This window comes from Acanthopleuribacter pedis (genome assembly GCF_017377855.1).
In the GTDB taxonomy this organism is placed as follows: Bacteria; Acidobacteriota; Holophagae; order Acanthopleuribacterales; family Acanthopleuribacteraceae; genus Acanthopleuribacter; species Acanthopleuribacter pedis.
The window spans coordinates 403699-461369 of sequence record NZ_JAFREP010000002.1 but is presented as its reverse complement, the minus strand read 5'-3'; the positions used below and the strand labels follow the sequence as shown (position 1 = coordinate 461369).

The window sequence follows — 57671 nt, the reverse complement described above, 5'->3', positions numbered from 1 at the left end:
CATGAAAAAGGTGGCCCAACAGCTCTCGATCAACCGCACCTATTTGCATACCAAGGTGGCGGCGCTGGGCATTCACCGCAAGAAAAGTTAATCAGGATGGTTTGCAGGTTCCCAAAAGAGAAAACCCCACGACGCCGAACGGCCGAGGGGTTTTTCGTTTTTTTATAAATCATTGGTTTTTATAAGATAAGACACAGAACAGACCAAAGGATTTCGTCGCCTAATACAATAGATGTTTGGTTAAGACAGCAGCGGAAGTTTTAGGCTTCTTCGAATTCTTCTTCCGCGGCGCCGCCCATCACGAAACAGGCGATGCCGGCAATCACCATGGCAAACCGAATGCCCCAGCCAATGCCCTCGCCCCACATGTCTACCCAGGTAAGAATAATGAACTCCATGTTCAGAAAAAATAGAACCATAGAACCTACACCGAAAAACAACAATGTTTTACCAATTTCTCTCATTTCAAAACCACCTAAAAAATGTCAGGCACAAAGCCTTATTATGTTTGTTTATCTGTTTTGGCGCCGTTGAGTTCCAATAATTACCAGCCATAGTTTTTTCGGAACTCAAGAAGCGTTTTAACCAGGCGCAACAATGGCCGTGGGCATTGTTTCAATGCTTGAAGGCACGCCGCTTTATGGTTAAGTTTCGGCTTGCGATTCAAATTAAAAATTCGAATCTTTGGTTGTTTATCTCGGTTCGCTTACGAATCGGTTAGCGAAGTTTTGGGTAATGTTATTCGGAAAAGGCTTTGGGTAAAAAAAGTCGATGACAAGCGCAACCGGACGGCCAACTAGCGTTGCGTTTCGTTGGTATAATTTTTTTCGCATGACCCACAACGAAAGAGATGAAGCACACCCGTTTTCGCAGGATTTTCATTGGATTTTGATTGCCAAGCGTCGTGTTGACACCATGCGCGACGTTCTTCCTCATCGCGAGCGGTTCCCAGCCATTCGCAAAAGTCATCACAGCAGAACGGCCAGACAAAGTCGGCACCGGTTGGTAAAACGTCAGGTAACTGATGGAAGGCTTTGGCGGCGGACACGACCGGCACCTGATAAGCGGCGAGATTACGGCCGGCATGCTCCACCTGATGTTCGTGTTTGGCGGTATTGTCACTATTCATGCAGGTTGTACATAGTTGCGATACAAATGGATCTAAATGCGCCTGACGTGGGCGGGCGGCCTTATCAGGATCGACAATATAACCATAATAAGGTAATACGGGTTTGCCAAACTTTCGGCAGTGACCACAAGCGACATCGACACGGGGTTGCAATACCTGATCGGAAACATATTTAGAGACACGGCCCATCGATTCCTCCTGGGAACACCCGCCGGTGTTGATGGAAACATAAGTTGAAACGTTAAAAATGGTCCGAGGACTTGTCCGCCGCTTAGCGGTGGTTCAAGGCGCCTCACTAAGTAACGTGCAGTTCCGAGGAAAAAGCGACAATCTTTTTTTCATTTTTTTGAAAAAAATCGCGCCACATCGCTAGTCAACTGCATTTATGAGACTTAACTTCTTGTAAAACCGCATGGATCATCGACCGGGAAAGAGTTTGCCCCAGATTTGTTTGTATTTCCGGCTCATGGTTAAGGTCGCGCCGTCCCGCATCACCGCCACGTATTCCCCGTTGAATTGGGGTTCGAAGACCTGAACGGCGTCTACATTAATGATGTGGGTCCGACTTATGCGCAGGAATCCCGGTCCCAAGCGACGCGCGGTTTCGGTCAAAGTCCCGCGAACCAGATGTTCCTTGCCGTCTTGATGGAGGGCGACATAGTTTCCGGCTGAGCACAGCCAGGCCACGTCCTCGACGCGAACGAAGAAGTAACGCTCGTCTTGTTTGACCATAAATCGGGTCAACGGCTCGGGTTTCGCTTGCGGTGCCTCGCGCGCGGTTTCGGTTTTGGCCTCCAAGCGGGTGAGCAATTGCCGCATTAGCGCGGTTTCGTCGCCACCGCGATCACCGTGAATCCGTTCCCTGGCCCGCGCGAGGGCTTGCTGAAAGCGCTGGTCGTCAAACGGCTTGAGCAGGTAGTCGAGGGCGTTCACCTCAAAGGCTTTTACCGCGAAGGCATCGTAGGCTGTCACAAAAATGATGGTGGGCATGTGGGCGTCTTCGATGCGACGCAACACATCAAACCCGGTAATTTGCGGCATCTGGATGTCGAGGAACATCAGATCGGGCCGGTGCTCTTCAACGGCGGCCAGGGCCTCGAGCCCGTTGGCACATTCGGCCACGAGGTCGATGTCGGTTTCAGCACCCAGGAGATGGGTCAGGTTGCGCCGCGCGGGTTTTTCATCGTCAACAATCACCGCGCGAATGCGGTCAGCCATCCGCGCCCTCCTCCCCTTTGGTCATGGGCAGGGTGATGGTGGCGACCACACCGCGTGCTTCCCAGTTTTCGATTTGAAAAAACGCTTTGTTTCCGTATTCATGTTCCAGTCGTTCCACCGTGTTGCGCAGCCCAATCCCTTCACGTCCATCGTCCATGCGGCTTTCCTCCAGCAACGGCCCATCGTTGTACACGGCAAATACCAATTGTTGGGCTTGAACCACGCCGTGAAGCCGCAACAAAGCCGGTCCAAGGGATTGTGAAACACCGTGGCGGATGGCGTTTTCGACGATGGGTTGTAGGATCATGACGGGCACGGGCACCGGCAAGGCCTCGGCTTGGAAGTCACGTTCAATGCGCAGACGGTCTTCGAAACGCACGGCTTCAATGTCGAGGTACAGGTCAATAAAAGTCAATTCGGCGCGCAAGGGGTGCATGCGGCGCTCGCCTTGGTTGAGGGCGTGTCGCAACAGATCGGAGAGTTTGACGAGCAAGGAAAGACCCAGCTCGTTTTCGCCGGTGCGGAAGCAGGAGGAAATGGAGTTTAGGGTATTAAATAAGAAATGGGGTTGGAGCCGGGCTTTGAGTGTTTCTAATTGGCTTTTGACCAGCAACCCTTCGAGTTGGGCGGTTCGCAAGGCAAGGTCGCCGGCCTGGCGCGCGCGGATTTGCGCTTCTCGATACAGGACCCCGGCGTAAACGGCGGTGGCGATGTACCAATAAATACTGTAGTCGAACAGCGAATTAATCCCGTGGAGCTGGGTGAAATACTGACGAAATTGGCTCATGTCGGCACCACGGTGCCAAAGGATCCACCAAATGGCGTACACGGAATAAAAGGCCATCCAGCCCAAACTGGCCGCGACATTAACCAAGATCATGTTCTTGAGGGAAACACCGCGCCGTTGTTGCGCCAAGGCGAGAAAAAATACAAACAGGGTCACCACCAAAAAAGGCATGTAAAACCCCATTTGGTCGATGAAAAGCCAGGCATAGGTGCGCGTGCTTTGCGGTGGGCGACGCAAATAACCATTGCCGGCGACCACCCCACAAAGCAGGGGCCAAAAACACACAATCGCGGCAATCACCATGGCCTGGTGGCGGCGGGACGGTGGCGTAACGGTCAGTCGCGGGGCAGCTTCCACATGACACTCCTTTAGCCGGCATTTTAACCAATCCGCGCGGGATTCACGGCAAAAAGGGCGGCCGGGGTGTAGAATCCCCAACCGCCCCGATGGGAACTTGTTGATGGAACGATTAATCGGGAACGGTTAACGAGCGGATCATGCGACCTGCGAAGGAAGTAATGAACAGGGTGTTGCCGTCGGCGGAGGCAGTAATGCCGTTGGGCTGGGCAAAAAGTGCTTCCTCGCCCGCGCCGTCAACCACGTTGAATTCACCCGTGCCGGCAAAGGCGCGGATCTCGCCGTCGCGGGAGATTTGGTAGATTTTGTTTTCACCAATGGCGGTCACGTACAAGTTCCCTTTAGCGAAGGTCATGTAACCGATGGTAAAGAAGTCGGGGCCCCGCAATTGGGTGATCAGCCGCATTTCGCCTTCATCTTCGATGGCGAAGATTTTACCGTCGTTGTAATTGGCAACATAAAGCTCACCGCGATCATCAAACACAATCCCAACGGGACCGTTTAATTCGTCGGACTGAACAAAGATGCCCACGGTACCGTCGGGGGCGACGCGGTGAATGGTGCGACCGTCGAGGTAGTTGGCCACGTAGAGGTTGCCGTTGCTGTCGAAGGCCAGACCGGAGGGGCCGTTAAAACCTTCGGCAAAAACGGTAACCTGGCCGTCGGGGGTGGCACGGCGTACTTCGCCGGTGTTCCAATTGGCGACATACAGGTTGCCCGCGGCGTCCCAGGCCTGGCCGAGCGGGCCGTCAAAACCTGTCGCGTGCACACTGACGGTGCCGTCAGGGGCCATTTTAAGAATGTTGGTACCGCGAATGTCGTTAAAATTTCCACCACCAAAAAAGTCGGATACGTAAACATTGCCCTCGGCATCGGTGGTCACGGCGTCGACAAAACCAACATCTTGGGCCAGGGTTGCGACTGTTGTGCCGCTGTTGATTCGAGGCAGGCCGTCGATGGCGCGGGCGGCGGACATGGAGGGCTCGCGTTGGCTGTTAAAGAAAAACGAGGTACCCAACAGCGGTTGATCGGCGGAGGCGATCACGTAATAAACACCGGGTTGCTCGGGGAACAGATCGACCATGGTTTCGGCAAGGGAGCTTTTAGGGCCCAGGGTGCGCGTAACGGGCGCGCCGGTACGACCCCAGCGGTAAGGATAAAAGGTCACCTCGGTTTCGCTGTCACCCATGTTCATGACGACGGGCGAGGAAAAATCGCTTTCGTTTTGAACCAGGTTACTAAAAACAATCATGTTGGTGGCTGCTTCGGCGGGCAAGGCATGAACTTGCGCGGGCGACATGCGGCTTTCGGTGGTGGTGGCGTGAAGCACCAGGCCGGCGCGGATGTCCTCGGCTTCGCTGGTAATGCGCAGGTTAAAACCGGTGCCGGCGGGCAGCGCGGGAAACATCTGTTCCACGGTTAAGTGCCGCTGTTCAAAGGGATTCAGAAGAACCGTGGTTTGGGGATTCTCGATGTCGCGGCCGGACAAGGTCACGGTGACCCGGACCCCCAGGTTTTGCGGGTTCTCAAACCCTACTTGTGACGTAAATTGTTCATTGTGGGTCACCCACGGCAGGACCACATCGGTTTGGAAGGCAAAAACACCCGTCATCTGTAAAACGAACAGCAAACCAACCCATTTCATGCACACACCTCATACGATTCAAAAATTCCAGAACCCTTGGTTCGGAACCTCAGCTTGCGGGATGTGGCCGGGGGCGGCGACGGTTTTGGGACGAAACCCAAGCGAGCGGGGACAAAGTATGACGGGTCGGGGATAAAACCTAAGAAGCGCGATAACTCGCGGTGATTTTAGCTAAACCTCTGGGCTGCAACGACCTGTAAAAATACTCACCGCACCCAGTGGGTGCGCCTCCGCTTTTTCCAAGCCATTTCGCTCCAGATCTTTAGCCAAAATCCCCCACGCATATCGCGCCTCTGAGGAAAAACGAAAGAAGGGGGTAAGTCAGGTGACGGGCGAAACAACCGTCACCTGAGCACCCGCAAATTAAAGCACTTCGATCAGTTCTACTTCAAAGATGAGGGCGGCACCACCGGGGATGGCACCGGGATAACCGCGGTCGCCGTAACCCAAATCAGATTTAATGTACACTTCCCACTTGGCGCCCTCTTTCATGAGTTGCAGTGCCTCGGTCCAACCGGCGATCACGCCGTTGACGGGGAATTCGGCGGGGGTACCGCGCTTGTAACTGGAGTCAAACTCCTTGCCGTCGATCAAACGGCCGGCATAGTGGACACGGACAACATCGGTTGCCTTGGGCGAATTGCCGCGGCCATCCACGATGACACGGTATTGCAAACCGGATTCAGTGGTCACCACGCCGTCTTTTTTTCCGTTTTCGGCGAGAAAATCGAGACCCTCTTGTTTGTGATCGCTCATAACACTTCCTTGCTGTGAAATGGTCCGGCCGCAAGGAACACGACCGGCCCGGCAACCATACCATAGGTGGTGATGGGACAAGGTGAAGGGATGCAGGGAAGCGGAAGAAGAAAGAGAGGGGCGTTTTTTCCGAACTATTCCATTCTCGAATAAAAATCGTCTTTTAAAAAAATCTCATTTAGGGCTTGAAAATAAGCGAATAACCTATTAGATTGCGTTCCAAGCTAAACCACACGGTTCTCCCTGCAACCTACAAACCTAGGTTGAGGAGAACAAATGGCATTGTTTGATGAGCCTTGGAAAAACCTTGCGGAGTTGTTTTTCCAAGAGTTTACCCAGTTCTTTTGGCCGGAAGCCGATTACCTAAGAAGCACGATAACTCGCGGTGGTTTTGACTAAACCCCTGGGCTGCAACGGCTAGTGAAAATGCTCACTGCACCCAAGGGTGCACTTCCGCTTTTCCCAAGCCGTTTCGCTCCAGATCTTTAGCCAAACCCCCTCGCTCTTATCGCGCCTCTTAGGTATCAAGCCATCGATTGGACCCATCCGGTCATGCCCTTGAGTACCGAATTGCCACCGGGCACCCCGGGCGGCAAGATCGGAACACGCATTGCCGATAAGTTGTTTCGCGTTCATCTGAAGGACGGCGACCCATGCGTGATTTTGTTACACCTGGAGTTCCAAAATCAGGTCCACGCGATCTTTGCCAAGCGGATGGTCGTGTACAACGTTCGGATATGGCTTCACTACGATTGTGAGGTTGCAAGCATGGCAATTTTGGGTGATCCCAGGACCTCCTGGCACCCAAGTGCTTATGAAAGGAAAACCTTAGGGTTTTGCCATCGGGTCGCGTTCCCAACGGCGAAACTCACCGACTTTTTGACAATCCACGCGGCCAGGCTTGAACCTAAGAAGCGCGATAAGAGCGAGAGGTTTTGGCTAAAGATCTGGAGCGAAATGGCTTGAAAAAAACGGAGGCGCACCCACTGGGTGCGGTGAGTATTTTTTCGGGCCATTGCAGCCCAGAGGTTTAGTCAAAATCACCGCGAGTTATCGCGCTTCTTAGGTTGAAGAGAACAATCTTTTCGCCATGGCGGTAAAAGCCCATTTAGAAGCCCTCAACCTCGGCAAGCCGTCCGATCTTCAGGTCGAGACCAAACTTGCCCTCATCCGTCAGTTGGCAGGTCGCTCCTTCGATCACAGGCGCCTCATCGCGCTGTTTCGTTTCATTGATACCATGTTTGACTTACCCGACGACTTAAACCTAAATTTCAGAGAACAACTTCGCAACGAGATAGGAGGCGGCGACATGAACGCGGAGGAATGGCTCTATTCGGAATCATCGATCCAAAAAACCCTGAAGAAAATGGCACGCCAAGAAGGCTACGTTCAAGGCCGCGAAGAGGGCCGCGAAGAGGGTATTCGGAGAGGTTTCCAGCAGGCTTTAATCCAAATGCTCACCCGCAAATACGGCATCTTGCCCCAAGCGGTAGTTCAACGGATCGAAACCGCCGATCATCCACGCATTTCGATTTGGATCAACCGCGCCGGCGACACCAACTCGCTCGCCGATCTCTTTGGCGCTTAAACTGGACGAGTGACGTTCACGGCGGTGGTTCGCCCCTTAAGCGGGTGTTTTCATCGCTTTGAAGGAAGAGGCCGGATCCCCCGGCCTTCCTTTTTTAGAGAACACCTTGGATCTGCTGAACGCATCAGCGTACGTTAGCGCTTGAATGCCTTAACCACTGCAATCTCCAGCCCATAGACTTCCAATTTTGGGCAACACAATGGGCCGCCGGGTGTTCATCGCAATGAACCGGGCTTGGCCCCCCTGTGCAAGTCGTTTTTGGGAGAACAGGTGTTCAACCTGCCAGGCACAACCCACACTTATGAAAACCTGACCCTTCTATTGCCAACCGGTTCCGCACCAAAACCTGCCCGATTTCATCAACACAAATCCAAGGCTCAATGTTTCACAAAATGAATGATGATGATCTTGCTTTATCAGTCTCACAACTTTAAATATTCAAAAACCATGCGATACTAATAATTCACTATTAACAAATGTATGAAAATCACAATTTACAATCTTTTTTATTGAACTTTCCCAATTATTTCTCGAAGATTCTATCGTGGATCAGACACCGACACTTTGATCCCGCAATCCTTAACCCCTCGTAGAGGTAAATGTGACGCGTGTTTTAGGGCTTCGGCCGGTAACCGCCATCCAACTGTTCCTGATCCTTGCCGCGCCGGTTCCCACCGGCATGGTTTGGTGTGTCGGCGCGGACGGTCACGCCTCTTTTGAGTTGGCGCACAACAACACCTGTTTCGATTGTTTTTCACCGCAAAGCCATGACCACGACACCCTAACGAACGGAGAATCCGACACCCATTGCGGCGATTGCCGCGATGTACGCATCGAAAACATCGAAAGTCAGCGAGGAAACAACGTCCTCCAACCGACAGCATTAATCGTTATCGCCGCGCCTTTTCCCGTCGGGTTCCACCCCGACCAAACCCCGGCTATTGTGATGCCGGCGGCGCCTCGGCCCCCACCGCTACCTTGGCCCACCTCGCTGCGCGCCACCATCGTCTTGCTTATTTGATCCCACCGAACGCTCCTTCCTAATCGGTCCGAAGCGCCACACATCACCGCGCTTCCCTGCCGCGCCTTTGCTCTGCCCCGATTAGGTTCGCACGGCCTCGGTCGCCCCCACCCAAAACAACCGGCATTCCCGGATACCTCCCCCAACCCGTCACAACGGTGACGCGGGTGTGCGGGCTTCCGGCGTGCGGGTTTCCAGCGTGCGGGCTACCAACGCGGTACACCGGAACCAAAGAAGCGACGTACCATGCGATCCGCTTCGCCGTTCTGCATCCATGAAATCACCTCCTCACACGAACAGGGAGTGTTCTTATGTTTTTTCCTCTTTTGAAGGGCATGGTCCTGATATGCCTTCTCCTCGGTTGGATCGGATCGATGTCCGCCCAGCCACCCGCTGAATTATCGCTTGAAGAAAGTCTGCAACACGCCACCCGGTTCGCTCCCGAGCATGCGGCGCTGAACGCCCGTCGCCTCGCAACCACGACCGCGCTCAACCAGGTTAGCCGCTTGCAAAACCCAACGCTTGAGACGGAAATCGAGGAGCTGCGCTTCAGCGGCCGCGAATCCGGGTTGGGGCAAGCCGAATACACGGCAACGATCGCTCAACCCCTGCCCCTACCCGGCGCGGTCCGACTCCAAAAAGAAAACCTGAAACAAGAAGCCATGGCAAACCAAGCCCTTGCCGCGCAGCTGTCGCGAAATCTGCGAACCCAAACCCTCAACCGTTACTTTGATTTGTTGGCCGATCAAGAACGGGTTGCGGTCCGTCAAGCAGAGTTCGAGCTGGCCGAACAGGTCGCCGCCATCGCCGGCCGCAAGGTAAAGGCGGGAAAAGTCGCACCGCTCGAAGCAAAAAAGGCGGAACTGCAGGTGGTTCGCGCCCGACTGGCACTGGATGAAGCCCAGCGTTCACGCCACATTAATGGCGCGGCCCTTCTCGCGATCTGGGGTGCAACAGCCACCCATCCACCGCGGCTCACATCCCCCTGGCCCGGCGAGAATTTGAGCCCGCCTACCGGCAAGGGCTCGTGGCGCACCCATCCCGACCTGTCCTTAATGGATGCACGCATTGGACAAGCCGAAACCGCGCGAGACCTTGCGAAAAAACAGCGTTTCGGTGAGCCGGCGGTCACCCTCGGCCGGCGTTGGCAAAGCGAAAGCACCGAAAACAGTTTCTTGTTGGGTTTTAGCGTCACCCTGCCCTTGTGGCGACGAAACCGGGTCGCGCGCGCCTATGCCCAAAGCGAGATCGCCGAACAAACAGCCACCCGGCAACGGAAAAGCCGCGACCTCCAACAAGCTTGGCAGAACACCCTTACCCGGCTCGACCAGGTAACCACCCGCTTGTCCGCCACAAACGAAGAACTCTTGCCGGCGGCGCGACACCTGTTTGAAGCCACCGTAAAGGGGTACCGCCAGGGAAAATTCACCTACCTCGATGTACTGGAAGCGCAACGCGCATTGTTCCACCTCGAAAGCGCCCTTATTGACGACCAGCGGGAACGTGTAAACCTGCTCATTGCGTCGGAATACCTGAGCGGCAAACACTTCCTCACCGAACCCGCTGAGACCCCCAGCCAAGGAGACGCCCCATGAATCCATCCCAAAAATTCCAATTGAGAACCTTATTGTCGGCCTTCCTCCTTATCAGTCTATTGCCGGTATTGATCGGCGGACCCGGTCACGATCATGGCGCGGATGATCATGGCGCGGATGACCATGGCGCGGAGAACAGCATCCAAGATCCACGGGTTTTGGGGTTGACCCTGGTCAAACCCAAACAAGGCAGCCTTGGCGAGGCGTTCAGCCGCCCCGCGGAAATCCAGTTTGACGCGAAACGCATCGCCCACCTCAAATCCGGGCTGGGCGGATTCGTGCGCGAAGTACACAGCGAATGGGGTCGCCAGGTTCGCAAGGGCGAGGTGTTGGTCACCCTCGAAAGTCGCGAACTGGGAGAGGCACGCGCCCAATTCCTGGCGGCGGCCGCACGTTTGCGCCTCGCGGACCGCACCTACCAGCGAGAAAAAAGCCTGTGGCAGGATCAAATCACACCCGAGCAGGATTACCTGGATGCCTTACAGGCTTGGGAAACCGCGCGTATCAACGAACGGTTGGCGCGGCAATCGCTGATCGCCGTCGGATTAACCGAGCAACAGATTGAAGCACTGATCCAAAACCCCGAGGGCTCGTTGACGCACTACGAACTCAAGGCGCCCTTTGACGGCACCATCACCAACCAACATGTCAGCCAGGGTGAACAACTGGAAGCCCATGACACCGTGGTGACCCTCGTCGATGCCGCCAGGGTGTGGGTCGTGGCACGTGTGCCGGAAACCGATATCCACCAACTTCAGGTTGGCTTGCCGATGAGCCTGAAACTGGCCGCGCTGCCGGGCCGAGAATTCCAGGGGACCTGTGCCTATTTGGGCGCCGAACTGGATTCGGAAACGCGAACCTTGGAGGTGCGTGCCGCGCTGGCCAATCCCGAGGGTGTGTTACGGGCGGGAATGTTTGGCGAAGTCACCTTTTTCCCTAAACAGAAGGACGAAACCTCGACCTGGCTGCTTCCGAGCAACGCGGTCCAACGCGCTGAGGGCGGGCACCAAGTTTACCTTGTAAAGTCGGGACATCCGGTCGAAAGCTTGCCGGTCCAGGTTACCGCGCGTCAAGGCGACTGGGTCGCGGTCCAAGGCCCGTTGCACGCGGATCAGAACATCGCGGTCGGCGATTTATTTTTGCTGAAGTCCATGGCGGAGAAAGCGGCCATGGGCGGGCACAGCCATTAGGAGGGCATATGAACACCTTGATTAACTTCGCCCTCGACAACCCGGTCATCATCGCGGCCTTGTGGCTCTGCATCGTGGTGTTTGGCCTGGTGAATGTACGCGATTTACCCATCGACGCGGTACCGGACATCACGGGTGTCCAAGTTCAAGTGATCACCACGGCCGAGGGCACGGCGGCGGAGGACATGGAACGTTTTGTAACCTTTCCGGTCGAGACGGCGATGGCGGGTTTGCCGCGCCTTCAACAACTTCGTTCGGTGACCAAATACGGTCTTTCGGTGGTGACCCTGGTCTTTGAGGACGGCACCGATATCTACGCGGCACGTCAATGGATCAACCAACGTTTGGGCGAAGCACGGGAGGCAATCCCACGGGGATACGGCGAACCCGAAATGGGACCGGTTTCAACCGGCCTCGGGGAGATCTACCAATTTGAAATTCGTTCGGAAGCCCATGACCCAACAGCACTGCGTGAAATGCTTGATTGGGTCGTCACACCCGCGTTACGCCATGTTCCCGGTGTGGTGGAAGTCAACGCCTTTGGAGGTTTCCTCAAAACCTACCAGGTCACGGTCCAGCCCGACCGCATGGCGGCGCTGCAGGTCACGATACCGGAACTGGCGGCTATCCTCGAATCGGAAAACCGAAACGCGGGTGGCGGCACCATTGCCCACGGTGGCGAACAATACCTCCTGCGGGGCGAAGCCTTGTATACCGGCGCGCGGGACATCGCCGAAACCGTAATCCGCACGGATCCCCGGACGGGTGTGACCGTTCGGGTCCGCGACGTAGCCCGTGTTGAAACCGCCCCCTACCTGCGCCAAGGGGCGGTCACCCGCGACGGCCATGGTGAAATCGTGATCGGCATTGTCATGATGCGCATGGGCGCCAATGCCCGTACGGTCGCCTCCGCGGTGGACACCAAACTCGGCGAGATCCAAAAGCGCCTGCCGGAAGGCGTGATCGTTGAACCCTTTTACGATCGCACGGATTTGGTGCAACGCACCATTAATACGGTCACACGCAATCTGGTCGAAGGCGGCTTACTGGTCATTCTCGTGTTGCTCCTGTTTTTGGGCAATGTTCGCGCGGGTTTGATCGTGGCCGCGGCCATTCCCCTCTCCATGCTGGTCGCCTTCAGCGCCATGCGGCTGTTCGGGATCAGCGGCAACCTGATGAGTTTAGGCGCTTTGGATTTCGGCTTAATCGTCGACGGCTCAGTGGTACTCATCGAAAACGTGGTTCGTTACCTCAACCACCACGCAACGGATCCCCGTCCGCACCGCGAGAAGGTCCGCGCGGCCTGCCTCGAAATCGCGCGGCCGGTGACCTTCGGGGTGACCATGATCATCATCGTGTACCTGCCGATCCTGGCGTTTAGCGGGATTGAAGGAAAGATGTTCCGACCCATGGCGCTTACGGTGGTTTTCGCACTCCTGGGTTCCCTGGCCTGCGCGCTCACGTTGATGCCGGTCCTGGCAATGTGGCTGTTATCCCGACCCAAAGAAAAGGAGCCCTGGGTCTTTGTTCTCTGCCGACGTGTGTACGGGCGCCTTCTCCACCATACACTTCCCCACCCCAAACGTTTGACGGCCCTATCCTGGTTGATCATTCTTGCGACCTTTGCACTCATTCCCGGGCTGGGCGCGGCCTTCATGCCTCGCTTGGACGAAGGCGCGATTGCCATGCAGATCTTCCGCCTGCCCAGCATCTCCCTGGAAAAATCCAATCAAATCTCAACCCAGGTTGAGCAAACCCTGCGCGCACAATTCCCGGAAATTCGCACGATCATCTCCCGGACCGGACGCGCGGAAATCGCCACCGACCCCATGGGTGTTGAAATTAGCGACAGCTACGTCTTGCTCCATCCCCGGAAAACATGGCGTTACCCAAACCGGGAAGCCTTGGTCACGGCCATGGAAGAAGTGCTCCATCGCGAGGTCCCCGCCGCGATATACAGCTTCTCCCAACCCATTGAGCTCCGGCTTTCCGAGATGATCGCGGGGGTTCGTTCCGACGTGGGCCTAAAAATCTACGGGGACGATCTTGAAACCATGGTCAGGGTCGCGGATCAGGCGGCGGAACTGCTGGCCTCGGTGGACGGTGCCGCGGACGTGGTCCCCGAAACAGTATCGGGCCTGCCGCAAATACGCGTCACCTTAGACCGCGCCGCCCTGGGCCGGCATTACCTCAGTGCCGACACGGTTTTACCAACCATCGCGGCCATGGGCGGGCTCCAAGTCGGCACGGTCTTCGAGGGACAACGTCGCTTCCCCCTACAAATCCGTCTCCCCGAGGCGTTACGCGACGATCCCGCATCCTTGGCCGACCTCCCTCTGTTTGACGGAAGGGGCCGCAACCTGCGCCTGGGTCAAGTGGCAGCCATTGATTCGGTTACCGGGCCGGCCCAAATCAGCCGTGAACAGGGCCAACGCCGCATTACGGTGGAAGTCAACGTGCGCGGCCGCGACCTCGCCGGCTTTGTGCGCGAAGCCAAACAAAAACTCAATGCCGAGCTGGACTTACCGGAGGGGTGGTTTATCGGCTGGAGTGGTCAGTACGAAAACCTGGTCCAGGCAGGCCGGCGACTGATGATCCTCGTGCCCATCGCGCTGTTGCTTATCGCCGCACTGTTGATCCACGTCTTCGCATCCACCCGGCTCTGCTTATTGATTCTCACCAACATTCCCATGGCGGTCAGCGGCGGAATCCTCGCCCTGTGGCTGCGAGATTACCCGTTTTCCATTTCTGCAGCCGTTGGCTTCACCGCGCTGTTCGGCATCGCTGTGCTGAACGGCGTAGTGCTGGTCGGACAATTTGAACGGTTGCGCGCGGAGGGCATGGACGGCCCAAGCGCCGCACGTGAGGGTGCATTGCTGCGGTTGCGCCCGGTCCTCATGACGGCCCTGGTCGCCGCCCTAGGCTTTCTTCCCATGGCGATCTCAACCGGTGCCGGCGCGGAAGTCCAGCGCCCCTTGGCCACGGTGGTCATCGGTGGTTTGATCAGCGCGACGACACTCACGCTCTTCCTGCTCCCGTCACTTTACGCCTGGCTTTTCCCCGCTCGGGAACACAAAACACAGCCGAACCCGATGCAGCGGGCGGCTTAAAATGCGCGGCGGGAGGAAGAGAATCCCCTTCCTCCCGCCGTTGTTCCCTTTTGGGGTCCCTGTAAAAAATGAAGTCTCCTTCAAAAAACTGACGCAAACGTCAAGAAAACCGTTTAGAATCCGATGCGGATGTTGTTTTTCCCCGGCCCGTATCGCTCACCAAGCGTGCCGCCGAACAATACTTGGCCAAAAAAACGGCCCGGCTCGCGGGAAAACTCCCCAAATTGCAAGAAAAAAGCCTATGATGTGGGGCGAGTATTCGAACGATTTGCCAACCTATGCAAGCTTCGAAAACACCACCTCGGATCCCCTCGACGTCCTACCCATGGACGGCCCACGAGGGGGGCTTCAGCGGCAAAAGGGGTTCCGAAGGACGGCGGGCTCGGTACCAATCCCTCGCGGTTTTCACCAAACCACGCCCGAATGAGATGCGCTCTGATTCAACCGAAGGTGAACCTCGCCGCGCTTTCTCTACCGGCCCCGCTTGAATTCATTACATTGGTTGTTGCGCGTAAGCGCCGTTCCAAGAACAGGATTTCCGTTTCTATGGCAAAGGTCAAAGGTCCGAAGTTGTGGCTGTTTCTGCGACGCACCATGGGGCAATTTTATCTCAAACTGGCTGGCTTTAAAGTGGTCGGCGAGGTTCCCGATGTCGACAAACACATCACCCTGGCGGTGCCCCACACCACCAACTGGGACATGCCCCACATGTTGTTTTACTGTTTCGCAACGGAACAAGAAATCTCTTTTATGATGAAAGCCTCGGTTTTTCGCCCACCTTTCGGCCGCTTGTTCAGAGCCCTTGGCGGCATTCCCATCGACCGCTCCAAAAAGAACAACATGGTCGACCAAGTAGCCGAACAGTTTGCCAAACACGAGACACTGAATGTGGTGATCCCGCCCTCGGGGACGCGCCGCCGCGGCGATTATTGGCGCACCGGTTTTTACTACATCGCCCTCGCGGCCAAGGTACCCATCATCTGTGGCTTCCTCGACTGGGGCCATAAAGAAGTGGGTTATGGGAGAGTGATAATCCCCAGCGGCGACATCGAGGCCGATTTCGAATTGATCCGTGAATTCTACGAATCACGTGGCGTGAAAGGAAAATTCCCAGAGAAGCAAAGCACCATAAAACCGCGCCCGGCCAACAGCAAATCGATCATGACCGACACCGATCCCAACATCAAACTGGAAGATCAACCGATTACGGAAGAACTCAAGAATTAGACGGTTTCTCCAAATCTGGGGCGAAGGCAATAATAAAACCGCGTGGGCCTCGTTTCAGAACAAACTTTTTAACCCAAACCGCCATGGCTAGCTCGCAATTCTCACAAGGATTCGTCGCGAGAAGCTGAAAGCCTTGTGAGTCCGAAGATTACGACCAAGCGCAAACGGAGCGGGGCCGACCCTTCGCGGGGCCGACCATTCGGCGTAGCAGCGCTACGTCGCGTATTGCTCGACCGAGTAATGCGGAAGGCCGCCCCCTCGTAATCGCATGGGTTGCCCCGTAGCAGAATTGCTTGTGAGAAATGCGGGCTAAGATTTAGGTTGCGCCGCGGCGGGCCCCTGCATGCCGCGCATGATCCAGGCGGGCTGAACGGTCCATTGGCGGCGCGGGTCCTCGGGTGCGAAGACCTCCACCAATCCTTGCTGATTTACCCGGTAGGGCGCATTGGTAAAGGGATCGCGCAATTCAAGACGCGCGGCGGTTTCCTCGATGAGGGCCCCATCCCAGGCCGCACCCTGGGCGGCAAGGGCCGCGTGTAGGCGAACCATGTCGGCCAAGGCGATGACGTGGCCGTGACGCACCACGATTTCCTCCGCATCCGGCTGGACCAAGGCCCCCACGGACATGAACTTTTTACCAATGGGATTAAAAGAGAAGAAGTGTGAAGGCCGTGTGTTTAGCAGCCGCCGACCGTAACGAACTTGGTCAATCCCACCCGCGACGTCGGCTTGGAACTCGAGAAAATCCTCATCAATCATGTTCATCGTGTGGGTGCGGTGGTAACCACCCATGATTTGGAATACCCAAGGATTGAAGTTGGGATTAATGGCTTTGTACATTTTATAAGGATCATCGGCGAAATTGGCGATGACCACGGCGCGCAGCCAATAGGCGTCGATTAAAGCCCCATCCAATTCAGCACGACTGGGAACGGCGGCGACCAATTCCTCGGTCAAGTGCTCTCGGGGCAATACCTCGGTCATAAAGTGCAGCGCTTCGGTGAGGACCACGTCGGCGAGATACAGACGTTCAAGCGGTGGTCGTTGCAGGAGATAGTCGCCCAATGCGAGGGAGAAACGAAACGCATCCAACCCTTCTTCCGTTTGCCCGTTTTGAAAAGCTTGGCCGGCATAAATCAACAAAAGACGATGCAAGCGGAACACTTCCAAGGCGGTCGGCGTGTTGCTGGGATCCACACCAACCAACAAAACCGGGATCCGTGCAAATCGGGTAGGCGCATCTTCTCTCAAACGTTGCGCACCATCCGCGCGATACCAGGCAAGCGCGGTTTGCGCTTGTTCGAAATGATCGGTTAAAAAACCAACGGCATTTTCGGAACGCAAGGCAGCGTCCAGGGTACCACTGAACTTTAAGTCGTGAAGGTCGCTTCCCAAGGCACGCAATTCCTCAAAGACGGTGTCGTCCGGGGACGGCGGCAGCACGGGATTGACGGTACGGACATCTTGGAGCGGGGCATGATAAACGAGGTAGGGCCAAAAACGCAACGCCGAACCAAGAACGAGCGAAACCACCAAAAAAATCAATAGATTATGTAACAGGGCTTTCATCTTACCTCCGCATGGACCAATAAAATTTTCAGCGATCATACAATCTTTTAACCTAAGAAGCGCGATAAGCGTGAGGGATTTTGGCTAAAAATCTGGAGCGAAATGGCTTGGAAAAAGTGAGCCGGGGTCGCGTACGACCGCACCCGTTGGCCCTGAGCATTTTTACAGGCCGTTGCAGCCCAGAGGTTTAGCCAAAATCGCCGCGTCAGCGCTTCTTAGGTTTAATGCCGGCGCGCAAAGATTTCACGAAAATTCTCACCCCAAATCCAATACACGCAAGCACGAAAAAAAGGCGACCCACCAGAGGTCGCCTTTTTTTCGTGCTTGCCGCAAAAATTCGCTTTGGGTTAATAAGCAATTGCTGCTTCCAGGAGCGAATCCCGGCCGGCCTCACGGTCGGCACGAGGGAAGTGAGGCATCTCAATTTCGGGCGGTACCCCGCGGAACTCATGCCATTCCCCGTTTTGGTCCAGGTAGATTTCGTTGCTAAGGTTCACCTGCCAACCGTTGGGCAAAACCATACCGAGGCTATCGGATAGCGCTCCGGCGGTAGGTTCTCCCAAGTGGGTCACCCGTGGGAGGGTTTTCATCAGCATGGTCATTATTTCCGCGGCGGAACCGGTATTGGAACTGGTCAGATACACCACCTCTCCCTGGTAGGCGGGTCGCTCGGGATGAGGCTTGGTCCAGTGACTGCGCCAGGGTAGGAAACCCTGACCGTGGCGACCCGTTTCGCTGTATGCCAAACGTTTCTGATCGGTGAACCGGCTAACAATCCGTTGGGCGAATACATCGCGACCACCGGGATTCCACCGGTTGTCAAACACCAACTTGGGGAGATCTCCCAGCTCCGCGAAAACTTCGTCCAAGCCGGCTTCCAAGGCGGCTTGGTCACCGAAAATATCCCCAAAATCGGGCACAAAACCCATGGTCATCGAGAACAGAAGGTAACCGGTATGTTCATCGATTTTGCCAAAGAGGATCCGGTTGTTGGCGGTACTTTTCAAGTCGGATACGTAGTTGGGTAGGATTTCATAGAACAAGCTGTTTTGTTCCGCCAAAAATGCGTCGAAGTCACCGCCGGGTTCAACGTCTTGCCAATGTTGCATGACATCCAGCACGTACGGACCGGGTTCGCCGGGTTCGCTGGACGCGAATTCAGATTCCAGACCGCCGTGACGGTCGTCGGTAGGACCTTGGAGGGCGGAGAGGATGTCGAACAATTCCTCTTGGGTGGTTTCGGCGTTCACCAAGGCACGCGCCTCGGCAACGGCTGCCTCCCAGTCGTAGTCAATGAATGGAAAAAAAGCGAAGTTTTCGTTAAAGGTGGTCACAAACGCCTCGAAGTTGCGTTCTGGGTCGGTGTCGATGGGACAGCTCCCCGGCATGGCTGCGACACGTTGGAAGTAATAGGTTTCCTGGGTCAGGGGTACCTCGACGCGCAGGACACCGTCTTGCGCGAGATAGAGTTCCAAGCCGACCACGTCAATCGGAGCCTGAAATTCAGCCTCGGCACAGGAACCGTCGAGGGTGCCAAACAAGGCAAAGAAGTTGTCGAATACTTCCATCATGCCGCCGTAACCCAAGCGACGCCAGCCGCCTTCCACTTCGCTGTAGTCGATGATGCGGCGCTCCGGTTGGCCGTGCAAAACCTCGGGATTTTGCACGGTGAGGTGTAAGAAGGCAAAACCAACGCCCAGGGAAACGGCAGAGACAGGCACATTGGCTTCGACGACCAACTGACCGCGCTCGGGCACGTTGGCGAAGGTGTCGGCCATCATGCTCACCACTTTTTGACCCGGTGCCAAGGAAATCGTCGCGGTATCGGCGGGACGACCATCGTTAAATTTGAGGGTCAAGCGCACATCGGCCGGTTCGAGGTTGGGATTGGTGAGGGCAAAGCCGGATTGGCGCTCGAGGTTGTTTTGGATCATTGGAAAAACAAGGCGATGCGCCCGTTGTTCTTGAAGAGGAACCGTGGCAACAGCGCCGGTAAGTTGGAACACGTAATTGAGTTGGCCTTCAAGCGTGCCGCTGGGATCATCGATTTCGAACCAACCGTTTTGGTTGGCTAAATCGGGGAACAAGGTCCGCAACGAATCGTCGAGCCCGCCCGCGGCGGGCACGGTCCAGTTAGTGACCCCGGCCGCCTCGCCGGCGCGATCATAAGCCGTAACCGTTACGGTTTGTGCCACGCGTTGGGGGTTGTACAAGGTAACGCGGGTGTCCCATGGGGACGAAACGCTGTAATGGGGGCAGGTAAAGATTTTGGCAAAGGCCGCACCCTGAAACAGAATAAACAAGGCGGTGGTTAAAAGGATTCTCATCGGAACATCTCCATTCGGGCAAGGATAGGTAGAACATCCAGAGCACGGATTGCCGCCCAGGTTCCGCTGTGGCGGAAACACACGAATCCCAATCCCCGTCGCGGGGAATCTCGGGAAAACAACAGGTGGTCGTGGGCGGTGGTCGAGGAACGGCGCCAAAAATGCGCATCGTTTTGGGCGAAAAGGGGGAAACGACCTTTATTACGGTGACCAACCGCGTTCATTGGTAAGTGATAATCGCGCAACCTTTTCCTTCGAACCGATGCGCCTTTTTTTGTGTTAATTTTTAAAGCCTTTTCTTGAAAAAAAGGCAGAAAACCCGCAAAGGGACGATCACCTATGGCGACCGTTCCTCGCGGGTTATTTTTTAACGCCGGCCTGTTAATGAACGTTAACTAGGGTTGGGTTAACTGTATGGCTTTTTCAAGAATCGAATCACGTTGATTTAACCGATCTTCACGTGGGAAGTGAGGCATGGTAATCGCGGCGGGAATGCCGCGGTATTCGTACCATTCACCCTGGTGATCTAAGTAGATTTCGTTACTAAAAGAAAGCGACCAGCCGTTTGGCAGAGCCAGGTCGAGACTGTCGGACAAAGCCCCGGCGGTTCGTTCGCCGAGATGGACGACATTGGGAAGGACCCGCATTAAAAAGGTCATCACCTCAGCGCCGGATCCGGTGTTGGAACTGGTCAGGTAAACCACCTCGCCTTGGTAGGGCGTGCGCTCGGGGTGGGGTTCGGTCCAATGACTGCGCCAGGGCAAGAACCCCTCGCCGAAGCGACCGGTTTCGCTGTAGGCCAAGCGACGTTGGTCGGCAAAGCGGCGTGCGGTTTGGATGGCAAAGGCGTCTACCCCGCCCGGGTTCCAACGATTATCGACCACCATCGCGGGCAGGTGACCCAAGTCTGCAAACACCTGATCTAACGCATCTTCCAGGGCAAACTCATCCACAATAAGGTTTTCACCGGAATACCCACTCATCTCACGGATCAACACATAGCCGGTGTGCTCATTGAGACGGCCCCACACAATCTTGCCATTGCCGGCGACCTTTAGCTCGCTCACGTACTGGACGAGCAGTTGCTCCCAAAGACCGATTTGTTGCGCATAGAATTCCTCGAATTCGGCAATTTCATTTTGATCCATAAAGTGTTGGTAGACATCCAGTTGGAAGGGGCCGGGCAAACCGCCGCCGACATCGTCAAAGCCGGCATCCAATTCACCATGACCGTCCCCGGTGGCTTCCAAAAGTTCGGACAATACTTGGAACAATGCGACAGGGCTGGTTTGGGCGTTTACCTTGGTGCGCGCGGCTTCGATCCGGGCGTTCCAATCAAAGTCCAAGGCGTCAAAGAAGGCAAAATGCTGTTGGTAGGCAAGCACAAACGCCTCAAAATTGGCTAGAGGATCCGGGTTAATGCCGCAGGGCTCGGGAAGCACATCGAGTCGCTCAAAATAGTAGGTTTCCTTGGTGAAGCCAACCTCGACGCGCAAAACATCATCCTCTTGGAAGAACATTTCAAAACGGAGCGCATCCATGGGCAACTCAAAATAGGGTGTCACACAGGATTCGTCGATGGTGTGGCGCAGCGCGACCTCGTCACCCACGATTTCCATGATGCCGGCATAACCAAGCCGGCGCCAGTTGCCCTGTACCTCGGCGAGATCGGTGACGGGCCGGTCCAAAACATGGCCGAGCACCTCGCCGTTTTGGGCTTTGAGTTGGAGGAAGGCGGGTCCAACGGCCAGGGCCAGGACGGACAAGGGTTCACGCGCGGTGACGATCAACTGCCCACGCTCAGGCGTGGTGTTAAACAAGTTATGCAACATGCCGACCTGTTTTTGCCCAGGCGCCAAGGCCAGATCCACCACATCGGCGGGACGGCCGTCTTCAAATTTTAGGGTTAGTTGGATGTGGTTTTCTGTTTGGCCGGGGTTGGTCAAGGCGAGGCCTGAATGCCACAAGCCATCGTTTTCTAGCAGCGGAATGACCTGACGCCGCCCGTGTTCCTCCTGGAAAGGCACGGTCGCGGCGGCGCCGGTTAAGGAAAAAGCATAGGTTAAATTACCTTGAACCACACCGCTGGGATCGCGAATTTCGAACCAGCCGTTGTCACTTTGAACCGCGGGGAACAAATCGGAAAAACCGCCGTCCAGACCGCCCTCGGCGGGAAGTGTCCAGACAGTGGTCCCGGCGGGACTGCCGTCCTCATGATAAGCGGTCACGGTCACGGGTTGGGCGACCCGTTGTGGATTGTAAAGGGAAACATGGGTGTCCCAAATCTCGGAGGTCCGATAGTGAGGACAGGTTAATACATTTTCTGTTACTGGTGTCTGAAATAAAAGAAGGGTTGTTAACAAAAGGATACTATTCATGGGGAAGTTTCTCCATTGGGGAAAGATAACGCCTTTACGAGGCGTGATGAACAACCGTAACGCTGACTTCGAGACATGGATCGACCCTGACACCGAGAAAGCGTTCAAGGCGGTTGGTGTTGATGACTCAGAGTTACGGAAAGGGGTCGCGGGACATGCAACACGAAACATGAGGTCGTGTGATCAAAAAACGCGTGTCGTGGACCGGCAAAAAGAGTTCGGTCCACGGTCCCGAGGCGCCGTTTCGTGGCAGCGAAAAGGTTCGGTTCAGGACTGAGACCAACCACACACAAGGGATAAGTGGCGACCCTGATCGAGAATCCTTCGCAAAAAGATGCGGCAATCACAAAAAAACTGAATTCAGGGGCGCAACAATCAACGAGGTTCCCAAAGCGAAAACCGCATGCTAAGCTGCAGCCACTCGAAATTTTCTCCTGCTTCGATTCCTTTATAGATAACCTTATTTTTCTCACGCCATAAATCGTCAGCTTACGACGGGATCCCTTCACACCGTGCCGGCACCACCACGAACCATCTCAGGCTACTAAGTACTTGACGCTCTCACGTTCGAGGAGAAAACAATGCTTCGCGTTAAGTACATGGACCGCCATGTCGGTCGTCTTTTATCTGTCCTGCTCTTCGTCCTCTGCTGCCAAACGAGTTTCGGCCAAATCGCCGCAACCCACATTTACCACAACCACATGCCCAACTTCTGGCCTTACTTTGACGTGGCGCGTTATGCCCAAATGGCGCCCGGCACACCGATTCGTTACACCTACGACGGGCAAGTGATCGACCTCAAAAACAATCCACCGGCGGGTTACAGCTTCTTCCTGCCGGACGGCGCCCCCATGCCCCATGACGACTTGGTCGCCTACTACACCCACCACGCCAAAACAGGCGCCTACCTGTACTGGCCGTGGCAAACCGCGCAGGCCAACGGCTGGGCCCATCCCCAAAGCCAAACCCATGTCACCATGTCGGCCTCGGTGATCAACAACGTGAACAGCTTCATGAGCACGCGGAATGTGCCGGGCTACGACAACACCGACTGGGGTCGACCTTGGCGCGACGTCCATTTCGGCCAAACCACCTCGGGCGGTGAACGGGCGCTCGACTTGATCCACTTTACCGGACACCACGCGATGGGACCGCTGGTGGGCAACGATTACTTCCTCAAAGACTTGATTTATCACAATGTTACCCTCGCGCAACCCTATTTCTTGGGTAGCAATTTCCGCTCGTCCAAGGGCTTTTTCCCAACCGAATTGGGTTTCTCCGAACGGCTGATCCCCACCCTCAACAAACTCGGCATTGAATGGTCGGTAATCGGCAACGTTCACTTCTCGCGAACCCTGCGCGATTACCCTTACCTCAACGATCCGGGCGTCGACACCCTGGTCTCACCACCCAACCGCGCCGACCTGCAAAACGAGAGCAACATCGGTCGTTGGGTTTCCCTGCCGATGTTCAACGAACAACAGGTCACCCAGAACAAGTTCCCATTCGCCTCGATCCCCCACTGGGTGCGTTACGTGGATCCGGCCACCGGCGCGGAATCACGCGTTGCCGGGATTCCGGTAGAACAGGCGGCCTCCTGGGAGGAGGGTTACCAGGGCAGCGTCACGGCGGGTGTGTTGCACAACTTCGTCGATGAGGCGAACCAAATCGGTCGCACCCAATACTTCGTGATCGCCCACGACGGCGACAATTCCTCGGGCCGCGCCGGTTCGGAAGAGACCTGGCTGAACTCGGGCCGGGTGACCTACAGTGAAGGCGGTGTGATCGGTATGGGTGTCGATGAATATCTGCGCGCCTACCCGATTCCCGACAACGACGTGGTTCACGTGCAAGACGGCTCTTGGATCGATACCCGCGATTCTTCCGCGGATCCCACCTGGTACCACTGGCACTTGCCGCCCGGTATTTGGCGCGGTCAGTTCTCTCTGTTCAACCAGGTCAACGGCACGAACTACGCGCCCAAAAAGAACCTGGACGGGGTTGAAGACGGCATGACGGTCTCGCTGGAATACGGTTACCACTACCTGGAACGCAACTTCGCGCTGCTGCAAGCTGCGCTGAACTACGCCCAAACAGCCGAGCAGATTTGGCTGGATCAAAACCCCGACCACTGGTCACCCACGACGGCCTTGGATCGCGAGGTCACTTATCCCGGCAACCAACTCAACCCGTGGATGATGAGTTTTCCGGTTAAAGGCGACGCGGCCAACAACTACGCGGGCGGCGCCAACCCGGCCGAACTTGCCTGGTACTTCCTGATTGCCTCCATCGATTCGGGTTTCGGCTACTACGATGAAAACATCGACGACCATGTCAAACCCACGATCAGCTTCAACCAATCGCTGCACTTCTCCGAACCCTACGTCAACGGTTTGGCCGCACACGACCGCACGGGTCCCTCGCTGTGGTGGCCGCAACGCTGGCCCTACAACCCGGGCAGTGCCAACAACGGCAAAGCGGAAGGCTGGACGCTGCATTACTTCGACCCAACCTTCGCAATTTACACGTACGGCTTTGATTTGGCGGGAATTAGCGACATTCACGTCAAGGTGCGCGTCCACCGCGACAAACGGGTGGATGCACGAGACAACACCTGCCGCGTTTACGACCCGGTCGCGATGCAAAAACAAGGGGTACCCAACATCGATCCCGACCGCGTGGGCCCCTGGCAACGTTTTTCGATGCAGAAACGCGACCTGACCCCAGACATCAACGGGGTGGCCTGGCAACCCACAACGCGGGAAACGATGAACATCGTGCCCGCGCAGAAAATCGGCGACCTTTACTACACCACCTTCGACCAGTTCCGCGACCAATTGCTCGACTACTACATCGAAGCAGTCGATAGCATGGGCAACGTGACCCGAAGCGAAATCCAGCAAGTTTACGTGGGCGCGGGCCGCTACCGCCGCGAAAACGGGAAGTTGGTTGAAGACGTTAACGGTTCGATTGAAGGGACCTATCCGTTCCTTACCGACCAAGCACCGCTGCGCCGCGCCACGTTTTATGTGGCGGACAACGGCGGTACGGTCGACCTCCAGATTCGCGACGAAAACGGTAGCTGGCAAAGCCAAACGCTGCAAACAGCGGACGGCTTCGAGGGTTACCTGACGACCGACCTCGCGGTCCGCGATCAGGGCGATCAGTTCACGGCGCGGGTTCGTCGCAACGGCGGTTCGTGGCAACCGAGCAACAGCGGATTCACAACCGGCTACGGCATTTGGACCATCACCGAAGACGATACCCGCTACGAAGGAACACCCCGTTGCAGCGATTGCAGCGTCACGGTTTACTACCGGCACGGCACCAACACGCCTTACCTGCACTACCGTTCGGTCGACGGGGCCTGGACAACCGCGCCCGGTTTGGCGATGCAACCCGCGGAGGTGGCCGGCACCAGCGTCATCACGGTGGCAGCCGACGGCAACGACGGCATCGAGGTCGCCTTTAACAACGGCGCGGGTCAATGGGACAGCAACAACGGCGCGAATTACCGCTTCCCGGTCGGGACCTGGACCTTCGACAACGGCACGATCAGCGCGGGCGCCCCGCAACCGGTCGGCGAACAAAGGATCACCATTCACTACCAACGCAACAACGGCAATACCGACGGTTGGGGCCTGCACCTCTGGGGCGAGGGCGTACCGGCCACGGATTGGAACGCGCCCCTGCCCTTCAGCGGCTCGGATACCTTCGGCGGCATCGCCACCTTCACGGTGGCCGACACGACGGAAACCATTAATATCATCGTGCATCGCGGCAACGAAAAAGACGTGGATCAGGACCGCGCCTTCCAAACCTTGGTCGCCACCGAAATTTGGCTCAAGCAAGGCGACGCCCAGGTGTATACCTCGGAGCCAACGGGAACCCAACCGGTCACCTCGGTCCGTATTCACTACTACCGACCCGACGGCAACGCCGGCGACTGGGGCCTTCACCTGTGGGGTCACGGTTTGGCGGACAGTGAAACGGAAACCGTGGTGAACGGGGCCCCGAGCACGCGCTGGGACAACGCGAAACCCTTTTCGGGGTGCGACGGTTTCGGCGTTTATGCTGACGTCCAACTCAGCAACGCGACCCAACCGCTTAACTTCATCGTGCACCGCGGCAACGAGAAGGACGTCAACGCGGACCGTTCCTTTGTGCCCCGTGACAACCCGGAAGTGTGGCTCATCCAAGGTGATGCAACCATCTACACCAGCCAACCCAACAACCTGTAAACCAAGCGGCGGTACTGTTCCCGAACAGCGCCGCCCTTTTTTAGGCGTCTTCGTTTTGGCGAACGCGGTCCTCAAAGGTTTTCTTCCAGGCGGCCCAACCAGAAGGCACCCGCGACGGTTTCGGTGCATCGCGCGCACAGGCTTTGAGTTGTTCGTCGAGTTCGCCAAAGCCGTCAAACCCTTGGCGGGCGATAAACACCAAACGGGTTGAGGGCTTGCGGTCCGCCCAAGGTTTACCCATAAACTGCTGGACACGACGGCCGGCCAAATGAACGACAATCTCCCGATCCACCATGTCTTGGCAGAAAATAAATCCCTTGGCGCGATAAATCTGAGTCGGTAGGGTCGTCAGCACCCTTAGCAATTGATCGCGATCTACCGCCGCTTCGATTTCTGTCGACCAGGTGTCGAACACCAAGGTGTGGTCGTCATGGTGATGATGCGGGTCACCGGTTCCATGGACATGGCTGTCCAACGGACTCAGGGCCCGATCTTGGATCGGCGCCTTCATCACCGGTTCAAAAATGAGTTGGCGCGGCACCTCGGCAAAACGGGTATGCACCACACGGGCATCTGGGTATTCGGTGCGAATCACGTTTTCGACGTTTTGGATTTTTTTTGCCGGGCAGACATCAACTTTATTGAGCAATACCAAATCGGCAACCACCAACTGACGATCCAACAAGTGAATGATCTTTGGGTCCGTTTCAAAAAAGTGCTCACTGTCGACCACGGTCACCAGGGTTTCAACCCGACATTTCGCTTTTAAGGGGCCGGTAAAAAAGGTCATTGCCACCGCGGTAGGATCGGAGACGCCACTCGCTTCAATGACCAACCGATGGGGCGCATCCTCTCCTTGAATCAAATCCAGCACGGTCTCCTGTAAATCGCCGCGGATGGTGCAACAAATACAACCGCCGGACAAAGCCAGCTTTTCACCCGAGACCCCGACAACCAATTCACCGTCAATGTCAATCGCGCCAAAATCGTTGACCAACACGGCAACCCGCTCCTCGTGTTTTTGGCGGAGGATTTGGTTGAGCAGGGTGGTTTTCCCACTGCCGAGAAATCCGCTGATGATGGTTACAGGAATCATAGACACATCCTTGAAAAGGGCGGTACCGCAAAGCTCGGCAACCGCCGCGGGTTTGGTTTAGAAATGGAGTCGATAAGACAAGGCCAGGTTGCGGCCGGGTTGAAGGACGCGATCTTTGAGACACTGGTCGTGGACACATCACCGGTGCCGAGCCCGCCCTCAAGCACCCGAATCCGATCACCGCTCATACCGCGAATAATGGGGCGGCCGGCGGTAGGCCCGAACGCGGTTTGGGTGACGCCGGGACGCGACGCCAAGGTTTCACCCAAGGAGCCGCCGCGCACCCGATCCAAGGCGACACCCGCCAACACATCGACAGCTTGGCTCATTTCACCCGTTTCACGGGCGGAACCGGTCACGGTCATGGTTAAGCGGGTGGTGGGTTGCGGTGCCAACGGCAGGTTCACGGATTGCGCCTTTTGCGCATTGAGTTTGACTTCACGGGTGGGGGAATCCTGGAACCCCACGGCAACGGCGCGCAAATGCACCACACCCGGTGTGACATTGTGGAACTGGAAACGACCGTCGCCACCGGTCACTTGTTTTTGTTGGGTTTCGACCAAAAGGACCTCGGCTTTGGCCAAGGCACGGCCGTCCGGGTCGGTGACGATCCCGGAGAGGGAAACGCCGTTTGCGGCGAAACAGGGCACAAAAAGGCCGATGAACCCTAAAATGCGGACATAAGACATGAAACGTTCTCCTAAAAACAAACGCGAAAAAACACAGCGACAACTCGAAAAAGCGTGTCGCTAAAAGCAGTTATGTAGGTTGGATGCGGGGCATTTTTTAAAACGAAAAAGCCGGCCTAACCGTGGCAGGCGGACCGCGAATCTGCCAACCGGCCTCTTCCCGGTGGATCGCACCCTGGGCCGCGGGCAACGGCGTCGAGGCGGCGTAAAAAGAGGCGCCGCGGTTGTCGGAACATGCAGGCGCAACCGCCGCAACGTGACAAAGAAAGCAACCCTCATCAGCATGAGGGGTATCCGATTCACCGATGGGTGTCCCCGGCGCCGCGAAGGTCTCGCCCAGTCGGCACAAGGTCGCTTCACCGGCACCGCACTCGGAGCGCGCGGCCATGCATTGGGCATGACCGAGATCATGCAGACCTTGAACGGCGAGGAGAAAACAAAGAAAAAAGCGGGAAACCCAGCAGGCGAACCGCGTGGGTTGTGGGGAACCAAACATCGGAATGAGCACCTTGAGCTCAATTTTCGATAATCCTATATCAATATCAAAAGGAAAGCGAACTTCTTTTCGGTTACCGCTCCCCCGCCCCGAACCTGCACACCATGCTGCTGTGCCTCATTTTTGATCGCGGCCGATCAACCTAACCCGCATCTTCCTTGGGTTCAGGCGGCGGTTCCAAGGGCATGGTGATGGTAAAACAACTGCCGTTGGGTTGGTTGGGACGGTAGTGAATTCCCCCGCCCATGGCGTTGAGCACGGAGCGGCAATAGCTCAAACCCAAGCCGTGCCCCTCGCGCGTGGCGTGGTCTTTGGTACGAAAAAAGGGCTCAAAAATTTGTTCGGCGTCCTCCGCGCGGATGCCCAGCCCATTGTCGCAAACCGAAATGGATGCGGTGCTTTGGTCCTGGGTTCCGGTGACCGTCACCGTGCCGGTTTCCGAATACTTAACCGCATTTTCAATGAGGTTCAGCACCACCCGCCGCGTGACCTGCAGATCGACGGTAATGGGCATGCTGTCCGGCAAGCGTTCCGCCAACGCCATACCTTTCATTTCCAATTCAGGCTCAAAGAATTCCAAACACTCGCGCACGCATTCGGCCAAATCGAAGGCAGAGGGTCGAAATACGGACAGACCGGACTCCGCCCGCGCAATCAGCAGCAAGGTATCCAACTCGGCGGTAATGCGATCACATTCGTCCACCACGGTGCCGGCCAGTTCCATATCCTCGTCATCACCACCGCGACGCAGCGATTGCTCCGCCAAACCACGCAAGCGCGTCATGGGCGTTTTTAAATCGTGGGCGAAATGATCCATCACCAGCCGCAGGTTTTTGACCAAAAACTGGACGCGATCCATCATCGCGTTAAAGGTTTCGGCGAGTTCGTTGGTTTCGCGGAACGCGGTCGGCAACGGAACCCGCGCGCTCAAATCATCCTGGTGGCGAATGGTTTCCGCCCGCTCGCGCACATGGCGCACGCCCTGCACGGCACGGCGCGTGGTCCAACCCAACAGCAGCAGCGACAGCACCAACGACAGCAAGGACCCCAGCCCAAAAACCAAACGGGTCATGCGCAAGGCCTCCCGCCGCGCCGATACATCCATGCCGATGCGCACCGTGGCGTCGGACGCGATGCGGTAGTAAAGAAAACGGGCGTCTTTTTCCGGTACGCGCCGCGATTCCCAAAAAAAGGCGTAGAGCTCAACATCGTCGCCGCGCACGGTGGAATTGACAAGCTCACCCCAAGCGGTGTCGTCGGAACTTAGGGCGACACGGCCTTCACCGTCAATCAGCTGAAACAAGCCGTTGCTCATGCCGTAGGCCAAACCAAACCGCGCCAAAATGCCGGCCCGCTCGGCCTCCACATCGCCGACCCGGTCCAGTTCCTCCACCAGGATCATGGCTTGCGAGGTAAGGGCCGACTGAACTTGTTGGTCGAAATTGCGTTGTAACAGGCCGTCCAACACCAAAAAAGTCAGTAAAAAACACAGGCTGAGCACGGTCCCGGTGGACAGCATCAGGTGCCATTGCAGCGAGGGAAAACGCGTGCGCAAGCTGCACCTACACGTCGGGATTGAGCCGGTAGCCGGCGCCGCGCACGGTTTTGATCATCGACTTTGCGAATGGCCGGTCCACTTTATCGCGCAAAGCGGCGATGCGTACCTCGACAATGTTGGTGCCGGGGTTAAAGGTATAGTTCCAGACTTCCTCGATGATCATGCGTTTGGAAACGATCTCGCCGGCGTGTTGCATCAGGAAACGCAACAGTTCGAATTCTTTGTTTTGCAAGGCAATTTCTTGGCCCTCACGCATCGCGCGGCGTTCGTGTAGATCAAGGGTCAAGGGGCCGACGACCAGGGTCGACGCCGGGCGGCTGTTGCTCTGGGATCGCCGCAACAGGGCTTTGACGCGCGCGTGCAGTTCGGTGAAGGCAAAAGGTTTGGTTAAGTAATCGTCGGCGCCCAAGTCAAGCCCGCGCACGCGGTCTTCCAGCTCGGTTTTGGCCGATAGGAACAGAACCGGCACCGCCAATTCATGGGTGCGCATGTCTTCCAGCAGTTCGAATCCATTTTTTCCGGGCAACATCACATCGAGGATGACCAAGTCGGCCGGATCGCGCCGCAAGGTCGCAATGAGTTCGCGACCGTCTTCCAGCCAGGTTAAGCGATAACCTAAATCGTCAAAACCGCGTTGGACCAGATCGGCCACGCCTTCGTTATCTTCAACCAGCAGCAAATGCAAATTCGTCCTCCCCCGGGAATGCCTCTTCATGCGTAAGTGAATGGTGCTATTCTAGCGGAAACAGCGATGCGGCGGGTACACCGCGAAAGAGGGAAACCTTTGAATTGGCGAGGCATGTTTTGGTTGGTTTGGTGGCTCACCGCCTGGGGCTGTCTGCTGCATGCACAAGAAAACCCGGACGAATTGCCCCCGCAACAGGAGCGCCGTTGGCAACTGGGCATGTGGGCCGATCTGTTGTTCCTGGACAATGACCGCGAGGGCAACGAGGCTTTTTTTAAACCGGCCCATCTGAGTTTTTACGCCAAATACCGTTGGAACGACAAATTATCGTTTTTTGGTGAAGTCGCCGGCACACGAGAGCCGGACATTGGCGGGGTTTACGAAAGCGACGCCAATCTGGAACGCCTGTACCTTCAATACGAATGGCGCGACGAATTTAACCTGCGCCTCGGCAAAATTGACAACCAAATGGGGATTGTCAAACCCATCCATTGGCTGGTGACCCTCGACACCATCCGTCGCCCGATTTTGGAAGACAACAGTTACCTGCCCGCCAAGATTACGGGTTTAGAGTTGTTCGGCAAGTTTTACCTGCGTGACCACAGGCTGGCTTATAGTTTTTCCTTATCCGACAGCAACAACGAAATTGTCGACGATTCGCCGATTGTGCGCGCCAAAGGGGCGGGTCTGGATGTGAGCATCGCCAAAAGCCGGCTGTACCGCGCGGGCACGGCGGTGGTGTTTTACCGCGATCCGCGCGACAAAGACCGCAATGTCACCGGCGTGTTGCCCTACGTGGAATGGTGGGTGCTGCCCGGCCGTTTGCTCAGCCGCAGCGAATTCCTCAACATGCGCTTGGAAACCGCGAATCGAGATCACATTCAGGCGTTTTACACCAAACTCAAATGGCAGTTCAACAAACGCAGCTACCTCAACCTGCGCTACGACCGCGGCGACGATCAACGTTCGGTTGCCGGCCGTGAACGCACGGCCGGCACGGTAACCCTCGGCACCCGCATCGGTAACCGCTGGCGTCTTCGGGTTGAAGGGTCAACCAACCGCATTGAGGACGAGGCGCGTTTTGCTGAATGGAGCGCTTGGGCGGGGTGGCTGTTTTGAAACACGTCCTCTCCCTCCTTCTTCTGCTGGGCCTGAGCACGCCCCTGACCGCGCAGGACCTCATCATCGTGGTTTCCAAGAAATCCCCGATTAAAGAGATTAGCCTGTTCCAATTGCGCGAAATCTACCTCGGCAACATGAAACGGTTGGCCGGAAAAACGGTGCGCCCGATTCACGTCAAACCCGACGATCCCTTGCGTCACGCCTTTGAGGACTTGGTGTTCCCAGCCAATTTCGACGCGGAGGAATACTGGCAAAATAGCAAGCTTCAGGGTGGGCCAGACCCACCCCCGGCGGTGCGCGGCTGGGGTTTGGTATCGGCTTACATCGCCAAAAATCCCGGCTTTGTGGGTTACTTACCCGCGGAAAAAATCACGGAAGTGGAAGCCATGCAACTGAAGGTGGTAACGGTCGCAGGGGATTAAGCCGCCGTCTCGAAATTTACAGTGTTTTTTACAAAACCGTGTCGGGCCCGACAGGCAGGGACGTGACAGAATGTACACTGCACACAAACCACTTTAGGATCTCTGTTTATGTCGTCTGTCCTTCACGGCCGAACCCATCTGTTGTTGCACCGTTTGCTCGACAACCGTATCGGTCCACGCGCATTGCTGAAAAACAACATCGGGTTCGGCGTGCGCATGGCGTGTATGCTCGCATCAATCCATTTTGTTTGGATGTTTAGGCAACTGGCCGGCATGGTCTCCGATTTTTCCTTTATTTACCGCGGCTTCGTGTTCGCAACCGCCTGCCTCGGCTTGGGCTTTGCCATCTCCGCCTTTTGTAAATGGGCGCACCACGCACTGGAACGACGCATCGAAAACCTGCATGGCGAACTACACGGTGCCCTCGCCGCCTGCTGCGACCAAATCATCCAAAGCGGTGAACCGGCGTCAAACAGGTCGGCCAAGCCTCACCAGCCAACCCGCGGCTTAGCGTTGCGGCCGAGATCGCGCCCGGCATGGCTGCAATTCCCCATCGTCACAATCTTGGTGCTGGTGTTTGCCTACCTATTAATGCCCTACGCCCGGGGGCAGCGCGGCTTCGATTTGAACAAACCGCCCATGGCATCGGCCCGCTTTCTCAGCCCGTGGGAATCGCGCTTGGTGGTTTACCTCAACCACGACGGGCTGATGCGCATCAACCGTCTCGGCCTTCGACCCTACCTCCTCAAGCCGGAGGATTTCGCCGAGGAAGCACAAGCATGGCGCAAGGCCGGCATCACCAACTGTGTGCTGATGGCCGACCAGGAAACCAAGATCCATCGAATTTTCGCCATCCAAGAACAGTTACGCGTCGCCGGTTTCGAAAAAATCATCTACGGCGACGAAGTCCATCTATTTCCCTGAACCTAAAGAAGCGCCCCTTTTCTCGACGCGGATAGGGCCGTTATGGGGCGCTCATTCGCGCGGGTGGGAAGAACAGTTCGAAGTTGTCGATTTTCCAAGCGGTGAGCAAGGTGCCGCGCGTGAAATCGGGAAAACCGCCGTGGTCGACATAGGCCGAGGTCATCCGTGCCAGTTGCGCCGAGCCGTTGCCCGATACGGTGGTTTTCAGGCGCTGTCCGCCTTTCATGTGGCACAAGGTTCGCCACATACCGGGGATGGTTATGGTGGTTACCGGGAAACGCGGTCCCAGCGTTTTGAATTGGAGATCGGCAATGGTGGTGCCCCCGTCGGTGAGGATAAAACGATCACCCCTACGTTCAAAGTCACAGCGTTTTTTGGGGATGCCCCAGTTGCGATAGCCGTTGACGACGCTGTCCTCGCTGGACACGTAGATATGGGTAATGCTGGGGTAAAAGCCCATACCAAACCGAAAAATGCCGGGAATCAGCAGCAGCTCGCGATAGGGCCCCACCGGACTTTCGCGATAATCAACCAGCATGACGGCGCCGAAGGTCAGGGCCGGTTTGTCCAATTTGACGGGGTAATGGTGCTGCCAAATGCCGCTTAAATGACGATTGAACCGGTAGAACAAAATAACACCGTCGCCGCACAAGCGCCAAGGCGCCGGCGCGGCAAGGGGTGCCGTAAGCGCGGGAAGTACCATGTCCATAAAAACCTACTTCATGAATGAATGAGGAGCTGGAGGAATGAATGGTTAAGGAGGTCGGCCTTATTCTAGCAAGGATCCGCCTGCCAAAAGGACGAGAAGTTGACGCCCATGTCGAATAGCACCCAACCCACTTATACCCAAATTGAGCGATTCTTGGCGGCGCACGCAACAATCTGTTGGGCTGCAAGGTGCAGTAAAAATGCGCGACCTACCTTCCAAGTACGCGTCGTGCGCGACCCCGGTCCGCTTTTTCCAACACCTTTCGCTTCAACCCGCGGCGCGTGCCGCGGCGATACTTGCACACTTGCATCCACCCGAATCGCACACTTTAGGTTATAAGCGGTCAACCTTGCGGCAGATATCCAGCCAGGGTTCACTTTCTTGGATCTCGGAAGTGACGGTACAGCGCATGATGGGCACTTTTTCACGGCCATAGACTTTTTCTTGCAGTTCAGAAACCTCTAGGTCGACCAGCACCTCGACTTTGCCGATTTGCAGTTTGGCGGCGAGGAATTTGAACCCCACTTCGAAAGAATGTTTGGTTTTGTTGACCAACGCCACCTCGCGTTCGCCGACACACCACAGGTACATTTTGGTGGTTTTCATGTCGTCGAGAAAGGCTTCTTGCTCGCTAACGGCGAGCACGGCGGTGCCCTTGGGGTAGACAAAGTAACGGTCGGGGCCAAGGTCCCTTTTCAACGAGCCCACCTCTTCCGGCATGTCGCAATAAAACAAAACACGGCCCTTGATGTCGTGGGTTTTGTGGGTGACGCGGGTTTCGAAGTACACATCGAGTTCGGGAATCAGGACGTTGATGCTGTCCTCGCGCAGGGTTTCGGTAAAGCCAACCACCACACATTTTTTGGGATCGACACGTACGACCTCGGTTTTGTGACGGTTGCTGCCGTCGGCATAGGTGGCAAACACGGCCAGGTTCTTTTTTTTAACCTTGCCCAAAGCTTTTTCGGCTTTGCTTGGAAAAAAGAAACTCATGCACCCTCGCTGACGGCCAGAGTCAAACCCGAGGATTCGGGTTTTTCAATGAAGATTCGTCCTGCACTCAATAAATCACCTGATGGCAAATATCCTACTTTAAAAGCAAATCAAAGTGAACCACGGAACGGACTAGGTCAAATGGTTCAGGTAGGTCACATTATTTTTTTAAAATTTTCGGGGCCGGCGTGTCGGGGTAAACGATAAGCACTACGTAGGGGTAGGTATGGAATGAAACCGGCGCGCACACTTCGTGGCGACGTCCACCCGGCCATTCACGGCCAAACGGACGCTGCCCCATCCCATCCATGACGCGCCCTGTTCCCGACGAAATGCACCAGGAGTGACCCATGCAAAGGAGATCTTTCCTCACCAGCTTGGCCGGCGCGGTCGGCTTGGGCCTAACGGCGGCAAGTCCCGCCGGCGCCAACTGGCGCGCCCTACCCCGTCAACGTTCCGCCGTGCAAACCCGCAACACCGCCCGAAACTTAATCATGGTTCTCTTGGACGGCGGTCCCAGTCACGTCGATACCTTCGATTTGAAGGTCGGCCGGTGGACACCCAATTTCATTGGGCAGCAAACTATCGGCGGCTCGCTGCAATGGCCGATGGGCATCATGCCCAAACTGGGTGCGATGACGAATCAGTTCGCAATCATTCGTTCCATTTCCGCGATTGAAGCGGTTCACGAGCGCGCGGTTTACCATCTTATTACGGCCCACCGCCAAAGCGCGGCCTTGGCCCCCGAAATTCCCCACTTTGCCTCGGTGATGTCCCACATGATGGCGGGCCAACGCGGCCCCAACGATAAACTGCCGACCTTTGTCAGTGTCGGCACGGACGAGGCCCACAACGGCTTCCTCAACATCGACCACGCACCCCTGATCATTTCCGAGGAAGGACGCATCGCCAACATCGTCCACGGCATCGACGAAAACAGCGACCGCCTGCAACTCCTGGACGCGCTGATCGCCCTCCATGAAAACCGCACCGACGCGGGCGGTAACCACGCGCTGCTTCAGCAGAAGGCACGCCGCTTGATGGGCGACCAAGAGCTGGCCACCCTGCTGGGCGGGCTGAGCCAAGCCGACGCGGGAAATGGCGGCGGCGAGGAAGCGGAAGGCGGCGATGCCAAAGCGCAATTTGTGAGGCAATGCAAAACGGCGGTTAATGTGCTCGCGGCCGGACGCGGCACCCGCGTGATGCAGTTGCGGCTCGAAGGTTGGGATCAACACGAGAATATTTATGTCCAAGGCGAAGGCGGACTGAGCCATCTTGCGGGCGCCTTGGATGAAGGCCTGGCCACCCTTTACGCGGACCTCCAGGCCCAACCCGGTTTAAACGGCGGCACCCTCCTGGACGAAACACTGGTGGTCGCGGTAGGTGAGTTTGGCCGTACGGTCGGCAACCTCAACGCCTCCAACGGTCGCGATCACTACCCCTACGTGACGCCGGCCTTGTTGTTCGGCGGCGGCGTTAAAGGCGGCCGTGTCATCGGTCAAAGTTCGGCCGACGGCGGCGCGATCACCGACGCGGGCTGGTCCCATAACCGTTTCATGAGTATCGGCGATTTGGTGGCCACCATGTACAGCGCACTCGGCATTGATTGGACCCAGCGGTTTCTGGATACCCCCTCGGGTCGGGCCTTTGAGCTGGTTGACTCCATTGCAACCGGACCAGTCCACGAAATCCAAGAGCTTTTTGTTTAGGAGGCCGATCATGAAAGCTTATTTGCCCAAAATGCTGTGTTTCTTGGTTGGCGCGTTGTTCTCGCTTTCAGCCGCGGCCGGGTCGGCGCGACACACCCTCGAAAACACCCAAAACCCTCAACTGAAAGCGTTTCAAATGGTTAAACGCGGCAGTACACCGGCCGTCGACGATCTCACCTTCCTTCACCGCGTCCACCTCGATCTAACCGGGCACATTCCCAGTCAAGAAACCATCGCCGCGTTCACCGCCAACCCGAGCGCGAGCAAATACGCGGCGGAAATTGAACGCCTGTTCCAAAGCGAAGCCTACGTGGATCGCTGGGTCACCTTCCTTGCCGATTTATTGCGCAATGAACCGATTTTTGAGGACACCAGCGCACCCTTCCGCAACGCGATGCACAACGGCCTGCGCGAACACATTCGCAACAACACACCCTGGGATGTGCTTGCCAAAGAGGTGCTCACCGGAAACGGGAGCGCCGTCAACCCCTCGACCGCCTTTGGCTTTTGGGCGCGTGAAATTTTCCTGGAAGACTTTCGTCTGGAAGTGCTGGACAACCAGGTCGCCAATATCACCGAAACCTTTTTGGGCATTCAAACCAACTGTGTGAGCTGTCACGACGGCCAATACCACCTTGAACAGGTGAACGTGGGTTTGGTGGCCAAAAAACGCGAGGATTTCTGGGCGATGGCGGCGTTTCTTTCGCAGAGTTACGTTTACTATCCCTTCTCCGCCGAGGACGAGGATGAAAGCTTCGATGGGTTTCTCCAGAAGCTGCACTTGGTTGATCTTGATCGCGGCCAGGGCGACATGGAAGAAGGCGAACTTTTTGCGGATGAACGCTTTATGGACGGCGAATACAACGCCCAATCCGTGGCCGGTGAAGGCATGCGCGTGCCCCGCAACGGCGGCGTCATCCAACCCAAATACATGTTTAGCGGCGAATCGCCCCGACAGGGTGAAAGCCGGCGCGAGGCTTTGGCGCGTTTGATTACCAGCGATCCCCAGTTTGCCCGCAACATGGTCAACCGCATTTGGGCGGCGTTTTTCGGGGAAGGCTTTGTCCATCCGCTCAACGGTTGGGACCCCGGCCGCACCGATGCAGCGACGGCGGCGGCGCACCAGAGCACGGTTCAACCGCGCACCCCGGCCCTGCTGGATGCGTTAACCAACGAATTCATTCAGAGCGGGTTCGACCTGAAGTGGTTGCAACGCCGAATCGTCACCAGCGGGCTGTACCAGGCCCGACTCACCGAAACCGAAGACAAAAACGACTACCTCGGCTATTGGCGCAGCAACAAACGGGTACGCCGCCTGCCGGCGGAGGCGATTGTCGACCGCTATCACCATGCGCTGGGTCTTGAACAAAGGTACGTGTACCGCGGCAACATCCACGAGGCGGTCAGCAGCACCTGGGCCCTGCCCAGCCCCGGCGAACCCGAGGGTTTTGCACTGATCCATATCCCGGAAGAGAATTTTGACGAGGACAACCTGGTGTGGCTCAACGATCCCACCAACCTTGGTTTCCAATCCATCGCCGATTACTTCTACAGACAGGACACCGCCCATGAGTTGTTGGTGAATCTCGGCCGGGGCCGACTGATTGCCAACAGCCCGCGCGAAAACACCAGCACGGTGCAACGCGCCCTGTTCATGATGAACCAACCGGAGTTCCACGCCTACATGGGCGGCGGGTTTGAGGTCGAACTCGATGAGGAAGAAGTGGCGACCATCGGCAGGCTTTACTTGCCGGCCAGCCCCTTCCTGCAGGCGAAAATCAGTGAATTGAGCGACGGGCGACTCGATCAAGACGGGTTCCTCACTGAGATCTTCACCCGTTTCTTGTTGCGCGCACCGTCCGCCGCCGAACGAACCCTGTTCAAAGAATACTACCGGGGTAAGGAAATCTACCAAGGCGTGTACGACACGGCATGGGCACTGATCAATCATCCCGATTTCATCCATCAACGCTAATCAGCCAGGCGGATTGGGCCGCGCTTACCCGTGGCGCAAACCGCCTTCCGTTCCGCAAGGTGCGACCAATATTCAACCCGCAAAGCACACAAGGAAATCTGCTAAAAAGCACCAACCATTGCGATGACTTATATTGGGTCGAGCCGCCTTCGCCGCGGCGTTGCGACGCCGATGCCGCCGGTCACGACCTTGGTATAAACAATGGTTTCAGCTTCTTGGGACGGATCCCTTTGCGTTTTGCGGGCTTTCTCCGTTTCGGCACGCCACCGCGCCCATTCGCAACCGGCTTTTTCGGTAGAGCAGCCACCTGATCGACACGATTCGAACCCTCCCGCCGTTTTTCAAGAAACCACGGTGCATTCCCGATACCTTGGGCATAACCAACCATTTTGCCCACCAAAGGAATATCTGTTGTTTACACCTGCAATCCCGCCTTGTGAGAGGAGGCGGCTCGAGGCACTTACCGAATTGGAGATCCTCGACACCGCTTCTGAACCTTGCTACGACCAACTCACCGGTTTGGCCGCTGAAATTGCGGAAACGCCGATCGCGCTAATTTCCTTGGTTGATCCCACCCGCCAATGGTTCAAGGCCAAAGTTGGATTGGATGCATCGGAAACCACTCGGGAGATCTCTTTTTGCGGGCACGCCATTAACCACGCTGCGCCCATGGTGGTTCCCGATACCCTGGAAGACCCGCGCTTCCACGATAATCCGTTGGTATCCGGCCCGCCTCATATTCGCTTCTACATGGGATTCCCGCTGCAAACGAACACGGGTTACCGCCTGGGAACTTTATGCGTCATCGACCGCGTCCCCCGCAACCTGACCCCAAAACAAACCCTGCAACTCTCTTTGATCCGAGACCAAATTGTACGCCTTTTCGAGGCGCGACTTCTGTCGAAACGTTACCAAGAACAGCTTCAAGAAAGCCTGAATCTCGCCCATGAAAAAAGGCTGTTTCTCGCCTCACTGAGCCACGAAATCCGCAATCCCTTAAACGCCATCGTCGGCCTAACCGATTTGCTGTTGGCGCCCGACCACCAGGAAAAGGACCTCGATAGCATCCGCTATATCCGAGAAACCTGCACGACCATCTCCCGCCAGTTGGAAGACCTGCTCCACCATTCCCGCCTGGACCACGGCAAGGTCGAACTGGAAATCCGCCGTTTTGACCTGTATGAATTACTGCGACGTATCGTGGCTACCTACCAGGTGCCGGCCACCAAAAAAGGCCTTTCGCTTAGCTGGTCTTGGGATGAAGAACTGCCGCATTGGTTTCTCGGCGACGCCGTACGTTTGGAACAAGTTTTGACCAATCTCATCGGCAATGCCCTCAAATTCACCAAACAAGGTTCGGTGACCTTATCGGTTTCAGGCTATGAATGTGCCGAAGAAGGCCGACGTCTCAAGTTCCAGGTAACCGATACCGGCGAAGGCATCCAACCCAAACGCCTTGACCAACTGTTTAAGCCTTACCAGCAAGCCAACCCGAATACCTGGCGACAGCACGGTGGATCGGGTTTGGGGCTTTGTATCTCGAAATCGCTGGTCGAACTGATGGGCGGTCGTTTAACGGTGGAAAGTGACATCGAGGTGGGCAGTTGTTTTACCATCGAGCTTCATCTTACGGAAAGTCAACCGCCCCCGGCGAGGAACCAGCCACCCAAAGCCGCGGCGAAACCCAAGAAGATTCTGCTCATCGAGGACCATCCCATCAATCAAAAAGTGACCGAACGGCTGTTGCGGCGAAAAGGTCACCAAACCGTGGTCGCCGCAACCGGCCGCGAGGCATTGACACAATTCAAAAACCATCATTTTGACGCCCTTCTGGTGGATTACCACTTGCCCGATTGCAACGGCTTCACACTGGTACAAACCCTTCGCAAGATGGAAAGCGAGAGTGATTTACCACCCAGCCCCATCGCGGTCCTCTCCGGCGACAAGGACATTAAAAACGGACACTCCTGGCATGAGGAAAAGGTCCATTTTTTCATGGCGAAACCCGTCACCATTGAAGCACTCGAAACCCTGCTCGAGCATATTTGCAGCACGAATAATGATCGTGAAACCACCCACGACCTTTGATCTAGCAAGCGCGATAAGTCGCTGCGATTCGTCCGGCAAGGAACGCCAAGGGTCAGGTTACCTGATCAAAAGCCCCCCTTGGGGCTAAAGCCATTTTTGTCCAATTTACATCCTGGACTTTCCCGGACAAAAACATAGCATTCAAGACCTAAACCCATCTCGCCGCCTGTTGGTTTCGCCCACCACCCGCGCCCCTAAACACAGCGATGGGTGCGCCTTAACCATTGCTCTTCTAGCAGTTACACACCTCGCGATGCCGTTCACTACGCCGGCGCCGCGATGCACATTTTTTGAACCGGATAAAAAATTGCCGGGTAACAGCACCGCCGATTGCATCCTTCCTTGCACGTCCCGGCAAACCGTCATTTAATAAAGGGAACAACAAAAACAGAAATCCCCCTTTGCACTCTCGCCCGTTTTAAAGGGAGTGTCGAGGTTCACACCACCGGGCAAAGGAGCAAACATGTCGTTTCTCATCCCCGGCTTAGCCGGTTTTTTCGGCGTGCTCGTTATGACGTTTTTCCTAAGAAGAGCACGTTACCTGCACCTTCCTGAATCACAGATGGTTCGCGCCATCGGCTCACTCATTACCCGCAACTACGAAACTTCACTGTTACCCGGCACCTTGGTTCACATGGCCATGGGTACTCTCTTTGGCTACGGCTATTCCATGTTACTCAGCACGGCACCCATCAGCGGCACCAATCCCTTCATCGGGATCGCCTTGTGCTCATTCATGGGTTTGGTGCACGGCATGATTGTGACGTTATTTTTGGTCATCGCGGTGGCACAAAACCACCCGCTTGAACGCTTCAAGAGCCTGACGCCCGAGGACATGATGTCCCACGTGATCGCCCACCTTGCCTACGGCATGACGGTCGGATTTATGTTCGTGGTACTGCCAACCTACCTGGGATAGTTCGCATCCCAACAAAAGGCCCCGCATTTCCGGCCACCGTCCTCGCAACTTGATGGCGAGAAATGCGGGCCGATTAAGCAAAAAAAAAGACCCCTACAAGAGGGGTCAATAGTACTTGGAGAACATCCAAGTCCTGCCGGGACAAATCGGGTGTACACGGTGTAAGTGCCGGTATCAAAACGCTTTGGCGACATTGCCCCATTTCTTGGTGAGGCCTCGCCAAAGGGTTTTGACACGGGTACTGAACCCTGTCGTCTTGCCTTTCCTTAAGGCAATCCCGTTGCCAGGTTCGCGATGCCAAACTGAAAATTGCCGAGGGGTGGCACTTTCGTCACCCAAAGCACAGCAAAAAAACAACTTAACCTTTCACGGAAAAATTAGCACAGGAAACGATGACTGAAGCAGCGGGATGAACCGGCAGGATCAAGGCCGTTTTTTGTCACCCTTATCCTTCATTTCCGCGGGTCGGTGCCAAAAAAGGTCAATCGGTCAAATCGAGCATTGATTGCCGTTTACGGTTGACGGACAAACGGGTCACGTCCGGGCGGGCGTAATGACCGGACGGATCAAAATTCTGTCGCTCGCGCCGCACGAAGGACAGATCCAATTGGGCGACAAACACGCCTTCCCGATCCGTTTGCGGTTCCAGCAACCATGAACCGTCCGGCGCAGCCACACAGGAACCGCCGTTGTGAATCCAGCCGGCCGGCAAATTGGCGCGAATGGTTTCGGCGTGGGGAAGGTCGTCGGCAATATCCTCTCGGCGCAGCAGGCAACTAACCGAAAGCACATAGGCCCGCGATTCCATGGCAATGAAACGGGTGATGTCGCGGGTATTGCGATCACTTCCCGGCCAACAGGCAACGTGAACGGTACAGCCTTGGGCGTACAAAGCCGAGCGCGCCAGGGGCATCCAGTTTTCCCAACAATTAAGACCACCCACGCGGAAATCGTCAAGCTCATGAACGCGCAGGCCGTGGCCGTCACCGGGCGACCAAACCAAGCGCTCTTCATAGGTGGGTTGAAGCTTGCGGTGTACTGAGGCAATCCGACCTTGTTCATTCACATAAACAAAAGAACAGTAAAGGCTTTGGCCGCCGCGATCACGCGGACGCTCGATGATGCCCAGATAAACGGCGATGCCGGCCTCGGCGGCGGCCCGACAGACGGCGTCACAATCGCCGCGTTCCAAACACACGGCCTCGCGGCTGTAGGCGTCAAATATTTCTTTTTGCCGCGTATCATTAAACACGGCCCCACCGGTTACCGACAACCAGTTGGGATAACCGGGCACACAAGCTTCGCCAAAAACAACCAAGCGGCAACCCTGATCGGCGGCCTCTCGGATGGCCGCGACAACTTTGGCGAGGGTGGCGGTCCGGTTGAGCCAAACGGGTGCGATTTGGGCCAGACCGACGTTTAGGAATGAAGATTCAGGCATGGGATAGGGTTCCTCCTGTTGATGATAACGATCTAACAGTTGACGATCATGGATCATTCCGCAAGAGCAAACCCCACCCCCATCACCTGACGAAGCAGAACACCTTGTGAGAAAAGCGGGTTAGCCGCGACCGGCGGTTACCCCACCGTCAACCGGCAGCACCGCACCGGTAATCCAACCCGCGTCTTGACTCGCCAGGAACAACACCGCCGCGGTCACATCCGCGGGTTGACCATTGCGACCCAAGGGGTGGAACTGGTTGAAACCGGGCAACACCTCGCGTTTTTGTTCCGGGCTCAGGAAGGTATCGTACACGGGGGTTTCCACCACGGCAGGGGCAACAGCGTTGACGCGAATCCCCCGCGCGGCGAATTCAATCGCCAAATTGCGGGTTAAGGCGTGGACCCCCGCTTTGGCCGCGGAATAGGCGGAGGACGGCGTGGCGCCCACGGCGTGATCGGCCCACATGGACCCGACGTTGACCACGGCGCCCGTTCCCTGTTTCACCATTTCACCGATGGCGGCCTGGGATGCGAAAAAAGTCCCTTTTAAGATGATGTCCAGGTAATGGGCGAATTCCGCTTCGTCATGTTCAAGGAACGGGGTGGGTTTAAACACGCCCGCGTTGTTGACCAGCACATCGACACGACCGAAGGCGGTTTTGGCGAGGCCGATTAAGGAACGGGCGGTTTCGACAAGGGCGATGGAGCCGGCAAAAAAGCGCACGCGTTCACCGCTCGGATCGAGTTCACGCGCTGTTTCGGCCAAAACCTCGGCACGGCGGCCGTTGATGACGACCTTGCCGCCCTCGTTCAAAACGGTACGGGCAATGTCTTTACCAATACCGGTTCCGCCACCGGTAATCACGAACACCTGATCCAAAAAACGTTGTTGCGACATAGTAACACTCCTTAAATGGGGGTTGGCAAATCCACCACCTGAACCGCGGCGAAACCGGGTTAGAATGAAGGCGGTGGGTTGCGCCTTGTTGCCCCTGAATATAGGCAAGCACTTGAATGCAAACAAGTAAGCACAATCCGGTGGGGTAGGTACCAGGGGGTGTCAAATGGGATCAACACAGGAAAAAAAAATGTCGCGTCGGGTTGCGCCGTCACATATTCGGCCGATTGTCGAAACCATTCTCGGGTGTAAATGGTCGCTCACCCTGATGGTGCTCATCCGTCAAGGTGTTCACCGGCCAGGTCAAATGCACCGCTCGGTCGACGGTTTATCGCCCAAGGTCATGAACTATTGTCTCGCCAAAATGCTCGAATTCAACTTGGTCGAAAAAACATCGTACCCGGAAATTCCCCCCCGGGTGGAGTACCACTTCACTCCCTTCGGGCTGAAGTTCATGAAACTCTTCGACGTGCTGGAAGAGTTGGACGGCGATCTTGCGGAAGCGGTAAAGGGGGCGACCCGCAACTAAAATAATAAAACCGGCGCGTGGATGGTTTATCGCCCGACAGCCTGATCGTTAAGCTGATTTTTTCGTGGCGTCCAGGCGTTTACGCAGCTGTTGCGCCGCCTCCATACCGGGTTCGAGATCGAGCGCGCGCTGAACGGCCTCGGCAGCGTGGTTGAATTCGCCTTTAAGGAAAAACTGTTCGCCAAGATAGTAAAACCCAAGCGCGTGGCGGGGGTCGAGTCGCAACGTTTCTTTAATCGCGGCGATTGCGCCGACACGATCATCCAGCGCCCCCAAGACACGACCCAAATCACAATGGATCTCGGCGGCTTTGTCGGGATTGAGCAGCAGCGCTTTGCGAAAAGGCGCGGTGGCTTCATCCCAACGCTCGAGGGCGAAAAGGGTTTTGGCAAGTAAAAGCCAAGCCTCGGCATGATGACGATTAACCGCAACCGCGCGTTCCAGCCATTTGAGGGCACGCCGGTGTTTGCCACGCCGGACCAAACCCCGTGCTTGGAAGATATAGCAATGCCCGCGCAGCAAGTATAAAACCGCGGCGCCGACACAAAAAATGATGATAGGAATGAGCCATTGAAGCAAACATCGACCTCCACAAAAGAATTCGACTGCTAAAACCGCAACAATAAGACACAGTTAGCGCGAAAACCGGGATGGGGACAGCACGATTCTGGCACAAAACAAAATAAATGCAATCAAAATGTCAACCAAAAAAACGAACGCAAAGGTGCCGACTTTACATTAGATCGGCCGTAAATGGTATTTACAAAACCCAAATTTCGCATTCAACAAACAAAAACCAAGCATCCATTGAAACCATACAAGCAATGAAACAGCGCAAGAAAGGACAAATAGTCTTCTTTGCGTTTGGTGCGAAGCACCAGTCACCAAAGACAAAAAGCCTCCCTGTAAAAGGAGGCTTTTTACGAGTAAAAGCAAAACCCCGCGATTAAACGGATTTTCCAGATGCGGCTAAGGCGTTGTAAGCGATGCTCATCGGGTTTTGATAGCGTGCGATTTCCCGCTGTTTTAGCAGGATGTATTCTTCAAGCAAGACCCGCGCTTTGGCGGGGGTTAATGCGCCGCGCGAATCTTCCGCGAAGCGAAATCGTACATTATCATCCAGTCGCACCAGGTCCAAAACGGGGATAAAACCGATTGACTCACCGGTCTCAACAGCATTTTTCACGGTAACAAGAAACAACTCGGCCAAGCTAATTTGGGCGTTCAATTCTTGAACGCTGTGCTGTCGCACCAGCCGTGTCTCCTGAGCGACGACTTCTAAAAGGTGGGTTTGAAAAGGTTGCGCCACATCTGATTCATGTGGGCACTGGGACGGGGAGGAACGCAGGGACCGCGTCTTCACGGCGGTGGGCAGGGTTGGGTTTTTGCTAGACATACATTGATTCGCCATAGGGACTCCTATTCGCTGACGAGACGCCGCCGGTTTCACGAAACCCATACACCCGACAAATCCATTGCAACTTGGATACAAAGGGTACGGCACCAAAAGGGGCGGAAACACACGAAAACCGCGGCGACACGGTGTAAAGGGTGAACGAAAGTAGAAATCAATGAATCGAAGAAAAAAACGGATCAAACCTCAATTCGGCTCATGGTTCGCCGAGAAGGAAGAATCTAAGTCCAAAAAGAATGCTTCTCTTTCAAACGTACCGCGGTAGGTGGGATGAAATACCCAGGTCGCATCCAACAGCGGATTAAGAGATATGCATCACACAATCCTAACACGAATACGCGCAGGAAAATTCCACGGCCCTAAGTTACGAAAAAAGACGCATTTCCCAAAAAAGCACCCCGCCCTCCCCAAAAAGCAACAAACCGGAATCCGTCCAAGGTCTAACCCGCATTTCTCCCAAGGGATTCTGCTACGGGGCAACCCATGCGATTACTTCGGTTACTCGGTCGAGCCGCCTTCGCCTCAGCTGCTACGCCTATGCCGTCTCTCGGTCGCAATCTTCGTACTCCCAAGGCTTTCAGCTTCTCACGACGAACCTTTGTGAGAAATGCGGGCTAAGCGTCGAGAATTCCCAGGGCGACGGCCATAATACCCATGACAAAGTGGAGTAGGGTGACGCCGACCAAATTGCGATGGCGGATGTAGAGCCAACCCAACACAAAGGAAATGACAAAGGTAGCAAGGGTAAGCCGCGCATTGTGAATCACGTGTGCACCGGCAAATGCCATCGCGGTCAGCGGAACAGCCCATGTACCCTTGGCATCTTCATAAAATTCCTGCAGCGCGGTTTGATAGACACCGCGAAAGGTAAACTCCTGCAAAAAAGCCGAAACAAAATAGGCGCAACCTGTCCAGGTTAAAACAAACTCAGAAAACACAACGGCAAGACGACCTGGAAAAAGGAACTGAAAGGCACCCAGCAGAACAAAGGCGATGAGCAGACCTTCCCGTGCGGCAGGCAGCCAACCCGCGGTGGTGAGGCCGAAAAACTGCAGCGGTCGGCGAACAAGGTGCATCATCATCACACAGGCGATGGTTGCCGCGGCTAAGGCAACCACCGAAATGACATAGGCCGGCAGAACCGAGGAAATTTTGTGCAGGTAGGCGGTGAGGTAGTTTTGGCCCATCACCAGGAGCAGGGCAATCACGACAAAGTGCCCGAACCGGCGCCGTGATTCCACTTGTTCAATTAATCGAGAATCGGCTAAACGGATGTGGCGAATGACATTTAAACCCAACCTGGCCGTCAGCTTATCGCATAATGCCGGCGGGATCGCCAAAGCGTCGAACTCGGGACGGTCCAAGCGCACGAGATGCACCGCATCCAAAGCGCGAATGGTCGCGGTGCGGGGAGCGCGGTCGAGAAAGGCCAATTCACCCAGCGTGGCCGGGGCAACGATTTCGGTCAAGACGTAGGGCGCCTCGGTGTCACCGCCAATCCCTTTCGAAATAGAGACAGACCCACGCTCAATGAGCAACAACTCCATGGTGTGCTCCCCTTCGCGCGCGAGTACCTCGCCGGGGGCGTAGGCTTCCCCGTGCATGGCCGGCAGCAGGAGCCGCAATTCGTCATCACTAAAATCGCGTGCCCATTCGAAACAGCGCAGGCGTTCAACTTGAACCAACTCACTTTTCATGACAGGTCTCCGAGATACAACGGGAAAGGGGTAAAACCACGTCGAGGTCGAGAACGCCGCAACCTAACCGGCCAAGGTCTCCTCAGTTTCCACGCCCGCGGGCAAGGAACAACCGAGTTTTTTGCCAACACGGATGGCGGAAACCGCACCACTTTCCAACAAGGGAATGCCGCGATGGGCATAGGACCCACAGAACCAAACGCGGCGGTCGGGTTCAGCCATCATGGTGTCCAAGCTTTTTAGAGCCTGAAGGGAACCATGATCAACGCGGGGCCGCTCGAAACGCATTTGTGAAATCACGGTCCCGTCGAGGGGATCGATGAGCGGATTCCAGGTTTGAAAAATCGGGGTATTCCCGCCCATTCGCTCATGGCAGGCATTGAGCCAGATGGTCGCCATCGGCGCGTCGCTGCCCTCTTTGAGCAGGTAATTCACGGGCGACCAATAGGCTTTGACGCGCGGCGCCAATCGCGTATCGGTATGCATCACCACGGGGAAAGATTCGTAATGAAAGGCCTTGAGAAAGGCGCGCTCGGCCGGGCTTTGATCAGCCAGAATTTTGTCGGCCTGGTTGGCCTGGGTGGCAAAAACGACGTGATCGTATTGGGCAAGGGTACCGTCAACCTCAACCAATTCAACGTGATCTTCGCGACGCCGGACTCCTTGGACCGGGTTGCTCAACTTGAGTTCTTTAACGTGCTCGGTGAAACGCGCGACCACATCTTTGGTCCCATACCGCACGCGACGCACGTTGGTGGTGACAATGCCGCTGTTGAGGTACTCGATGACGATGGATGCAGGGAATTGACGCATGCTTTGGTAGGAGCAGGTGCAGATGCCCGCGTAAGCGGGGTACAGAAATTTGTCACAAAAGGCGCGCGACACACCGACTTCGGCCAGGTATTCCTCGAGGGTCACATGATCCAAATCTTTTGTTTCAAGATCTTTGGTCATACGACGCACGAGCTTCAAAAAATCAAGCCCAATGCGCCGAGATTCCGAACTCAGCAGACCGGGCAGCGAGAGAAAAGGAACAGCCATGCCCAGCATGTTCAAATTGCGGTACTGAAAATACAGATCGCCATACATTTTGGTGAAGGAAGCGGCGTAGTTAATGGGATCACTTTGAATGCCCAAGGTTTTATAGAGGCGGCTGATTTGTGGGTAATAAGCGTCAAAAAACACCCGCATCGGCACATCGGTGCGGTACGTCTTCCCATCAGATTCGTAGGTTGCGGCAAAGGCATCCATCCCTAGCGCGGGATGGGCCTCGTAGAGGGTAACGTGGTGGCGGCGACTGGTTATCCAAGCGGCCACCAATCCACCGATACCGCTGCCGACAACAGCGATACGCTGAGGTTTCGCGGTCATGCATCTTCCTTAAAAACAGGGTGTTCACGAGGTGAATCACGCGGTCAACAGCAGGCGCAGTTGGCAATGGGTGTCGTTTCACCCCGCGGAACCCATGACGATCCGTCTCGTGTTTCATGCTGGTGGCTCATTATAGCCGGCGTTGCCGGGCTGTCCAAAGCCTTGGCTTGAAACACCGGTGCAATTTCATCAGGGAAGGGCGGAATTATACCGCCTCGCCAAACACTGGGCAAAAGCAAAGGCACCCTACGCGCTTCCCCTTTTGAGCAAACTTTCAGCAGCAAGTGAGGCAACGGCTAGGGCTCCGAATCGGTCTCGGCGTGATCCTTGGGCATGATAAAGCTTGCAATACAGTTGCTCCCCAGGGACTGTGCCTCGGCCAACGCCTGACGGCCCAGTTGAACCAGCTTTCGGGCGTCCCCGCCGTCTTCTCGCGGGATGCCGGTGGCAACCCCAAGCGTGGCGGTAATGGTTCCGGTTCCGGTTTTGGCGTTGCGGTTGTCAATCTCCAAGGCTTCGATTTTACGGCGAAGGGCTTCCGCAATTTGGCAAGCGGCCTCGGCGTCGGTTTCGGGCAACAAGGTGACAAAGGTGTTTTCCTCATAACGCGCGACAAAATCAGCAGGCCGCTTGACAATGGTTTGCAAGCCCGCCGCCACCAAACGCAAACAGTCGGCCATGGGTTGGCGGCCGTACAAAGCGCCGAAACTCTCGAAATAGTCGAGACAAATGAATACCAGGGAAACCGGTTTGCGATTGCGGCGAGCCCGGCTCCATTCGCGGCGTAAATGGTCGTCCAGGGTGTGTCGGTTCATCACACCGGTAACCGCATCCAAATTGGTTTCTTCTTGAAGCAGACGGCGGAAAAACAACAATTCGAGATGGGTACGCAGTCGCGCCATGGCGGGCGGAATGATCACGGGTTTTTCGATGACATCGCGGATCCCACTTTCGAACAAGGCGGTGTAGTCCACGCCGTCCCCACGCGCGGTAACGACCAAAATGGGAATATCGAGAAAATGGTTGACCGAACGAATCTGCTGCACCCGTTCCAGGAGACCCGTGCCACCACCGTCTTCATGGTGCATTAAGACCAAATCGGCACGATATGCCCCGGCGGTTTCGGGGCAAAACTCGGCCGCATCTTGTAGGACCTTGACCTGATAAACCTCGCGAACCGATTCAAGAAAAGGCTGCATGGTTTCATCTTCTAGACCCAAAAATAACAAAACAGGTGGTGTTTCGTCGCGCCGTTTCAAAGGGACCTCCATTGGGTGATCGAGGCGAGCCGTCACAGCAGCAAAGCTCAAGAAATCCAGGAATTATCGCAGAAAGAAGCGGCAGGTAAAAGAGAATGAACAAAACCATGATAACAAACATTTGCCTCATCAAAACGAAACAGACGCGAAAAGCACGGCACGCCGCCCATAAAGGGCGCCGGGTCAATGCAACCGGCCGGGGTGAAACAGGGGCCTGACCCGCTGCTCACAAAACAGATACTCGACTTACCAACCAAAATCGGTTATCCTTGGGTTCGATTGTGAGCGGATCACGATTCACCACATACCGTGGCTGATTCGACCTATTTTGGGCCACGCCCCGTCGAATGTTTTCTTCAACCTAAGAAGCGCGATAAAAACGCCGCTTCGGTTCCAGCCAAATCATCCGTATCCCGACACATGATTCATGTGCAGCGGGCGGCTACACACGCGGAGATGAACCTTCGCAATCAGCCGGATACACCACCACAAAATACCAAAGCATCACGAACCATTAACAATCACAAAGCTTCAATGCCGAATTTTCGGTTAGTGTTTGATGATTTTTTCTAGATGAATTAAAACCCGTTACATCCCCGACAAAACATCGGTTTATAATGGGTTACGGTGAAACTTACTTACGGAGGCACACCGCTTTATGTTCCGTTCTACCATCGCGCTCTTGTTGTTTCTCGCAGGCGGCTTCACTTGGGCCAATGAACATGTCACGGCCGACTTGGTCGAAATTTTGAACAACAATGTCAAAATTAAGAAAGTTGCGGTCGTCTACAATCCCAAAAACACCCAAATACAAGTACCTCCTCAAATCGCTCAAGCACATTTGTTTTTGGTTCAGATCGACAGCCCACGCCAAATTTCCCAAGTGGTTAACCGTGTGATTCTCGCCCAAAAGGACGTCGACGCGATTTTCCTTGTCGACGACCAAAACAAAGCTGTCACCAGCAAAGCTTCAGTAAAATACCTTTCTAAAGTAGCTTTCCGCAAACAGATGATGCTTCACTCAGACAACGACACGATCGAAGGCTCTTTCGAGGAACTCAACGCAAAAATCTCCCTGTGACGAAACAGGCTGAACCCGGCGCTTCTTCTTTCCCACCGCAAACGCCTTGTCCCCTCAAAAAAGACCAAACGGAAGCCGGGTTCGTCCCGGCTTTTTTAGGTTCCGGCCCCAGCCGGAAACCGATCCAACCCGTGTCATCAAAAATTAGGTCGCTTTTCGCATAACCAACCTCTTTCACCGCGCAAATTGCTTCCGTGTGCCCTCGACTAAGACCGTGTGTTTTCCATGAACCTTCACATCGAAATGATGTTTGATCAAAGTACGTCGGTAGAAACCCACTTCTTGAAGCAACGGTGTCATTTCGGTTTCTCGTTGTTTCCCGACCCTGGTGCCGTAACGAACCTCCCCGTCCAGATAACGACAGTTGGGAAAGCCAAAAAGCACGCGGCTGTTGGGCCTGCAATGATGGGTTAGCAGCCTGTGCAGGATACGGTGGCCGTCCAAGGCCGGGCTATGCAGGACATTGATCGCCACGATGACGTCGAACACACCCAGGGTCGCAAAATCAAAGCCACCCAAGTCAGCGACGAGGAACCGAGGCCCGAGGGAACCGAAGCGCGCTTGGGCCGCGGCAACGGCACGGGCGGCGTGATCGATCCCGATTAACTCGGTTTCGGCCAGGCGGTCCGGCGACCAACACCGCAGAAAAGGGACAACTTCCCAACCTTGGCCGACCCCCAGCAACAAAACCCGTGTCGGGTTTCGTTTCGGAATACGTCGGATAAAATGCAAGTAATGGTGGAGGAAGGTGGGTTCCTCCGTACGCACAATTTTGCTGAAGTCGGTGCCCGGCTCATATTTTTCCGCGCGCGGTCCCACAAACCAATGGGGCACTTTTTGCGGATCCAAGACCTCAAAGGTCAGTGCCAACCAATCATCCGCGCGCCACCGCGGCGTCCGCAGCCGACACGCCACCCTTTCCGCCAATTCGAACCAAATCGGCAGGGCACGATGACACAGGTATTCACCGTCGCGTTCGTAAATTTCTCCGGGATAGCAACCGGCACCCCAATCAGGATTGGGAACCACACATTGAAAAAGCGCGCCGGTCGCGTGGGTAGCGCTTTGCCGCTCTAACCAAATAAGAATGTCGATCAAGGGTTGATCCCGAACCCACGGCACAGGCTCATTAAAAAAAGACAAAAACGCGCCTCCCCCTTGAGATGACCCAAAAAACGAATCGATGCATGGTTACCCTTCCCATTTTATTAGAGGGAAGCACCGCCACTTCCCGCGCCTTCCGAAGGCGCGATTTGCTCGATTCGCGGAAACCGCGAGGAAGGCGCTGAAGTTCCACCACGCAACGAGAAGGCAAGGCGAAACAAAACCCGCCGGTGCGTTCGGCTTCTTCGCGAACCCGCTTCACCACGGGCCTCGGAAAAAGTTGCCGATCGGGAGAAACGGACCCACCTTCACTCGGCAAATTGTGCCCTAAGTGGTGTGTTTTCAATAGTCTATTTTCGCCTATTCGCCCTAACCCTATCTGATCCAGGCCTTTGCATTTCTGGCACCACCATTGCTTCTACCTGAGCGAAAAATGAGCGCAACCTATAAGCCAACCTTTTGGTTTTGATGGTGTTATCCCAGGACAAGGGCTTGTCCAAACTGCGCTCAGAACACGGATGTTTTTGCGGTTTCGGCTGTTGCCGGACGGTCTTCGATCCGTTTGAACCGCAACGCTTTTCTCTCAGGGAGGAATTCATGGCTTCGATTCTGAATAACATTGCCTCGATTAAGGCAACCCGCCGGCTCGGCATTTCCGAGCGCGGCTTGAACCAAACGATTAACCGTTTATCAACCGGTCGTCGCATCAACGAGGCGGCCGACGACGCCGCGGGCCTGCAAATCGCCAACAACTTACGCGCCGATATTCGCATTTTGGGGCAAGCTCGCCGCAACGCCAACGACGCCAACGGCCGGATCGCCACGGCGGAAGGGGTCCACGAGGAAGCAACCAACTTGCTCACCCGGGCGGCGGAAATTGCGGAACAGGCGGCTTCCGGCACCACATCTTCAGCCGGTCGTATTGCCCTCAACCAGGAATGGGTGGAAATCCAGGGCGCTTTGACAGCCCTTGATTCAGACACCCGCTTCGACGGGACCAGCGTCTTCGGTCAACAATTTTCAGTGCGCGTCGGTGAACGCGCGACCGAGGTCATTTCCATTTCGACGATTCCCATCGACGCGACCAACCTCGGCCTCACCGCCAACTTGATCACCTCCACGGCGGCAGGCACCGTGCTGAGTCAGGTCACCGCGGCCATTGAACAAATTTCGGCCAACAGCGGTTCTTTAGGCGCAAAATCCCAGCGTCTCAACACCTTGATTAACAGTATTGGGATTTCGATTGAAAACATCACGGCGGCGGAAAGTCAGATTCGCGACGCGGATATCGCCCAAGAGGTGGTCAACCTTACCAAGTTCCAGGTACTCAACCAAACCGGGGTTTCGGCATTGGCCCAGGCCAACCAGTCGACCCAGTCGGTGCTCAGCCTGCTGAACTAAAGCATCCCCCATCCCTGGGACCGATTCGCATCGTCAGCCGTGTGCACCGCCATCGGGACACACGGCGGGCACAGCACGCGTTGGGGTGCCGGCGTCACGACCCGGCACGCCCCTTTTTTTGCGGTTCCTCACCCAAACGCGGCTCGCGGCCCTGGCGCAAGCGCCGGATATTCTGGTGGTGGGCGGCAAAGATGAGCAAGGCGACCCCCGTGGTGGTCCATACCAAGGGCGCGGGAATCGGCGCGGCGGCCCAGCGTGCACTTACCCAAACCAAAAGCGGCAAGGTTGCCGCGGCGGAAAGGGAGCCCAGCGAAACCCAGCGAAAGCGCCAAGTGACCAAGACGAACAAAAGAATCACCAGCGCGGTCTGAACGGGCAGCAAGGCGAGGAACATCCCCGCGGCGGTCCCGACACCTTTGCCACCGCGAAAGCCGGCGAACACGGAAAAGATATGACCCAGCACCGCGGCAAAGCCGGCGATCAGTTGCCAACTGACGGAAAGCAGTTCAAACGCGGGCGACAGCAAAGGTCCCAGTCGCCATAACCACCAACAAGCGACAAAACCCTTGCCCATGTCCACCAAAAGGACAAAAAGGCCGATTTTCCAACCGAACACACGCAAGGCATTGGTCGCGCCGGCATTACCGCTGCCATGATCGCGAATGTCGACCCCACGCAGAAGCCGCCCGACCCAAAGCGCGGTCGGCACACTGCCCACCAAATAACCCGCCAGGGGAACCACGATCAAACCCAACCACCATGTCATGGAAACGCCACCTTCCTCGGCTGAACCGAATGCCGCTCTATTGTTCCACAAAGTCGGCAAAAAGGAACGGTGGAACCCCACCGCGGCAAACATTCCTTTTTCAAGCGCTTGGCCCAATTACCCGGCCGCTTTTTCCACAAATATTAACTTTCTTCAAGACTATCTTTTACGTGGGTTTTCATTTAGTCTGTTTTCACTTTCCCCTCCTACCGCCAACCCTCTAACCTTAGAAGCGCGAAAATTCGTGGTGATTTTAGCTAAACCTCTGAGCTGCAACGGCCTGTAAAAATGCTCAGGGCCGACGGGTGCAGTTGTGCACGACCCCGGCTCAATGTTTCCAAGCCATTTCGCTCCAGATCTTTAGCGAAAACCCCTCTCTCTTATCGCACCTCTTAGGTTTGATTGTGCCAAAGCGGCGTCCCGCCACCTTCTCCTCGGCCGACCTCCCCCTTTGCCGGCCGTCGTGAAATTTGCCGGCCGCGATGCATAAGCCATTTGGATTCACCCATGAAAAAGGTGCAGCAAGGCGACACCTTCTCGAAGGTTCGTTTTCAAAAGATCCCCCGTCATTTCACGCTGACCATCGTACTTCTGTGCTTTAGCCCCTTGTTGGCTTTGCTCATGGGCCTCCCCTTGTCCACCACCACGCCGCCCCCCACCTGGTCGGCGCTGCTGGCTGAAGACAACCCGGCGTGGCGATTACCCTTGCTCACCCATACGCTGCTCACCTGGAGCGCGTTTTGTATCGCGCTCTGTACGGCGGTGTTTGCGGCGGTCCACTATCTCCTCAAACGCGACGTCGCGGTGCTGATCATCAGCATCGCCTTGTTTTGTTCGGGCTGCCTTGACGCCTACCATGTCATGGCGGCGAACAGCGTGATCGGGTCCAATGCGGACCCCAACACGCTGATTCCGCTTTCCTGGCTGGCAAGCCGCGTGTTTAACGGCGGGATTCTGATCAGCGGCTGTTGGTTTTTGACGCTTGGCAAACGCGATCCAAAAAGCGACCTCAAAAAAGCCACCTTGTTCGCGGCAGCCTTCGGCGCCCTGACCTTAATTACGGTTTTGGTACTGCCCCTCATTTCCCTCAATCCCTTCCAGGGCGGGTCGGTTGTGAAGCAACCGGGCGACTTACTCCCCCTTGCTCTGTATTTTGTGGCGGCGATTTGGGTATTTCCGCATTTCCACCGACAGTACCCCAACCTGTTCGCCTACTCCCTACTGGTCAGTGTGGTCCCCAACATCGTGGTCCATCTCCACATGGCGTTGGGATCCACGGCACCGCTCGACGGTCATTTCCAAAGCGCGCAGGTGTTGCGGGTGGTGGCCTACACGGTTCCTTTTCTGGGGTTATGCCTGGATTACATCAACACCCATCGCAACCTCAAATACGAACTCAAACAACGAGGTCAAAAGGCACGTCTGATGCAAGATATTCGCGAACGAGAAGAGGCCGAACGCCGTATTCACGAGGAAAAAGAGCGGTTAAGGGTGACCCTGGCCTGCATCGGCGATGGTGTGATCGCCACGGACACGGAAGGCAACATCCAGCTCATCAACGAGGTGGGCGCCCGCTTAACCGGTCGCACCATTGAAGATGCAACCGGACGGCCCCTGGAGGAAGTGCTTACCCTACTGGATGCGCAAACCCACAATCCCCATCAGCCCAACCACGAGGATTCTGGATCGGAACGCATTTTTCCGGTGTTGTTGGTGAGCACCGACGGCACCGAACACATGGTGGCCGAGCGGACCACGCCGATTCTCGACGCGGCCGGCGAGATCCTCGGATTTGTGTTGGTCATTCGCGACATCACCAGCCAGGAGAAGGCCCGTTCGCGGATGGCACAGTCCCAGAAAATGGAATCCATCGGCCAACTGGCCGCGGGCATCGCCCACGAAATCAACAGCCCGATGCAGTTTGTCGGCGATAACAACGAATTCCTCACGGAGGCGTTTACCGATTACCACAAACTGTTTGAGGAACTGCGCCAATTGATCGACCAGGTCAATTTTGGGGAGACCAAGGCGGACCAGGCGCGACAGCTTATGAAAGCAGTGGAAAAAGAGCTCGACATCGCGTATCTCGAAGACGAAATCCCCAAGGCGCTGCGCCAATCGCGCGAGGGCATTGACCGCGTGAGTCAGTTGGTACGGGCCATGAAGGCGTTTTCGCACCCCGACCGCGGCAACAAAACGATGTCGGACCTCAACGAGGCGATCCGCAACACGATCACGATCTCACACAACGAGTGGAAATACGTGGCCGACCTAGAGGCAGAACTCGGCGAATCGGTGGGTTTGGTACATTGCCAGATAAGTTTAATCAACCAAGCGGTTTTAAATCTTTTGGTTAACGCGGGTCAGGCGATTGGCGAACAAGTAAAAAGCGGTCGTTTTAAAAAAGGCCTTATAAAAGTTTCCACAGAAAGGCGCAAGAGCGGTATTCTTATTCAAATCGAGGATAACGGCGGAGGAATCCCGCCCTCAATTCGCCACCGAATTTTTGACCCCTTCTTCACGACCAAAGAGATCGGCACGGGCAGCGGCCAGGGTTTGGCGATCACGCATGATATTATCGTCAACAAGCATCGTGGAAAGATCGAAGTTGACAGCAAAGCCGGCGAGGGGACCGTCTTCTCCATAGCCCTCCCGGATCCCCAGAGCAGTACCGAGGTGACTTCATGACGCTGAACATTCTGTTTGTCGATGATGAGGCGCGCATCCTTTCCGCGTTTCGCCGTCAAATGCGGCAGATGCGAAGGCAATGGACGGTTCAATGCGCCCAGGGCGGCGAGGAAGCACTGGCGATGATGCGCGACCATGCCATCGACGTGATCATCTCGGACATGCGCATGCCGGGCATGGACGGGGCCGAACTCCTCACGATTGTCAGCGAAATTTACCCACGCACGGTGCGCATTGTGCTCTCCGGGCACAGTGACCGCGAAATGGCGGCGCGCGCGGTTAAGGCGGCCCACCAATTCTTGTCAAAGCCGTGCAGCTTCACCCATTTAAAAGAAAGCATCGAGCAGGCGCTCATTCTGCGCGACATTCTCCGCAACGAAAAACTCCAGGAACTGGTAGGCGGCACGGCGCAGCTTCCCAGCCTGCCGGACCTCTACTTTCAACTGGTGGAAGAACTGCGCCAGGAACAGCCGAGCCTGGAACGCATCGGCCGTATT

Annotated in this window: 46 protein-coding genes and 1 pseudogene (2 of these 47 only partly in view); 22 read left to right on the top strand and 25 right to left on the bottom strand. The window is 55.9% G+C overall.

Translation table 11 applies throughout. The annotated features are described in order from the left end of the window. Positions 1–91: the 3' portion of a sigma-54-dependent transcriptional regulator gene (locus J3U88_RS03380; protein WP_207856723.1), read on the top strand. The gene continues 1289 nt to the left of window position 1, outside the view; the window shows 91 of its 1380 coding nt (coding positions 1290–1380); its start codon lies beyond the left edge, outside the window; the stop codon is at positions 89–91. Between the two features lie 169 nt (positions 92–260). Here the strand turns inward: J3U88_RS03380 and J3U88_RS03375 are convergent, their stop codons facing one another. The 6 genes and pseudogenes from J3U88_RS03375 to bamJ all read right to left on the bottom strand — a co-directional run. After that, positions 261–419, bottom strand: coding sequence for a hypothetical protein (locus J3U88_RS03375; RefSeq protein ID WP_207856722.1), 159 nt, complete (start codon positions 417–419; stop codon positions 261–263). 377 nt (positions 420–796) lie between these two features. Next, positions 797–1318, bottom strand: coding sequence for a hypothetical protein (locus J3U88_RS03370; RefSeq protein WP_207856721.1), 522 nt, complete (start codon positions 1316–1318; stop codon positions 797–799). Between the two features lie 228 nt (positions 1319–1546). Next, positions 1547–2347 carry a LytR/AlgR family response regulator transcription factor gene (locus tag J3U88_RS03365; protein ID WP_207856720.1) on the bottom strand — a complete coding sequence of 267 codons (801 nt, stop codon included), beginning with the start codon at positions 2345–2347 and terminating at the stop codon, positions 1547–1549. Beyond that, positions 2340–3491 (bottom strand): histidine kinase, encoded by a 1152-nt coding sequence (locus J3U88_RS03360; RefSeq protein WP_207856719.1) that lies wholly within the window; start codon positions 3489–3491, stop codon positions 2340–2342. The genes J3U88_RS03365 and J3U88_RS03360 overlap by 8 nt, the downstream gene beginning before the upstream one ends. Positions 3492–3603: 112 nt before the next feature. Next, positions 3604–5136 carry a virginiamycin B lyase family protein gene (locus J3U88_RS03355; protein ID WP_207856718.1) on the bottom strand — a complete coding sequence of 511 codons (1533 nt, stop codon included), beginning with the start codon at positions 5134–5136 and terminating at the stop codon, positions 3604–3606. A gap of 363 nt (positions 5137–5499) precedes the next feature. Then, a pseudogene (gene bamJ / locus J3U88_RS03350) lies at positions 5500–5910 on the bottom strand (BamJ family beta-barrel-assembly machinery protein); the annotation flags it as partial. Positions 5911–6168: 258 nt separating this feature from the next. Here bamJ and J3U88_RS34585 point away from each other — a divergent pair. The 8 genes from J3U88_RS34585 to J3U88_RS03315 all read left to right on the top strand — a co-directional run bounded on the left by J3U88_RS34585 (position 6169) and on the right by J3U88_RS03315 (position 15623). Then, positions 6169–6291: a hypothetical protein gene (locus J3U88_RS34585; protein WP_279382462.1), complete on the top strand. Its 123-nt coding sequence runs from the start codon at positions 6169–6171 to the stop codon at positions 6289–6291. Positions 6292–6450: 159 nt separating this feature from the next. Beyond that, entirely contained in the window at positions 6451–6858 is a 408-nt protein-coding gene (locus J3U88_RS03345; protein ID WP_207856716.1) for a hypothetical protein, read from the top strand. Between the two features lie 124 nt (positions 6859–6982). Continuing rightward, positions 6983–7480, top strand: coding sequence for an RpnC/YadD family protein (locus tag J3U88_RS03340; RefSeq protein WP_207856715.1), 498 nt, complete (start codon positions 6983–6985; stop codon positions 7478–7480). A gap of 601 nt (positions 7481–8081) precedes the next feature. Further along, positions 8082–8501: a hypothetical protein gene (locus tag J3U88_RS03335; protein ID WP_207856714.1), complete on the top strand. Its 420-nt coding sequence runs from the start codon at positions 8082–8084 to the stop codon at positions 8499–8501. 374 nt (positions 8502–8875) lie between these two features. Then, positions 8876–10096, top strand: coding sequence for a TolC family protein (locus J3U88_RS03330; protein WP_207856713.1), 1221 nt, complete (start codon positions 8876–8878; stop codon positions 10094–10096). Beyond that, the gene (locus tag J3U88_RS03325; RefSeq protein WP_207856712.1) at positions 10093–11286 is read left to right on the top strand and encodes an efflux RND transporter periplasmic adaptor subunit; all 1194 of its coding nucleotides are present in this window, start codon (positions 10093–10095) and stop codon (positions 11284–11286) included. Before J3U88_RS03330 ends, J3U88_RS03325 begins: the two co-directional genes overlap by 4 nt. Before the next feature lie 8 nt (positions 11287–11294). Continuing rightward, positions 11295–14396 carry an efflux RND transporter permease subunit gene (locus J3U88_RS03320; RefSeq protein WP_207856711.1) on the top strand — a complete coding sequence of 1034 codons (3102 nt, stop codon included), beginning with the start codon at positions 11295–11297 and terminating at the stop codon, positions 14394–14396. A 546-nt stretch (positions 14397–14942) separates the two neighbouring features. Continuing rightward, a complete protein-coding gene (locus J3U88_RS03315) occupies positions 14943–15623 on the top strand; it encodes a lysophospholipid acyltransferase family protein (RefSeq protein WP_207856710.1) in 681 nt (226 codons plus the stop codon). Between the two features lie 309 nt (positions 15624–15932). On the opposite strand, the gene J3U88_RS03310 is transcribed toward J3U88_RS03315, so the two are convergent. From J3U88_RS03310 to J3U88_RS03300, 3 genes are all read right to left on the bottom strand, one after another. Further along, complete coding sequence (locus tag J3U88_RS03310) at positions 15933–17192, bottom strand: hypothetical protein (RefSeq protein ID WP_207856709.1); 1260 nt, start codon at positions 17190–17192, stop codon at positions 15933–15935. A 347-nt stretch (positions 17193–17539) separates the two neighbouring features. Beyond that, positions 17540–19519: a S41 family peptidase gene (locus J3U88_RS03305; protein WP_207856708.1), complete on the bottom strand. Its 1980-nt coding sequence runs from the start codon at positions 19517–19519 to the stop codon at positions 17540–17542. Between the two features lie 395 nt (positions 19520–19914). Continuing rightward, positions 19915–21897 carry a S41 family peptidase gene (locus J3U88_RS03300; protein WP_207856707.1) on the bottom strand — a complete coding sequence of 661 codons (1983 nt, stop codon included), beginning with the start codon at positions 21895–21897 and terminating at the stop codon, positions 19915–19917. A 581-nt stretch (positions 21898–22478) separates the two neighbouring features. Here J3U88_RS03300 and J3U88_RS03295 point away from each other — a divergent pair. After that, the gene (locus tag J3U88_RS03295; RefSeq protein ID WP_207856706.1) at positions 22479–26138 is read left to right on the top strand and encodes a pullulanase-associated domain-containing protein; all 3660 of its coding nucleotides are present in this window, start codon (positions 22479–22481) and stop codon (positions 26136–26138) included. 40 nt (positions 26139–26178) lie between these two features. Here the strand turns inward: J3U88_RS03295 and J3U88_RS03290 are convergent, their stop codons facing one another. From J3U88_RS03290 to J3U88_RS03270, 5 genes are all read right to left on the bottom strand, one after another. Further along, positions 26179–27234, bottom strand: a complete 1056-nt coding sequence (locus tag J3U88_RS03290; protein WP_207856705.1) for a CobW family GTP-binding protein — start codon at positions 27232–27234, stop codon at positions 26179–26181. Further along, positions 27231–27923, bottom strand: coding sequence for a carboxypeptidase-like regulatory domain-containing protein (locus J3U88_RS03285; protein ID WP_207856704.1), 693 nt, complete (start codon positions 27921–27923; stop codon positions 27231–27233). Before J3U88_RS03285 ends, J3U88_RS03290 begins: the two co-directional genes overlap by 4 nt. Before the next feature lie 97 nt (positions 27924–28020). Further along, on the bottom strand, positions 28021–28419 hold the full coding sequence (locus J3U88_RS03280) for a hypothetical protein (RefSeq protein WP_207856703.1): 399 nt from the start codon (positions 28417–28419) through the stop codon (positions 28021–28023). 142 nt (positions 28420–28561) lie between these two features. Beyond that, positions 28562–29974 carry a sensor histidine kinase gene (locus J3U88_RS03275; RefSeq protein ID WP_207856702.1) on the bottom strand — a complete coding sequence of 471 codons (1413 nt, stop codon included), beginning with the start codon at positions 29972–29974 and terminating at the stop codon, positions 28562–28564. A 7-nt stretch (positions 29975–29981) separates the two neighbouring features. Then, entirely contained in the window at positions 29982–30662 is a 681-nt protein-coding gene (locus tag J3U88_RS03270) for a response regulator transcription factor (protein ID WP_207856701.1), read from the bottom strand. Between the two features lie 99 nt (positions 30663–30761). On the opposite strand from J3U88_RS03270, the gene J3U88_RS03265 reads away from it, so the two are divergent. The 3 genes from J3U88_RS03265 to J3U88_RS03255 all read left to right on the top strand — a co-directional run bounded on the left by J3U88_RS03265 (position 30762) and on the right by J3U88_RS03255 (position 33130). Further along, a complete protein-coding gene (locus tag J3U88_RS03265) occupies positions 30762–31781 on the top strand; it encodes a hypothetical protein (protein ID WP_207856700.1) in 1020 nt (339 codons plus the stop codon). Further along, positions 31778–32206, top strand: coding sequence for a type 2 periplasmic-binding domain-containing protein (locus J3U88_RS03260; RefSeq protein WP_207856699.1), 429 nt, complete (start codon positions 31778–31780; stop codon positions 32204–32206). The genes J3U88_RS03265 and J3U88_RS03260 overlap by 4 nt, the downstream gene beginning before the upstream one ends. 108 nt (positions 32207–32314) lie before the next feature. After that, positions 32315–33130: a hypothetical protein gene (locus J3U88_RS03255; protein ID WP_207856698.1), complete on the top strand. Its 816-nt coding sequence runs from the start codon at positions 32315–32317 to the stop codon at positions 33128–33130. A 40-nt stretch (positions 33131–33170) separates the two neighbouring features. Here J3U88_RS03255 and J3U88_RS03250 read toward each other — a convergent pair whose 3' ends face one another. Next, positions 33171–33839 carry an acetoacetate decarboxylase family protein gene (locus J3U88_RS03250; RefSeq protein WP_207856697.1) on the bottom strand — a complete coding sequence of 223 codons (669 nt, stop codon included), beginning with the start codon at positions 33837–33839 and terminating at the stop codon, positions 33171–33173. A 333-nt stretch (positions 33840–34172) separates the two neighbouring features. Then, a complete protein-coding gene (locus J3U88_RS03245) occupies positions 34173–34832 on the bottom strand; it encodes a hypothetical protein (protein WP_207856696.1) in 660 nt (219 codons plus the stop codon). A 350-nt stretch (positions 34833–35182) separates the two neighbouring features. Here J3U88_RS03245 and J3U88_RS03240 point away from each other — a divergent pair, with 350 nt between their 5' ends. From J3U88_RS03240 to J3U88_RS03225, 4 genes are all read left to right on the top strand, one after another. Continuing rightward, positions 35183–36541 carry a DUF1501 domain-containing protein gene (locus J3U88_RS03240; RefSeq protein WP_207856695.1) on the top strand — a complete coding sequence of 453 codons (1359 nt, stop codon included), beginning with the start codon at positions 35183–35185 and terminating at the stop codon, positions 36539–36541. Positions 36542–36551: 10 nt separating this feature from the next. After that, positions 36552–38516, top strand: coding sequence for a DUF1549 domain-containing protein (locus J3U88_RS03235; RefSeq protein WP_207856694.1), 1965 nt, complete (start codon positions 36552–36554; stop codon positions 38514–38516). Between the two features lie 411 nt (positions 38517–38927). Beyond that, positions 38928–40604, top strand: coding sequence for a hybrid sensor histidine kinase/response regulator (locus J3U88_RS03230; protein WP_207856693.1), 1677 nt, complete (start codon positions 38928–38930; stop codon positions 40602–40604). Positions 40605–41067: 463 nt separating this feature from the next. After that, positions 41068–41523 (top strand): hypothetical protein, encoded by a 456-nt coding sequence (locus tag J3U88_RS03225; RefSeq protein WP_207856692.1) that lies wholly within the window; start codon positions 41068–41070, stop codon positions 41521–41523. Positions 41524–42004: 481 nt separating this feature from the next. On the opposite strand, the gene J3U88_RS03220 is transcribed toward J3U88_RS03225, so the two are convergent. Together J3U88_RS03220 and J3U88_RS03215 are read right to left on the bottom strand one after the other, a co-directional pair. Next, the gene (locus J3U88_RS03220) at positions 42005–42964 is read right to left on the bottom strand and encodes a carbon-nitrogen hydrolase family protein (RefSeq protein WP_207856691.1); all 960 of its coding nucleotides are present in this window, start codon (positions 42962–42964) and stop codon (positions 42005–42007) included. A 120-nt stretch (positions 42965–43084) separates the two neighbouring features. Beyond that, a complete protein-coding gene (locus J3U88_RS03215; protein WP_207856690.1) occupies positions 43085–43864 on the bottom strand; it encodes an SDR family NAD(P)-dependent oxidoreductase in 780 nt (259 codons plus the stop codon). 190 nt (positions 43865–44054) lie between these two features. Here J3U88_RS03215 and J3U88_RS03210 point away from each other — a divergent pair, with 190 nt between their 5' ends. Next, positions 44055–44393 carry a winged helix-turn-helix transcriptional regulator gene (locus J3U88_RS03210; RefSeq protein ID WP_207856689.1) on the top strand — a complete coding sequence of 113 codons (339 nt, stop codon included), beginning with the start codon at positions 44055–44057 and terminating at the stop codon, positions 44391–44393. Between the two features lie 48 nt (positions 44394–44441). On the opposite strand, the gene J3U88_RS03205 is transcribed toward J3U88_RS03210, so the two are convergent. The 5 genes from J3U88_RS03205 to J3U88_RS03185 form a co-directional block, all read right to left on the bottom strand. Continuing rightward, positions 44442–44972 (bottom strand): tetratricopeptide repeat protein, encoded by a 531-nt coding sequence (locus J3U88_RS03205; RefSeq protein WP_207856688.1) that lies wholly within the window; start codon positions 44970–44972, stop codon positions 44442–44444. A gap of 367 nt (positions 44973–45339) precedes the next feature. Then, positions 45340–45804 (bottom strand): hypothetical protein, encoded by a 465-nt coding sequence (locus J3U88_RS03200; protein ID WP_207856687.1) that lies wholly within the window; start codon positions 45802–45804, stop codon positions 45340–45342. 617 nt (positions 45805–46421) lie between these two features. Further along, entirely contained in the window at positions 46422–47504 is a 1083-nt protein-coding gene (locus J3U88_RS03195) for a CPBP family glutamic-type intramembrane protease (protein ID WP_207856686.1), read from the bottom strand. A 63-nt stretch (positions 47505–47567) separates the two neighbouring features. Further along, complete coding sequence (locus J3U88_RS03190; protein ID WP_207856685.1) at positions 47568–48875, bottom strand: NAD(P)-binding protein; 1308 nt, start codon at positions 48873–48875, stop codon at positions 47568–47570. 296 nt (positions 48876–49171) lie between these two features. Further along, positions 49172–50134: a GGDEF domain-containing protein gene (locus tag J3U88_RS03185; RefSeq protein ID WP_207856684.1), complete on the bottom strand. Its 963-nt coding sequence runs from the start codon at positions 50132–50134 to the stop codon at positions 49172–49174. A gap of 658 nt (positions 50135–50792) precedes the next feature. Between J3U88_RS03185 and J3U88_RS03180 the strand changes: the two genes are divergently transcribed. After that, on the top strand, positions 50793–51215 hold the full coding sequence (locus tag J3U88_RS03180) for a type 1 periplasmic-binding domain-containing protein (protein ID WP_207856683.1): 423 nt from the start codon (positions 50793–50795) through the stop codon (positions 51213–51215). 174 nt (positions 51216–51389) lie between these two features. On the opposite strand, the gene J3U88_RS03175 is transcribed toward J3U88_RS03180, so the two are convergent. Then, on the bottom strand, positions 51390–52358 hold the full coding sequence (locus J3U88_RS03175; RefSeq protein ID WP_207856682.1) for a class I SAM-dependent methyltransferase: 969 nt from the start codon (positions 52356–52358) through the stop codon (positions 51390–51392). Between the two features lie 558 nt (positions 52359–52916). On the opposite strand from J3U88_RS03175, the gene J3U88_RS03170 reads away from it, so the two are divergent. Next, entirely contained in the window at positions 52917–53720 is an 804-nt protein-coding gene (locus tag J3U88_RS03170) for a flagellin (protein ID WP_207856681.1), read from the top strand. 94 nt (positions 53721–53814) lie between these two features. Here the strand turns inward: J3U88_RS03170 and plsY are convergent, their stop codons facing one another. After that, positions 53815–54486, bottom strand: coding sequence for a glycerol-3-phosphate 1-O-acyltransferase PlsY (gene plsY, locus J3U88_RS03165; RefSeq protein WP_207856680.1), 672 nt, complete (start codon positions 54484–54486; stop codon positions 53815–53817). 507 nt (positions 54487–54993) lie between these two features. Between plsY and J3U88_RS03160 the strand changes: the two genes are divergently transcribed. Beyond that, on the top strand, positions 54994–57174 hold the full coding sequence (locus tag J3U88_RS03160; protein WP_207856679.1) for an ATP-binding protein: 2181 nt from the start codon (positions 54994–54996) through the stop codon (positions 57172–57174). Beyond that, on the top strand, positions 57171–57671 hold the 5' end (the start) of the coding sequence (locus tag J3U88_RS03155) for a response regulator (protein WP_207856678.1). Its footprint extends 666 nt past the window's final position; the window shows 501 of its 1167 coding nt (coding positions 1–501); it begins with the start codon at positions 57171–57173; its stop codon lies beyond the right edge, outside the window. Before J3U88_RS03160 ends, J3U88_RS03155 begins: the two co-directional genes overlap by 4 nt.

Bases quoted from the DNA above. Each gene is read 5' to 3' on its own strand.
- J3U88_RS03375 (WP_207856722.1), bottom strand. From the start codon at position 419: ATGGTTCTATTTTTTCTGAACATGGAGTTCATTATTCTTACCTGGGTA.
- J3U88_RS03370 (WP_207856721.1), bottom strand. From the start codon at position 1,318: ATGGGCCGTGTCTCTAAATATGTTTCCGATCAGGTATTGCAACCCCGT.
- J3U88_RS03365 (WP_207856720.1), bottom strand. From the start codon at position 2,347: ATGGCTGACCGCATTCGCGCGGTGATTGTTGACGATGAAAAACCCGCG.
- J3U88_RS03355 (WP_207856718.1), bottom strand. From the start codon at position 5,136: ATGAAATGGGTTGGTTTGCTGTTCGTTTTACAGATGACGGGTGTTTTT.
- J3U88_RS34585 (WP_279382462.1), top strand. From the start codon at position 6,169: ATGGCATTGTTTGATGAGCCTTGGAAAAACCTTGCGGAGTTGTTTTTC.
- J3U88_RS03340 (WP_207856715.1), top strand. From the start codon at position 6,983: ATGGCGGTAAAAGCCCATTTAGAAGCCCTCAACCTCGGCAAGCCGTCC.
- J3U88_RS03330 (WP_207856713.1), top strand. From the start codon at position 8,876: ATGTCCGCCCAGCCACCCGCTGAATTATCGCTTGAAGAAAGTCTGCAA.
- J3U88_RS03325 (WP_207856712.1), top strand. From the start codon at position 10,093: ATGAATCCATCCCAAAAATTCCAATTGAGAACCTTATTGTCGGCCTTC.
- J3U88_RS03320 (WP_207856711.1), top strand. From the start codon at position 11,295: ATGAACACCTTGATTAACTTCGCCCTCGACAACCCGGTCATCATCGCG.
- J3U88_RS03315 (WP_207856710.1), top strand. From the start codon at position 14,943: ATGGCAAAGGTCAAAGGTCCGAAGTTGTGGCTGTTTCTGCGACGCACC.
- J3U88_RS03310 (WP_207856709.1), bottom strand. From the start codon at position 17,192: ATGAAAGCCCTGTTACATAATCTATTGATTTTTTTGGTGGTTTCGCTC.
- J3U88_RS03305 (WP_207856708.1), bottom strand. From the start codon at position 19,519: ATGAGAATCCTTTTAACCACCGCCTTGTTTATTCTGTTTCAGGGTGCG.
- J3U88_RS03300 (WP_207856707.1), bottom strand. From the start codon at position 21,897: ATGAATAGTATCCTTTTGTTAACAACCCTTCTTTTATTTCAGACACCA.
- J3U88_RS03295 (WP_207856706.1), top strand. From the start codon at position 22,479: ATGCTTCGCGTTAAGTACATGGACCGCCATGTCGGTCGTCTTTTATCT.
- J3U88_RS03290 (WP_207856705.1), bottom strand. From the start codon at position 27,234: ATGATTCCTGTAACCATCATCAGCGGATTTCTCGGCAGTGGGAAAACC.
- J3U88_RS03285 (WP_207856704.1), bottom strand. From the start codon at position 27,923: ATGTCTTATGTCCGCATTTTAGGGTTCATCGGCCTTTTTGTGCCCTGT.
- J3U88_RS03280 (WP_207856703.1), bottom strand. From the start codon at position 28,419: ATGTTTGGTTCCCCACAACCCACGCGGTTCGCCTGCTGGGTTTCCCGC.
- J3U88_RS03255 (WP_207856698.1), top strand. From the start codon at position 32,315: ATGTCGTCTGTCCTTCACGGCCGAACCCATCTGTTGTTGCACCGTTTG.
- J3U88_RS03250 (WP_207856697.1), bottom strand. From the start codon at position 33,839: ATGGACATGGTACTTCCCGCGCTTACGGCACCCCTTGCCGCGCCGGCG.
- J3U88_RS03245 (WP_207856696.1), bottom strand. From the start codon at position 34,832: ATGAGTTTCTTTTTTCCAAGCAAAGCCGAAAAAGCTTTGGGCAAGGTT.
- J3U88_RS03240 (WP_207856695.1), top strand. From the start codon at position 35,183: ATGCAAAGGAGATCTTTCCTCACCAGCTTGGCCGGCGCGGTCGGCTTG.
- J3U88_RS03235 (WP_207856694.1), top strand. From the start codon at position 36,552: ATGAAAGCTTATTTGCCCAAAATGCTGTGTTTCTTGGTTGGCGCGTTG.
- J3U88_RS03225 (WP_207856692.1), top strand. From the start codon at position 41,068: ATGTCGTTTCTCATCCCCGGCTTAGCCGGTTTTTTCGGCGTGCTCGTT.
- J3U88_RS03220 (WP_207856691.1), bottom strand. From the start codon at position 42,964: ATGCCTGAATCTTCATTCCTAAACGTCGGTCTGGCCCAAATCGCACCC.
- J3U88_RS03215 (WP_207856690.1), bottom strand. From the start codon at position 43,864: ATGTCGCAACAACGTTTTTTGGATCAGGTGTTCGTGATTACCGGTGGC.
- J3U88_RS03210 (WP_207856689.1), top strand. From the start codon at position 44,055: ATGTCGCGTCGGGTTGCGCCGTCACATATTCGGCCGATTGTCGAAACC.
- J3U88_RS03200 (WP_207856687.1), bottom strand. From the start codon at position 45,804: ATGGCGAATCAATGTATGTCTAGCAAAAACCCAACCCTGCCCACCGCC.
- J3U88_RS03195 (WP_207856686.1), bottom strand. From the start codon at position 47,504: ATGAAAAGTGAGTTGGTTCAAGTTGAACGCCTGCGCTGTTTCGAATGG.
- J3U88_RS03190 (WP_207856685.1), bottom strand. From the start codon at position 48,875: ATGACCGCGAAACCTCAGCGTATCGCTGTTGTCGGCAGCGGTATCGGT.
- J3U88_RS03180 (WP_207856683.1), top strand. From the start codon at position 50,793: ATGTTCCGTTCTACCATCGCGCTCTTGTTGTTTCTCGCAGGCGGCTTC.
- J3U88_RS03170 (WP_207856681.1), top strand. From the start codon at position 52,917: ATGGCTTCGATTCTGAATAACATTGCCTCGATTAAGGCAACCCGCCGG.
- plsY (WP_207856680.1), bottom strand. From the start codon at position 54,486: ATGACATGGTGGTTGGGTTTGATCGTGGTTCCCCTGGCGGGTTATTTG.
- J3U88_RS03160 (WP_207856679.1), top strand. From the start codon at position 54,994: ATGAAAAAGGTGCAGCAAGGCGACACCTTCTCGAAGGTTCGTTTTCAA.